Raw genomic sequence first — 54,663 nt, 5'->3', positions numbered from 1 at the left:
CCCATGCACGGCGCGACGTTCAGCGCTTCGTCGCTAGCACGCCGTCCAGCGCCAGCTCGGCCTTGAAGCCGGCGGTTTCCAGCCGGCGCGCCACTTCCCGCGGCACGTCGCGGCCGGAGGTCAGTTTGTTGGGGCTGCCGGTGTAGTGGAACAGCCGCCCGCCGCGACGCAGCACCCGCGCCAGCTGCTGGTAGAAGGCCAGCGCATACAGTTCGCCGGCGATGCCGAAGCGCGGCGGATCGTGCAGGGCGGCATCGAACGCGGCATCCGGCAGGCCGGCGATCGCCTGTGAGACGTCGGCATGCGCCAAGCGCAGGCGGCCACCGCTGGCGTCGGGGTCGGGCGACCACGGGTTGAGCGCGCGCAGCCACAGCACATCCGCGTTCTTTTCGAACGACTGGATCGCCGCCACGCCCGCGTCGAGGCAGCAGGCGGCGAAGTAGCCCAGCCCGCCGCAGGTGTCCAGCACGGTCTTGCCCGCCGGTTGCACCAGCGCCACCTTGCGGCGCGCATCGTCCAGCGGCGATTCCTTCGCGGTGGGCAGCATCTTGATGCCGTCGATCTCGAAGGTCGGCACGTCCCACCCGGTGGGCACCAGCTTGATGAGTTTCCCTGCATAGCGCGACACCGGGGCGAACGCGTCGCCGTCCCACCAGTACAGCGTGCGGTCCTTGAGCTTGCCTGGATAGGGATAACGCGCGCCGCGCCAGGTCCAATGATCGTCCGCGAGCATCACGGTGTCCTGATGGCGGCCGAGGTCCAGCGAGCCCTGCCACGTGGCTTGGCCGGCGGCGCGCGCGGCGAGCAGGGCCTCGCCCAGCGGGCGGGTGAGCAGGGGCGTGGTGATGCGCGGCATGCGCGGATGATACCGGCGGCGGCAAGCGCACCGGCTTTTCCGCGACAATGGCAGGCCGTTCCCCGTGATGTGGCCCGATGTCCCTGCTTCGCCTCGCCCTGGTGTTCCTTCTGATCACGCTCAGCACCGTGCTGCACGTATTGCCGCTGCTGCTGGTGGCGCTGCTGAAGCTGGTGCTTCCGCTGCCGCGCCTGCAGCGCGCCTGCAACCCGCTGCTGACCGGCATCGCGGAAAGCTGGATCGGGTTCAACAACCGGCTGTGGGACTGGTTCACCGACACCCGCCTGGTGGTCACCGGCGAAACCGCGTTACAGCGCGACGGCCACTACCTGGTGCTGGCCAACCACCAGAGCTGGGTGGACATCCTGGTGCTGCAGAAGCTGTTCAACCGGCGCATCCCGCTGCTGCGCTTCTTCCTCAAGCGCCAGCTGTTCTGGGTGCCGCTGCTGGGGGTGGCGTGGTGGGCGCTGGATTTCCCGTTCATGGGCCGCTACACGCCCAAGCAGATCGCGCGCAACCCGGCGCTGGCCGGGCGCGACATCGAAGCCACCCGGCGCGCCTGCGAGAAGTTCCGCGCGATCCCGGTGGCGATCATGAATTTCGTCGAGGGCACCCGTTTCACTGCCGGCAAGCACGCGCGCCAGGCCTCGCCGTACCGGCACCTGCTCAAGCCGAAGTCGGGCGGGGTGGCTTTCGTGCTGGATGCGATGGGGCAGGGGCTGCACGCGATCCTGGATGTCACCATCGTCTATCCCGCCGGGGTGCCCTCGCTGCCGGACCTGATGGCCGGCCGCATCCCCGAGGTCCGCGTGCACCTGCGCCAGCATCCGATCCCGGCCGAACTTGCGCAGGGCGACTACCAGCACGACCGCGCCTTCCGCGCGCGCTTCCAGCAGTGGATGAACGTGCTGTGGCAGCAGAAGGACGCCGACTTCGAGGCGCTGCTGGAGGCGCCGATGGTGGATCACGCCGCCGGCTGATCGCGCCGGCGCTGGTGGAAATACACCTGCCCGGCGGCCCAGCGCAGGGGTGCGGAGTGCAGCAGCAGGTCGAATGGCCAGTCCATCTGGAAATGGTCGAAGGCCCAGCGCAGTAGGCGTTTGCTGCGGAAGCGGGGGGCTGCGCGGATGGCCACGGATTCCGCCGGCGGGCCGTCATCGCGAAGGTGTGCAGCGATCGCCTCGCCCACGCGCCAGCCGTGCTCCCACGCGGAATGGATGCCGCCGGCGGTCACCGGCGAGACGATGCCCGCGGCATCCCCGGTCAATATCGCGCGATTGCGTGCAATGCCGCGCACGGGTCCGGAACAAGGGATCAATCCCGCCCGTACCTGTCCTGGCCTGAGCTGGCGCGGCAGGCCGCCGGCCAGACCGACGTGCAGCAGGAATGCATCCAGATCCGGCACCCGGCTGTTGCGCGGGTCGTGACGGAGTGCGAGCCCAGCCTGGATCCCGGTCGGATTCTGCGCCAGCCAGCCGATGTAGCCCGGCGCGAAGCGTTTGCTGACGAAGCAGTGCAGGGCATCGGGATCCGCCAGTTGCGCGCCAGGGAATTCATACTCCACGCCATACAGAAATTGCCGCACCTGTCCCAGCCCGCAGCGTCGCGCCACCTGCGAGCGCGCGCCATCAGCGCCGACCAGATAGCGCGTGCGGCCGACACCCTCCACTTTCCAGCCGTCATCACGGCGCGTCGCGTCACGGAAGGGCTCACCGAGCCGCAGATCGACCCCATGTGCGCGCAGCTGCCCGGCCAGCCAGCGCATGACGTTCGGGGTGTCGGTGGTCAGGAAGTAATAGCCCGGCGCGGTCAGGCGCACATGCTTGAGCCGCGGTGAGTACAGCTGCACGGCTTCGATGCGGCGCGTCGTGCTGGCCGGAAGCTGGTTCAGCAGGGTTTGCTCGGCCGCTTCCTTCACGATGATGCCGGTAGTGTGCAGCTTCTCGCCGGGGTCGCGCTTGCGCTCGAGCACGCAGACGCGCAGGCCCCGGCGGGCCGCGGCGATGGCACAGGCGGCACCGGCGAAACTGGCGCCGGCCACGATCAGATCGTATGGAGGGGCCGAGGCCGGCATGCGTAATGGGTCTGCTGACAGTGGGAGCGCGGATGCGCTAGCGTAGCGCCATCTTCATGCCGTGGAGCCCGCCATGTCCGCCCAGTCCCGTCCGCGCTACAGCCGCTTGCAGCGGCATCTGCACTGGTGGATGGCGTTGCTGGTGGTGCTGGCCTACGTGCTGATCGAGCAGCGGGGGCTGTTCCCGCGCGGCAGTGGCGGGCGTATCGCGATGATGCAGGGGCATTTCTGGGCCGGCATCACCATCTTCCTGCTGGCGCTCTGGCGGATCGCGACCCGCCGCCGGCGCGGCGCGCCGCCGATCACGCCGGCGCTGGACGGGCTGACCGCGCTCGCCTCCAAGCTGATGCACCTGGCCCTGTATGCCTTCTTCATCGTGATGCCGCTGCTGGGTTTGGCCACCGCGTGGAGCGACGGCAAGCAGATCATGATTCCGTTCACCGGCGTTGCGCTGCCGGCGCTGCTGCCGGAAAACCGGCCGCTGGCGCATACGCTGGAAGACATCCACGGCACCATCGGCGACATCTTCTACTGGGTGATCGGCCTGCACGTGCTGGCCGCGCTGTACCACCACTGGGTGCGCCGCGATGACACCCTGCGACGCATGCTGTGAGTATCGGTGCCATTACCGCAATGAATGACATTTCGGCATCCGCATATCCCATCGGCACCCCCGGCCAGCCCTGGGAGGCGGCCGAAAAAGCCCGGTGGCGCGCGCTGCAGTCGAAGAAGCGCAGCTATGCCGACGAGGTGCTGGCGCGGATCGAGGCCCTGCGCGGAGCCTTCGACGTGGTGCAGTACGGCGAACTGGACTGGGGCGCGGATGGCTGCTATCCGCTGTTCGCTCTGCGCAGCCGCGGTTGGGATGACGCGCTGCCGGTCGCGCTGGTCACTGGCGGCGTGCACGGCTACGAGACCAGCGGCGTGCAGGGCGCGCTGCTGTTCGCGGCGCGCGACGCGGCGGCGTACGCCGGTCGCGCCAACCTGCTCATCGCGCCCTGCGTCAGCCCCTGGGCCTACGAGCGCATCCAGCGCTGGAACCCGCTGGCGCTGGATCCCAACCGCAACTTCGTGGCGGAGAGTCCTTGTGCCGAGTCGGCGGCGCTGTGTGCGTTCGTGCAGCCGCTGCGCGGGCGGATCGCGATGCACATCGACCTGCACGAGACCACCGACAGCGACGAGCGCGAATTCCGCCCGGCGCTGGCCGCGCGCGATGGCAAGCCGTATGAACCCGGCACGATTCCCGACGGCTTCTACCTGTGCGCCGACAGCGCGCGGCCGGCACCGGCCTTCCAGCAGGCGATCAACACGGCGGTGGCAGCGGTGACGCACATCGCGCCGGCGGATCCGGACGGCACCATCATCGGGTCGCCGGTGGTGGCGCCGGGCGTGATCGAATACGACTACCGCGCGCTGGGCCTGTGCGCCGGGATCACCGACGCGGCCTACGTCACCACCACCGAGGTCTATCCGGACAGCCCGCGTGCCGATCCGGCGCAGTGCAACGAGGCCCAGGCTGCCGCCGTGCGCGCGGCGCTGGAGTTCGCGCTGGCGCATCCCTGACAGCGGGCAGGCTCAGCGCGGAGTCTCCTGCTGGCTCATCCGCCACAGCATCAGCGCAAAACAGACCAGCCCGCCGACGAAGCCCAGTGCCAGCGCCAGGTCGGCACGGGCGGGATTGCTGGCCAGCTGGTTGACCGGCATCTGCCAGGGCATCACCACGCCGGCCTTGGCGGAGGTGGCGACCACCGAGAAGAAGGTGCCGGCGATGCCCAGCGCGAGCGCCGGAACGAAGCTGGCATAGCGCAGCGCTAGCCACAGCTGCACGGCCACCAGCAACCAGGCGGCTAGGAAGATCCGCCCGAGCAGCAGCAGGAATGCCGGCAGGTCCGGCGCGCCCGTGGCCGCCACGGCAGGCTTCAGTGCGCCGACCAGCAGGACCGCCAGCGGTGCCAGCACGGCCAGCAGCACGCTCATGCCTGCCACCACCCCCAACGCGCAGGCCGCCTTGGCAGCGTAGAAGTGCCAGCGCGGCCGCGGCAGTGCACGCAGGTGGTCCCAAGCACGCGGCCCGTGTTCGGTTTGGGCCAGCAGCGCGGCAAGCGCGGTGGCGCACATCGGCAGCATGAAGAAGGCCCAGATCGCCGCCGATGACTGCAACGGCATCGTCCATGGGACCGGCTTTCCAATGCGAAGCAGGTTGAAGAACACGAACACGGCGATCAGCAGCGGCGCGACGGCGGCCAGCAGCAGGGCCAGTGATCGGCGCAGTTTGTAGGCTTCCACCGCGAGCGCGGTGGAGAAGCAGGGCGGGGCGAAGGCAACGGTCCGGGTGGTCATGGCAGGGTCCTCGTCAGGCGGCGGCCGCGGGTTGCGCGGCTTGCCGGTACAGGGCTTCCAGGCTGCGGCGGCGCGGCGCCAGCGCGTGCACGCGCACGCCGGCCGCGCACAGCGCGTGGTTCAGGGTCGCGGCGGCCGCGTGCGGGACCTCGCCCGCGGCGAGGCGCACCACCACGGCATCGGCGTCGGTCTCGCGCTCGGCGATGAAGCCATGATCGCGAACCACGGCCAGCGCACGCTCGGGCGCATCGCTGCCGATTTCCACCTCGGCGGCCATGCCCGCCTGTAGGGCGGTCAGTGCGCCTTCCAGCACCAGCCGGCCGTGGCTGACGATGCCAACGTGGGTCGCGACCTGTTCGATTTCCCCCAGCAGGTGGCTGGACACCAGCACGGTGGCGCCGGCGCGGTCGGGAAGTTCGCGCAGGAAGCGGCGCATGTCGGCGATGCCCTCGGGGTCCAGGCCGTTGGTGGGCTCGTCCAGCACCAGCACCGGCGGGGCGCCCAGCATCGCCCGCGCCAGCCCCAGCCGCTGGCGCATGCCCAGCGAATAGTCGGACACCCGGCGACGCCCGTGCGTGGCCATGTCGGTGGCGGCCAGCACGCGGTCGATCTCGGTGGCGGGCAGGCCCAGCAGGCACCGGCTCAGGTCCAGGTTCTCGCGGCCGGTCAGGTGCGGATAGAAGCCCTGCGCCTCCAGCAGCGCGCCGACCTGGCGGGCAGCCGCCAGCCGATCGCGGGTGACGTCCAGGCCCTGGATCCGGACGCTGCCAGCATCCGGCTGCAGAAGGCCCAGCAGCAGCTTGATCGTGGTGGTCTTTCCGGCGCCGTTGCGGCCGAGAAAGCCGTAGACGCTGCGCGCGGGGACGGTCATGTCGATGCGGTCGACCGCGATGCGGTCGCCGAAGCGGCGGGTGAGGCCGCGGGTTTCGATGGCGGCGGGCATGGGGGAAGACTCCTGTGGAAATTTAAGTCGGGCATAAAGTTTGCGCAGACCCCGGGATTTAAGTCAAGATTAAAACTGCATCAATCATTGACACCCGCGAACACCTTCCCGCCATGTCCACCCCAGACCGTTTCCGGCAGCAATGCCGCCTGCTCCGCATTGCCACATTGGTGGTGTTCTGCGGGTTGTTCCTGTTGCTTGCCCTGGGCGCCGGGGGATTGCCGTGGTTTCCGTCGCGTGCCGACGGCGGCTTCGGAGTGCGGCTGCCGCTGATGCTCGTCCGGCTGCTACCGGGGGTGGGCTATCTGTGGGCGCTGTGGGCGGTGCAGCGCGCGCTGGGCGAGTTGGCTGCCGGCCGGCTGTTCCAGGCCGCTCTGGTTCGCGCGTTGCGCCAGGTTGGCATCGGCGTGCTGGCCGGTGCGTTGCTCAGCGTGTTCGCGGTGACCAACCTCTCGCGATGGATCCTGGGCGGCCACGGCAGCGTGCTTTACTTCGACCTGTCCGGCATCGTGCTGGGCGTGGTCGGCGCCGCGCTGGTGCTGCTGGCGCGCGTGGTGGACAGCGCCCGCGCGCTGCAGGCCGAACTGGACGAGATCGTCTGATGCCGATCCGGATCACGCTGGACGCGATGCTGGCCCGGCGCGGCATGACCGCGCGGGAACTGGCGGCGACGGTGGGCATCAGCGAGACCCAGATGTCGCTGTTCCGCAGCGGCAAGGTCAAGGGCATTCGGTTCCGCACGCTGGCGCGGCTGTGCGCGGCGCTGGGCTGCGCGCCCGGCGACCTGCTGGACTATGCCTACGATGCGGACGACCTGCGCGACGCCGACGAGGGCGCGGACGGCGAGGACTGAGCAGCAGGTCTTGTGCGGACGGTCGCCGCCGTGTCAGCGGATCGGCTCGTCCAGCATCAACTCGCGCACGTAGCGCACCGGCGGGGCGCCGTAGGACAGCACCTGGTCGTGGTAGGCCTTGAGGTCGAAGCGGTCGCCCAGCTTGCGCCGCATCGCCTCGCGCAGGTCCAGGTGCTCCTGCACGCCGACGAAATAGGTGGGCAGCTGCGCCGAGGTCAGCTGCGCGCGCACCCACTTGCCGGCGGCCTCGCTTTCCTGCTGGAAGGCGTCGTGGGTCATCAGGTGCATGGCCTGCTCGCGGCTCCAGCCGTCCACGTGCACGCCCTGGTCGAGCAGCGCGTTGGCGATGGTGCGCAGGTAGAACTTCAGCTGCACCAGGTGGAACAGCGGGTCGCCATCCAGGTAGCCCTGTTCCTGCATCATGCGCTCGGTATAGACCGCCCAGCCTTCCGCGAACACCCCGGAGCGCAGCACGCCGCGCAGCACGGACGGATATTTGGCCGAGTGCCAGCCCTCCAGGTAGTGGCCGGGGATGCCCTCGTGGATCGACAGCAGCTGGATCATGCGGCTGTTGTATTCGCGCAGGAACGAATCGGCCTGCGCCCGGCTCCAGTCGTCCGGGATCGGCGAGATCGCGTAAAAGGTCTTCTGGCCCTTGTCGAGCGGGCCCGGCGAGTCGCAGTAAGCGACCGCCACGCCGCGCTGGAACTCCGGCATCAGGATCACGTCCACCGGGGCATCCGGCAGGGTGACGAGATTCTTTTCGCGCACGAAGTCGGTGGCCGATGCCAGCGCCGCCTTGGCCGCGTCCACCACCGCATCGCGCGCCGGGTGGTCGGCATAGGCCAGCTCCAGCGCGGCCTCGATCGCCGCCTGCTGCTGCGCGTCGGTCGGCTGCTCCGGCAATGGCGGCGCGCCGGCCTTGCCGGCCAGCACGGTGCGGGCGATGGCGTACATCTGCGCGCGCACGCGCTGCATCTCGGCTTCGGCGCGCTGCTTGATCTCGGCGCGCGAGAGCGAGGAGGACAGCGCGAACTTGAGCTTCTGGTCGTATTTCTCGGCGCCGATGCGGAAGTCGCCCTTGGCGTTCGGCACCAGAGTCTTGTCCAGCCATGCCTGCTGCTCGGCCACCGCCTGCTTGAGCGTGGCGATCGCGGCGCGGGTGCGCGCGGCGTCGGCGGCCGGCAGGGCGTCCAGGTGCGGGGTGATGAAGGTCTCGACGATCGACAGGATCCCGGCGTTCTGGCGTGCCACCGTCTGCGCGTGGATCTTCGGCACCCGCGCCGGGTCGAGGTTGGCGCGCGCCTGTGCGAATAGCGCCGGCAGCTTCTCCATGCGCGCGGTGGCGGCTTTGATGCGCTCTGGCAGCGGCGCGAAATCGCGCGCCATCAGGCCGTAGATGGCGCCACCGGCCAGCCCGCCGTACAGCTGCGGGTCCCAGGCCCAGTCCTGCAGCACGTCGTTGCTCCAGATGTCCGACTGCAGCTGGTTGCGCAGCAGCGCGGCATCCACCTGGTTCTCGCGCGAGAGCTTGCCGGTATCGATGGCATCGAGCTTGGCCAGCAGCGCCTTGCTGGTGTCCACCCGGCGCTGGCGGCCGGCGGCGCTGAGGTCGTCCAGCTCGGCATCGAAGCGGTGGTCGCCGGCCTGGGTGGCCGCCACCGGCGACAGCCTCATCCAGTCGTCCACCGCTTGCCGCGACAGCGCGGCGAAGGCGGCATTGGCGTCGCTGGCCGGGGCGGTCGCCGTGCCGGCGGCCGGGGGCGGCGGCGTTTGCGGGCCGCCGCAGCCGGCGAGCAGGGTGGTCAAGGTCAGGGCCAGCAGGCGATGGCGCATCCGGAAAGCTCCCCAGTCGTTCGAGACCACCACGATACGGGCTGCGCGCGGCCGCGCCCAGTGCCGGAAGCCCCGCCCGCGTGGCGCCTCGGGCCGCGTGCCCGGTCGGGCCGGAGCGCCCGGGGCCAACCAAAGTCACGGGCGCGCGCAAGCGCCAGCGGCTACCCTCGGGGATTCCTCAATGACCACAGGCACCGATCCATGAAGCGTTCCCTGCTCGTCCTCGGCATCGCTGGCGCACTGGCCGCAGCCACCGCGATCGCCGCCACCCCGGCCGGCAAGGCCCAGATCGGCGATTTCGGCGTGGACCTGTCCGCGCGCGATCTGTCCGTCAAGCCGGGCGACGACTTCAACCGCTATGCCAGTGGCCACTGGATCGACACCTACCAGCTGAAGGATTACGAGACCAACTACGGTTCGTTCAACCAGCTGCGCGATCGCGCCGAGGAGCAGACCCGCGCGATCATGGACGGACTGCTGGCGCGCAAGGACCTCGCCCCCGGCAGCAATGCGCAGAAGCTGCGCGACTACTACCTGAGCTTCACCGACCGCGCCACCCGCGACGCCGCCGGGATCAAGCCGCTGCAGCCGGTGCTGGACAAGATCGCGGCGATCGACGGCAAGGACAAACTGGTGGCAGCCTTCGGCGATGCCGGGATCGACGGCAGCGATGCGCCGTTCGGGTTCTACGTCGGCATCGACCGCAAGAACCCCGACCGCTACCAGGTCAACCTGGGGGTCGGCGGCCTGGGCCTGCCGGACCGCGACTACTACCTCAACCCCGACCCGCGCTTTGCCAAGATCCGCGAGGCCTACGTGGCCCACATCAAGCGCATGCTGGGCTTCGCCGGCATCACCGGGGCCGACGCCAAGGCGCGCGCCGAGGCGGTGCTGGCGCTCGAGACCGCGCTGGCCAAGCCGCAGTGGGACCGGGTGAAGCTGCGCGATCGCGACAAGACCTACAACGTCCTGACCTTCGCCGAGCTGCAGCAGAAGTATCCCGGCTACGACTGGGCCGCGCAGCTGCGCGCGCAGCAGATGCCGCAGCCGACCGACCTCAACGTGGCCACCCCGGACGTGCTGCAGCCGGTCATCGACATCATCAACGCCACCCCGCTGTCCACCTGGCGCGACTACCTCGCCTTCCACGCGGTCGATGGCAACGCCGACCTATTGAGCACCGAGATCGACCAGGCCGCGTTCGAGTTCAACGGCAAGGTGCTGGGCGGGCAGAAGGCGCAGCGCGAGGACTGGAAGCGCGCGCTGGGCATGGTGGGCGCGCGCAACGGGCTGGGGGATGCCCTCGGCGAGCTGTATGTGGCGCGCTACTTCAAGCCGGAAGCCAAGGCCGCGATGGACCAGCTGGTGGAGAACCTGCGCGCGGCGCTGCGCCAGAACATCGAGCAGCTGGACTGGATGGGCCCGGCGACCAAGGCCGAGGCGCTGCGCAAGCTGTCCACCTTCCGTCCCAAGATCGGCTACCCGTCGAAGTGGAAGGACTATTCCAGCGTCACCATCAAGCCGGACGACCTGCTGGGCAATGCGGTGGCGCTGCGCAGGTTCAACCGCGCCGACCAGAACCGCCGGGTCGGGCAGAAGACCGACCGCGAGGAGTGGGGCATGACCCCGCAGACGGTGAACGCCTACTACAACTCGGCGTTCAACGAGATCGTGTTCCCGGCCGCCATCCTGCAGCCGCCGTTCTTCGACGTGAACGCCGATCCGGCGGTGAACTACGGCGGCATCGGCGCGGTGATCGGCCACGAGATGGGCCACGGCTTCGACGATCAGGGCAGCAAGTCGGACGCCGACGGCATCCAGCGCAACTGGTGGACCGACGAAGACCGCGCCCGCTTCGAGGCGCGCACCAAGGCGCTGGGCGCGCAGTACGACGCCTACTGCCCGCTGCCGGGCCAGTGCGTGAACGGCGGGCTGACCATGGGCGAGAACATCGGCGATCTCGGCGGCCTGTCGATGGCCTACACCGCCTACCAGCTCAGCCTGAAGGGCAAGCCGGCGCCGGTGATCGACGGCCTAACCGGCGACCAGCGCTTCTACCTGGCCTGGGCGCAGGTGTGGAAGGGCAAATACCGCGACGAGGCGCTGCTGCGGCTGATCAAGACCGACCCGCACTCGCCGGTGATGTACCGCGCCAACGGCCCGCTGAGGAACCTGGACGCGTGGTACCGCGCCTTCGACGTGAAGCCGGGCGACGCGATGTACCTGCCGCCGGAACAGCGCGTGCGCATCTGGTGATGTCGGCCGCCTGCCGCCCGGCCCTGCGACGGGCGGGCGGCGGGTGCATACTCATCGCACCATCCTTTCAACGAAGGAGCGTGTCATGCAGGCAAACGTGGGTGGCATCGACAAGTGGCTGCGGATCCTCATCGGCCTGGCGCTGATCGCCTGGGCCGTGCTCGGTGGGCCGGTCTGGGCCTGGATCGGGGTGGTGCCGCTGGCCACCGGGCTGTTCAATTTCTGCCCGCTGTACCGGCTGATCGGCATCAACACCTGCCGGCGCTGAGCGTCGGCAGGCGCAATTGGCACGACACGCCTCAGCCGCCCGTGGCGGATGACTTGGGGGATGGCTTCGCGGCCGGCGCGGCCGTGCCCTTGCCGCCGGCACCGGCATGCACGGCCTGTAGCGCATCCAGCATCTGCTTGACGTGCTGGTTGGGGTTCATTGAGTCGTACTCGGCGAGGATGCGGCCGTCCTGCCCGATGAGGTAGGACGTGCGGCTGGACAGATCGGGCTTGAGGGTCAATACGGCGTCGTAGGACTTGGCGATCTTCGCGCCCTCGTCGGCGGCGACCGGGAACTTGCCGGCGCACTTCTCGGTGTCCTTGGAGAATTCCGCCAGCTGGTCGATGTTGCCGGCGGTGACGCCGATCACGCTGGCGCCGTGCGCCTTGAATTTGTCGATCGCCTGCGAGAACGCCGCAGCTTCGACGTTGCACCCCGGGGTGAAGGCGGCCGGGAAGAAATAGACCACCACCGGGCCTTTGGCCAGCGCGGCCTTGAGGTCGAAGGTGAAGGGCTGCGCGGCGAGGAACGCCGGCGCGCTGAACATCGGCGCGGGCGTGCCGGGCTTGAGCGCGGCCAGCGCGACGGAGGGAAGGGCGGCGGCGAGCAGGCAGGCGAGGGCAAGACGGCGCATGGGACGCTCCAGGCGGGGTGGGGACAACCCAGCTTACGCCCGGGCGGCGCAGGATGGATGCAGGTGCGGCCGGCTGTGCGGCCGCAGCATGCGCGGCCGGGCCGGCTTTGCTAGCGTCGCGGCATGCACGCTCCGCCGCCTCCGCATCTGCCGGACCCCGTGCCGCGGCCATTCGCGGTGCCATGCCGGCGGCTCGACTGGGATGCGCCCTGGCGCTGGCTGGCGCGGGGCTGGCAGGATCTGCGGCGCGCGCCAGGCATCAGCCTGGCGTTCGGCAGCGCGATCGTCGTCCTGAGCTTGGCGGTAAGTGCGCTGGCCTGGTGGCTGGGCCGGTTCGCGCTGCTGGCCACGCTGCTGTCCGGGTTCGTGTTCGTGGCACCGCTGCTGGCGGTGGGGCTGTACTGCGTCAGCCGCCGCCTGGAGCGCGGCGGCACGCCCAGCCTGCACGGTTCGCTTGCGATGATGCGGCGGGTGCTCGGCCAGGCCGGGGTGTATGCGCTGGGGCAGGGCGTGGTGATCCTGCTGTGGTCGCGCGCGGGGATGATGCTCAGCGCGCTGTGGCCGATGCAGGAGGGCGATGCCGCCGCCCTGGCCGAATACCTGCTCGTCGGCAGCGGCGTCGGCGCGGTGTTCGCCGCCTTCACGTTCGCGATTTCCGCCTTCTCCCTGCCGATGGTCGCCGACCGCGACGTGGACATGGTCACCGCCTGCGTCTCCAGCGTGAACGCGGTCCTGCGCAACAAGCCGGTGATGCTGCTGTGGGCCGCGCTGCTGGTGGCGATCACCGTGCTGGCGTTCGCCACCGCCTTCTTGGGATTGGCAGTGGCGATGCCGTGGCTGGCCTACGCGACCTGGCATGCGTACCGCGACACCCTCGAGTCGGGGGAGTGGCCGCCGCTGGAGTGAGGCGGCGGCATCGTCCTTCAGCGCAGCAGGGGCTGCGCCAGTCCGCGTGCGACGGCGTCGTCGATCAGCTTGCGGGTCTTGCCGTCGGCTGCCATCGCGGCCTGTTCGATCCGGCGGCCAAGCGCTTCCATGTCCTTTCCGATCGCCTGCATGGGCGCGCTGGCGGCCTCCATGCGCGCGCCCACCTCGCGCATCTGCTCGCTCTGCACGCGGATACGGCGGGTCTGCGCCTCCACCCGGGCCGATTGCTCGCGCAACTGGGCGGACAGTGCATCCGATTCGGCCGCAAGGGCGCTGCGCTGGCGCTCGAGATCGGCGCGTTCGCTGTCATCGGCCTTGCGCATGCGGTGGGCGATCTGGGCCTGGCGCGCGGCGAGTTCCGCCTGGCGCGAGGCCAGCGTCGCCAACCGCGACGTCTCCGCATTCAGCCCCGCCGGCACGGCGGGCGGTTGCGCGCGATCCATCTCCACCTGCAATGCATGCAGGCGCTGCTGGTGCGGGGCCATCTGCACCTGCAGGGCCTGCATCTGCCCGTCCAGTGCGTTCAGGGGTGCCCAGACGGCTTCCACCTGATCGAGCAGGCCGGGATCGCGCAGCACCAGGTGCTGCTTGCCGCGCCGGACCAGCAGGAAGTCGCCGTCGATGCGCGCACGTGCGGCTTCGAGCGCGGCCTGGTCCTCGCGGTTCCACGTGGCCATCGTGCGGGTCGTACCGTGGCGGACCAGGCTGTAGCCGTTGCCGTCGGGGCCGCGGGTGGACATGTGGAGCGGCGGCGGGGGCGGAGGCGGGGGCGGCGCCGCCGGCGGGGCCAGGGGAGCGGGCGGCGCGGGCTCGGCCGGCGGTGCAGGCGGCGTGGGGTCCGCCAGCGCCGCAGGCGGTGCCGGCGGAGGCGGCGGGGGCAGGCCGGTGGAGGCTTGCACGGGTGCGGTCTGGGCAGGCGTGGCCTGCGCATAGGCCGCGATGCCGGCCAGGGCCAGGCCAAGCAGCGGCAGACTGGCCAGCGACAGCAGCTGGCTGCGGGCAATGCCGGAACGGCGGGGGCGGATCAGATGCTGGATGCGTGCCATGAGCTGGCCTCCTCGGGCGGCCGGTGCGAAGCGTGGGAGCGTGGGGGTGGATGCATCGAACGAGCGGTCGAGTTCCGCCAGGGCCAGCGCCAGCCGGCGGCGATCCCCCAGCGCGTTGGCGGCCAGATCGTCGGCGATGAGCTCGCGCTCCTCGCGGATACGACGTGACAGCCACCAAACGACCGGGTGGTAGAACAGCAGGGTCTCGACCACGCCCTGTAGCAGGTTGACCAGGTAATCGTGGCGACGTACGTGCGCCAGTTCGTGCGCGATCAGTGCCTCGAGCAGCGGCGCTGGCATGCGCAGGGCCAGTGCGGCGGGCACCAGCACCATCGGCCGCCACCAGCCGGCCGCGACCGGCGAGGCGATGTCCCGGCTCAAGCACACGAAGACTGGGTTCCGCAGTCCGATGCGTAGCGCCAGGGGATCGGCCATGGCCTGCAGCACGCCATTTTCGTCCGTCCATGCGCGGCGGCGCAGGCGCCCGATCCAGAGCAGCCCGCCCGCCATCCGCAGCGAGAGCAGCCCGGCCCCGGCCGCCCAGCCAAGCACCAGCCAGGGCCAGCGGACGGCGGCACCGGAGACTGTGACCTCGGGCAGCAATGGCCAGCCGGAGAGCGCGGCGGGCGCCGTCGGCGACAGGTCGGCACCGGCGGCGGATGCGGCAAGCGACGGGCTGGCCAGCAACCAGCCCAGGGTGAGCAGTGGCGCCAGCAGTGCCACGCACAGGGCCAGGCAGGCGATGGCGTAGCGGGTCTGCGCGCGGGCGCCGCGCAGCAGGGCCAGAGCGCCGGAGGCGAGCAGCGCAAGCAAAGTCCCTTGCCACAGGAAGTGGAGCAGGGTGGCGCCCAGTGCCGGCGCCAGCAGGAAGAAGGCATCACGCATCGCGGTTCTCCTCCAGGAAACGCTGGATTTCGGCACGCTCCTCGTCGCTGACCCGGTTGCCGCGTAGCGCCGCCATCACCAGCGCCTTGCCGGAGCCGGAAAACGCCTTGTGGATGAGGTCGTCCAGCAGCCGGTTCTGCAGCGAGCCCTGCGCCTGCACCGGCGCATAGACGTGTGCGCGCTGGCGTTCGTCGCGGCTCAGCAGGCCCTTGCCGTGCATGATCTGGAGCAGACGCAGCACGTTCGCGTACGACAGCTCCGGGCGCTCGCGCTGCTGCGCTTCATGGACCTGGCGGGCGGTGCTGGGGCCGAGTTGCCAGAGCGTGCGCAGCACCTCGAGTTCGGCGGGGGTCGGCTTCGGCAGGCGGGGCTTGGGCATGGCGAGGCGTGGGCATTCCATCGGGGTTGGAGGGATGCTGCACTTGATAGAAAACTTTGTCTAGAAAAATGTTTCTATTTTCGACGAACGGTCATGCCGGCGCTCAGCTCCCGGGCAGCCCGCGAGTGGCGCCGGGTGTATCGTCGCGGCGGGATTGCAATGGCAGGCGGCGGGAGGTGGGGCATGGCCACCGGTTGGGCAGGCGACGGAGCGGTCCAGGAGCAGATCGATGCGACCGTGAAGGACGGCATCGCGCGGGCGCGCAGCCGGCTCCCCAGCGGGCCGGGGTTGACGCACTGCGAGGAATGCGAGGCGGTGATCCCCGAGGCGCGGCGCAAGGCCATCCCCGGCGTGCGCCTGTGCGTGGCCTGCCAGCAGGCGCGCGATGCCGAGGAGGCCGCGTTCGCCGGCTACAACCGCCGCGGCAGCAAGGACAGCCAATTGCGCTGAACGGCCTGGCCGTGCCCCGAAAAGACAACGCCCGGCACCGGGCCGGGCGTTGAGGAGGCGAAAGGGCGCGCCTCAGTGGATGATGCTGAAGGCCAGGATCATCCCCAGCACCGCCGGCAGGATGACGGCGCTGCCGTTTTCGTAGCGGCCGTATTCGTAGCGGCCGTAGTAGCCGTCGCGGTAGCCACGCTCGAATCCCTGGCGGAAGTAGTAGCGGTAGGCATCGAAGCTGACGTAGTAGCCGGGGTAGCCGTAGCTGCCATCGATCCACGCGTAGTTGCCGCGGTAGTCGAACCGCCAGTGGTCGTAGCGGTCGGCCTGGCCGGCGTACCAGCCTTCGCGGTAGCCGTCGCGCACTGCCTGGCGCAGGACTTCCGCGCCGTAGCTGTTGGTGCTGTACCAGCGGCCGTCGAAGCCGTAGCGGTAGCTGTAGGGCGTGTAGAAGAACGGGTCGTTGTAGTAGTCGAAGCGGTACGCATTCCAGCGCGCCTGCGCCGCCATCCAGCGCCGCCAGTAATCCTGCTGGTAGCGGTACTGGGCATTGCGGCGCTCGCGCTCCAGGCGCTCACGCTGGCGGTCGTAGTCGGCACGGCGGCGCGCCTCGTCGCGCTGCCACTGCGCCTGTTGTCGGCGCTGCTCCTCGATCCGGCGCTGGCGCTCGGCATCCGGGATGCGGCCGGGGCGGTCATCGCCGCGGTTGCCGGGCCAGCCGGGACGCCCGGGCGGGCCCTGCTCGTTGCGGCGCGCCTGCGCCTCGCGCTCCAGGCCCTGCTGGATCGCCCAGTCCTGCGGGCTGCGCGGGGCTTCCGCCGGGCGGTTGCCGTCGTTGCGCTGCTGCGGGTCGGCCATGCGCTGGTCCTCGAAGCGCTGGCGTTGCTGCTCGCGCTGCATGTCCAGCCGCTGCTGGTCGGCGACGCGCTGGTCCTCGAAATGCTGGCGTTGCTGCTCGCGCTGCATCTCGATGCGCTGCTGGTCCGCCACGCGCTGCTCGTCGAAGCGCTGGCGCTGCTGCTCGCGCTGGGCATCCTGCTGCTGGCGCTGCATCTGCTGGCGGGCCAGCTCGCCCCAGTTCTCCTGGCGCTGTGCGTCCTGGCCGCGCGGCAGCCGCATCTCGGGGGCCGCCTGGCCGGGGTTGAACGGCGGGCGCTCGATGCGTGCCGCCGGCGGCTCGACCTGCGCTGGACGCGGGAAGTCGTTCCCACGCATGGCCGGGGCCGGGGCCGGCGGCCGGTTTTCCGGCGCGGGCGGCGGGCTGGGGCGTGCGCGTTCGGCCTGGCGCTGCCAGCGTCCTTCTTGGCGATCGCCGCTGTCCTGGGCGGCGGCCGGCATCAATGCGCCCAGTGCCAGCGCGGAGCCCAGCACGGCCAGGGCCAGCGGACGGAAAGCAGGAATGCAGTTCATGGCGGGTGTCTCCCCGGGCGCGACCCATTCGCGCCCTTGCCGGCAGTAGGCGGTTTTCGGGATGAATCGTGGCTGAGATTTCCGCGCCCCGCAAAGGGCCGCCAGTGCGCGTTCAGAATGCGTGAAGCCGGGCTTCAGCCGCGGCGCATGACCAACGACAGTGACGCCGTATCGGAGATCATGCCAAGGTGGTGGAAGTCCCTCCGATGCCCTTCGCCATGCCCGTCCGCCGCTGCCTGCTTGCCGTCGCCCTGTGCGTCCCCGCCGTCGCCCTGCACGCCGAGCAGCCGCCGCTGACCGCCACCACCGCCGCCACCGGCCTGCCGCGCACGCCGGAGCAGCTGGCGACGACGATCGAACTGGCGGACCTCGCGTTCAAGGTCGATCCCGCGCGCAAGTGGCTGGACGCGGACGCGCACCTCACCCTGCGCCTGGCGCGCCCGCTGCAGGCGCTGGTGGTGGATCTGGACCGCAATTACACGGTGTCCGCGGTGGAGGTGGACGGCCGCCCGGTGCGCTGGAGCAATCCTGAGGGGCGCATGCGCATCGCGCTGGAGTCACCACTGCCGGCCGGGGCGCGGCCGGTGCTGCACATCCGCTATGCCGGGCACCCGCACGAGGCGAAGAAGGCGCCGTGGGACGGCGGCATCGTCTGGGCCACCGCACCCACCGGCGAGCCGTGGGTGGCCACCGCGGTGCAGGGTGAAGGCTGCGACCTGTTGTGGCCATGCATCGACCACCCGCTGGCCAAGCCCGAGCGGGTGGTGCAGCACATCACGGTGCCGGCGCCGCTGGTGGCGGCCAGCAACGGCGTGCAGACCGGGATGGACGAGAAGGACGGCTGGCGCACCTACCACTGGAGCGCGCGCCAGCCGGCCACCTACGCGATCGCGCTCAACATCGGCCCGTACGAGCTGCTGCAGGCCGAGTACAAATCCCGCTACGGCAACACCATCCCGCTGCGCTTCTGGTACCTCAAGGGCCGTCGCGCGCAGGCCGAGGGGCTGTTTTCGCAGTTCGCGCCGATGCTCGATTTCTTCGAGGAGATGATCGGCCCGTACCCGTTCGGCGACGAGAAGATGGGGGTGGTGGAAACCCCGCACCTGGGCATGGAGCACCAGACCATCAATGCCTACGGCAACGACTACCGCAAGGCCGAGACCGGCTACGACTGGCTCTTGCAGCACGAGTTCGCGCACGAGTGGTTCGGCAACCAGCTGACCAATACCGACTGGGACGACTTCTGGCTGCACGAGGGGTTCGCCACCTACATGCAGCCGCTGTACCTGCAGTGGCTGCGCGGCGACATGGAGTACTACGCCGCGCTGATGAAGATGCGTTCGGTGCTGATGCTGAAGCACCCGGTGGTGGCCGGCCATCCGATGCTGGAGAAGGACGTGTCGGATGCCAGCCGCGGCCCGGGCAACGACGTGTACTACAAGGGTGCGCTGATGCTGCACACCCTGCGCGGGCTGATCGGCGACGACGCCTTCTTCCGCAGCATCCGCGAACTGGTGTACGGCAGCGACGCTCCCCGGCCCGGGCAGTTCCGGCCGCGCCAGGCCTCGACCGATGATTTCGTGGCGATCGTCAACCGCGTCACCGGGCGCGACTACCGCTGGTTCTTCGACGCCTATCTGCGCACCGTGCAGCTGCCGGCGCTGCTGGTCGAGCGCGACGGCGGCATGCTGCGCCTGCGCTGGCAGGTGGAGGGCGGGCGGACGTTCCCGATGCCGGTGCAGGTGCGCATCGGCCGCCGCGTGGTGGAGGTGCCGATGACCGGCGGGCAGGGCGCGGTGGCGATCGCGGCGGACGAGAGCTACACCCTGGACCCGCATTCGAAGGTGCTGCGCGACCTGCCGTACATGGCCGAGTTCCAGCAGGACCAGGCCGAGCGCGCGCGCGCCGCGGCGGAAGCGGCCAAGGCGGCGGCAAGCAACGCGGCCACGGGAAAGCGCTGAAGGCTCAGGTACGCGCCTGCAGCCAGCGCGCCGCGCCCGCGCCGGCCAGGTGCCCGCTGGCGAGGCAGGCGGTGAGCAGGTAGCCGCCGGTCGGGGCTTCCCAGTCCAGCATCTCGCCGGCGCAGAACACGCCCGGCAGCCGGCGCAGCATCAATTGCCCGTCGAGGTCCTCCAGCCGCACCCCGCCGGCGCTGGAGATCGCCTCGGCCAGCGGGCGCGGGGCGTGCAGGCGCAGCGGCAGCCGTTTCAGGCAGGCCGCGATCCGGGCCATGTCCGGCGGCCCGTCCTGCGCCGACGGCGGGCCCAGCACTTCGAACAGCAGCGCGCACTTGGCGGCGTCCAGACCGGCCTGGCGGCGCAGGTGTTCGCCCAGGCTGCGGCCCTTGCGCGGTTTGCCCAGGTCGGACGCCAGGCGCGCTTCGTCGCGGCCGGGCACCAGGTCCAGGTGCAGCAGCGTGCTGCCGTCGCGGGCGATGGCGTCGCGCAGGTCGGCACCGATCGCATACACCAGGCTGCCCTCGATCCCGGTTTCGGTGAGCACGCACTCGCCCTGCAGCGCCTGCGCGCGGCCGGCGGCATCGTGCCAGTGGGCAACCACCGGCTTCAGCGGCGCACCGGCAAAGCGGGTGGCCAGGTGCGGGCTCCAGCCGATGTCGAAGCCGCAGTTGGCCGGACGCAGCGGCGCGATGGCGACGCCGCGCGCGTGCAGGGTGTCGATCCAGCCGCCGTCCGAGCCCAGCTGCGGCCAGCTGCCGCCGCCGAGGGCGAGCACGACCGCCTGCGCCTGCACATGGCGTTCGCCCTCGGGCGTGGCGAAGCACAGCGCGCCGTCCGCCGCCCAGCCCTGCCACGGGTGGCGCACATGGAACTGCACGCCGGCCTCGCGCAGGCGATGCACCCAGGCGCGCAGCAGCGGCGCCGCCTTGTGGTCGCGCGGGAACACCCGGCCCGAACTGCCGGCGTAGGTCTCGACCCCCAGCCCGGCGGCCCAGGCGCGCAGGGCCGCGGCGTCGAAGCCGTCCAGCCAGCGCGCGATTTCCGCCGCGCGCTCGCGGTAGCGGGCGTCGAAACCCGGCCGCGGCTCGGAATGGGTGAGGTTGAGGCCGCCCTTGCCGGCGATCAGGAACTTGCGCCCCACCGAGCCCTTGGCCTCGAACAGGTGCACCTCGACGCCGGCCGCGCGCGCGGTTTCGGCCGCCATCAGGCCGGTGGGGCCACCGCCGATCACGGCCAGCCGGGGGGAACCATCGAACGTTCGCATCCGCACAGGATGCCGTGCCCGCGGCCCGCGGGCGACTAGAATGCGTGCTTTGCCGCCGTGCGCACCGGGCCACCCCGCATGATCCTCAACATCGCCGCCTACCTGTTCGTGGCCATCGACGATGCCGATGCGCTGGCCGCACGCCTGCGCGAGCGCGCCGAGGCCGCCGCGCTGCGCGGCACCATGCTGGTCACGCCGGAAGGCCTGAACCTATTCCTCGCCGGCACGGAGGCGCCGCTGCGCGGGTTCCTGGCATGGCTGCGCGCCGACCCGCGCTTTGCCGCCCTGCATGCCAAGGAAAGCTGGAGCCGGGTGCAGCCGTTCGCGCGGCTGAAGGTGAAGCGCAAGGCGGAGGTCATCACCTTCCGGCGCGAGGCGGCTTCGCCGCTGGCGGCCGGCATGCGCGCGCCGGCGGTGGATGCGCCGACGCTGGCGCGCTGGATCGCGCAGGGCCACGACGACGCCGGGCGCCGCCTGGTGGTGCTGGATACCCGCAACCGCGAGGAGGTCGCGCACGGAACCTTCACCGGCGCGCTGACCCTGCCGATCGACCGCTTCACCGACCTGCCGGCGGCGCTGGCCCCGCACCGCGAGGCGTTGCGCGACGCCACCGTGGTCAGCGTATGCACCGGAGGCATCCGCTGCGAGAAGGCGGCGCTGTGGATGCGCGCGGACGGGATGGACAACGTGCTGCAGCTGGACGACGGCATCCTCGGCTATTTCGAGCGCGTCGGCGGGGCCGGCTACAGCGGCCGCTGCTTCGTGTTCGACGACCGCATCGCGCTGGATCCACAGCTGCGCCCGCTGGCCGACGCCGCGGAGGCCGCATGACCTGGGTCGGGGTGGTCCTGCTGGTGCTGGGCGTGTGGCTGGCGCTGAAGGTCGCCGGCGTACTGTTCAAGCTGCTGCTGTGGGCGCTGGCGGTGTTCGCGGTGTGGTGGCTGGTGCATCCCTACCTGGGCCTGCCGCTGCAGCCGTTCTGACGCGCCGGTTCAGCCGCCCAGCGCGTGGCCGGCGGCGTGGCCGCTGGCCCAGGCCCACTGGAAGTTGTAGCCGCCCAGCCAGCCGGTGACATCCACCACCTCGCCGATGAAATGCAGGCCCGGCACGTGGCGGGACATCATCGTGCTGGACGACAGGCCGTCGGTGTCCACCCCGCCCAGGGTCACCTCGGCGGTGCGGTAGCCCTCGGTGCCGCTGGCCACCAGCGGCCAGTCGCGCAGCAGCGCGGCGATGCCCTCCAACTCTCGCGGGGTGTACTGGCGCAGCGGCTTGCTGGCGATCCAGTGCTCGCACAGGCGCTGCGCGAAGCGCTTGGGCAGCACCTCGGCCAGCAGCGTCTTCAGTTCGGCGTCGCGCCGTGCGTGCTGCCACTCACGCAGCAGCGCCTCCGCGTCCTGCCCGGGCAGCAGGTCCAGCCGCAGGTCGTCGCCGGGCTGCCAGTAGTTGGAGATCTGCAGGATCGCCGGACCGCTGATGCCGCGATGGGTCACCAGCAGGAAGCTGCGGAAGGCCATGCCGTTGCAGCGCGCCTCCACCGGCAGTGCCACCCCGGCCAGGTCGTGCAGGCGCTCGGCATGCTTGCCGCTCAGCGTCAGCGGCACCAGCCCGGCGCGGGTGGGCAGCACGGCGTGGCCGAACTGCCGGGCCAGCGTATAGCCGAAGCCGCTGGCGCCCATGCTGGGGATCGACAGCCCGCCGCTGGCGACCACCAGCGACGGCGCCTCGAAGCGGCCCTGCGCGGTGTGCAGGCGGAAGCGCCCGGCGTCGGTGTGCTCCACCCGCTCGATCGCGCAGTGGGTGCGGATCTCCACCCCGGCGGCCGCGCATTCGGCCAGCAGCATGGCGACGATCTGCTTGGAGGACTCGTCGCAGAACAGCTGGCCGAGTTCCTTCTCGTGGTAGGCGATGCCGTGCCGCTCCACCAGCTCGATGAAATGCCAGGGCGTGTAGCGCGCCAGCGCCGACTTGCAGAAGTGCGGGTTGGCCGAGAGGTAGTTCGCGGGCGTGGTGCCGGTGTTGGTGAAATTGCAGCGCCCGCCGCCGGACATCAGGATCTTCTTGCCGACCTTGTTGGCATGGTCGAGCACCCGCACGCGCAGGCCGCGCTGGCCGGCCGTCAGTGCGCACATCAGGCCGGCGGCACCGGCGCCGATGACGAGGGCATCGCAGGACGTGGAGGGCGGGGCGGTCATCCGCGCAGGGTCACGGCAGGGGCGGGGGCGTCATTGTCGCCGCAGGTTGGCGCAAGGACATCCTGATGCGCCCAGCCGCGCACGGCAGCACGGGTTCGTACCGGGCAGAGCGATTCCCGCCGGCGCGGGAATGATGGCATCGGCATCGTGCAGCAATGGACAAGGCGGCGTATCGCCTGTGTCAGGGACGCGCCAGTGGCGGCGTCGTGCCGATCAGCGCGGGCCGCGCGGCCTGAAGCCGCCGGGCTTGCGCGGGTCGCCGGGGCCGCCCGGGCCCGGGCGGGCGCCGCGCGGCGGACCGAAGGCGCGCTTGCGCTTGGGGGCATCGATGTCGGCGTCGGTGGCCGGGCGCATCCGCAGCGGGCGGCTGGCCACGCGCACCGTCTGCATGTGCTGCATCAGCGCGGCGGGCATGCCTTCCGGCAGGTCCACCAGGGTGTAGTCGTCGCGGATGTCGATGCGGCCGATGTAGCGGCTCTCCAGGTCGGCCTCGTTGGCGATGGCGCCGACGATGTGGCCGGGCTGGGCGCCGTGCTGGTAGCCCACCTCGATGCGGTAGGTCTGCATTCCGACGTCGGCCGGCAGCGGCGTGCGCGGGCCGCGCTCGCGCGGCTCGCGGGCCGGGCGCTCGGGCCGCGGCGGGCGCTCCTCGCGCGCGATGAAGGTCTTTTCCGGCACGGCCGGCTTGGGCAGCAGCAGCGGCGTCTTGCCCTGCACCAGCTTGGCCAGCCCGGCCGCGATCTCCACCGCCGGCACGTTCTTCTCGCGCTCGTAGCGCTCCACCAGTTCGCGGAACACCGACAGGTCGTCGCCGGCCAGCGCGGTATCGATGCGGTCGAGGAACTTGGCGACCCGGCGCTCGTTCACCGCGTCCACGCTGGGCAGGGCCATCGGCTCGATCTTCTGCCGGGTGGCGCGCTCGATCGCGCCCAGCATGCCGCGCTCGCGCGGGGCCACGAACAGGATCGCCTCGCCGCTGCGGCCGGCGCGGCCGGTGCGGCCGATCCGGTGCACGTAGCTCTCGGTGTCGTAGGGGATGTCGTAGTTCAGCACGTGGCTGATGCGCTCCACGTCCAGCCCGCGCGCGGCCACGTCGGTGGCCACCAGCACGTCGATGTCACCGTCCTTCAGGCGCTGGATGGTGCGCTCGCGGGTCTTCTGCTCCACGTCGCCGTTGATCGCCGCCGCCGCGAAGCCGCGCGCGGACAACTTTTCGGCCAGCTCCTCGGTGCCCAGCTTGGTGCGCGCGAAGATGATCATGGCCTCGAACGGCTCGGCCTCCATGATCCGGGTCAGCGCGTCCAGCTTGTTGGTGCCGCTCACCATCCAGTAGCGCTGGCGGATGCTGGCCGCGGTGGTGGTCTGCGCCTTGATCGCGATCTCCACCGGCTCGCGCAGGTAGGTCTGGGCGATGCGCTTGATCGGCGCCGGCATGGTCGCGGAGAACAGCGCCACCTGGCGGGTCTCCGGGGTCTTCTTCAGCACCGCCTCGACGTCGTCGATGAAGCCCATGCGCAGCATTTCGTCGGCTTCGTCCAGCACCAGCATGCGCAGCTCGGACAGGTCCAGCGTGCCGCGCTCCAGGTGGTCGATCACCCGTCCGGGGGTGCCCACCACCACGTGCACGCCGCGGCGCAGCGCGTGCAGCTGCGGGCCGTAGCCCTGGCCGCCGTAGATCGGCAGGATCTGGAACCCGGGCACGTGGTGGGCGTACTTCTGGAAGGCCTCGGCCACCTGGATCGCCAGTTCGCGGGTGGGGGTGAGCACCAGCACCTGCGGCTTGCCCGGGGCCGGGTCCAGCCGCGCCAGCGCGGGCAGGGCGAAGGCGGCGGTCTTGCCGGTGCCGGTCTGGGCCTGGCCCAGCACATCGCGCCCCGCCAGCAGCGGTGGGATGGTGGCGGCCTGGATCGGCGAGGGGGTTTCGTAGCCGACTTCGCGCAGCGCGGCCAGCAAGGGCTCGGGTAGGCCGAGGTCGGAGAACAGGACGGGTGCGGTATCGCCGCTCATGGTGCCTCTGGGCGGGATCGCCGGGAGCAAATGGATCGCACAGTGTACGCCGCGCAGCCGCGGCGGGCGCGGCGCGCGTTGCCGAGGGTGGGGGGCGATACAGGAAGCGGTCGCGCTCGGGGATTCGATCCGGGTATTTCGATCGACATGTTGAGAACGGTTCTCGGCAAGCGCGCGCGAAGCGTGCGTTGCGCACGCAAATCCCCGGATCGGGCACGCCAGGTCTGGTCGCGGCCGCGCGTGGCCGGTTAGAATGCGCGGCTGTTAGCGAAGAACGGCCGATGCGGCCGGCAAGCCCACGAACAACCAGAAGAGGCGAGCGTGCTGGCCGAATACCTGCCCACCCTGCTGTTTTTGATCGTCGCCACCGGGATCGGCATCGTCCTGATCCTCGTCGGCAACGTGCTCGGACCCAAGCGCCCCTCCGACGAGAAGCTGTCGCCCTACGAGTGCGGCTTCGGCGCCTTCGAGAACGCGCGCATGCCGTTCGACGTGCGCTACTACCTGGTCGCGATCCTGTTCATCGTGTTCGACCTGGAAATCGCCTTCGTCTTCCCCTGGGCCGTGGTGTTCCGCGAGCTGGGGGTGTTCGGCCTGATCGAGATGGGCGTGTTCCTCACGCTGCTGGTGATCGGCTTCGTGTACGTGTGGAAGCGCGGCGCGCTGGAGTGGGAATGAGCAATATCGTCCAATCAGTACTGGAAGCCGCCAGCAACCCGCTGCCGGAAGGGCGTCTGGACGACATCCTGCGGCCGGATGGCGACAACCCGCTGCTGCAGAACGGCTTCGTCACCACCAGCATGGACGCGCTGTGGAACTGGGCGCGCACCGGTTCGATGTGGCCGATGACCTTCGGCCTGGCCTGCTGCGCGGTGGAGATGATGCACGCCGGCGCGGCGCGCCTGGACCTCGACCGCTACGGCGTGGTGTTCCGCCCGTCGCCGCGCCAGTCCGACGTGATGATCGTGGCCGGCACCCTGGTCAACAAGATGGCCCCGGCGCTGCGCAAGGTCTATGACCAGATGCCCGACCCGAAGTGGGTGATCTCGATGGGCAGCTGCGCCAACGGTGGCGGCTACTACCACTACTCGTATTCCGTCGTGCGCGGCTGCGACCGCGTGGTGCCGGTGGACGTGTACGTCCCTGGTTGCCCGCCGACCGCCGAGGCGCTGGTGTACGGCATCCTGCAACTGCAGAAGAAGATCCGCCGCATGGAACAGAACCCGTTCTCGCGGACGCCCAAGCCGGAGGGCGCGCGCGCATGACCGCCCTGGCCCAGGAACTGGCCGCCCGCTTCGGCGAGGCCGCCGTGCAGGTCGCGCAGCCGCGCGGCGAGGTGACGCTGGAAGTGCCGGCCGCCGACTGGCTGGGCACCTGCACCGCGCTGCGCGATGCGTTCGGTTTCGACACCTTCATCGACCTGTGCGGGGTCGATTACCTCGGCTACGGCAGCGACGAATGGGACACCGACGTGTCCTCCGAGGGCTTCAGCCGCGGCGTGGAAGGGCAGGGCCCCGGCCGCTTCGCCTGGGGCGAGCGCCCCTCGCACCAGACCGCGCAGCCGCAGGCCGAAGCCCCGGACGCGGCCGGCCCGCGCCGCTTCGCCGTGGTCCTGCACCTGCTGTCGATCGCGCGCAACCAGCGCCTGCGCGTGCGCTGCTTCACCGCCGACGACGGGCTGCCGGTGGTGGCCTCGGTGACCTCGGTTTGGCCGGGCGCCAACTGGTTCGAGCGCGAGGCGTTCGACCTGTTCGGGATCATCTTCGAGGGGCATCCGGACCTGCGCCGGATCCTCACCGACTACGGCTTCGTGGGGCATCCGTTCCGCAAGGACTTCCCGCTGATCGGCAACGTGGAAGTGCGCTACGACGAGGAGAAGCAGCGCGTGGTGTATGAACCCGTCACCAGCGTGGAGCCGCGCGTGGGCGTGGCCCGCGTGATCCGCGACGACGCCGGCCTGGTCACCGCCGAGGGCGAGCGCTCGAGCCGCATCCTGGCCCGGGAGGCGCGTCGATGAACCTGCATCAGAACCCCGGCAGCGACACCTTCGCCAGCAGCCCGGCGGAGGCGCAGCAGGAGATCCGCAACTACACCCTGAACTTCGGCCCGCAGCACCCGGCGGCGCACGGCGTGCTGCGCCTCATCCTGGAGATGGACGGCGAGGTGGTGCGTCGCGCCGACCCGCACATCGGCCTGCTCCACCGCGCCACCGAGAAGCTGGCCGAGAGCAAGCCGTTCAACCAGTCGATCGGCTACATGGACCGGCTCGACTACGTCTCGATGATGTGCAACGAGCACGCCTACGTGCGCGCGATCGAGACGCTGCTGGGGATCGAGGCGCCGGAGCGGGCGCAGTGGATCCGCACCATGTTCGACGAGATCACCCGCATCCTGAACCATCTGATGTGGGTGGGCTCGAATGCGCTCGACCTCGGCGCGATGGCGGTGTTCCTGTACGCCTTCCGCGAGCGCGAGGAGCTGATGGACTGCTACGAGGCGGTGTCCGGCGCGCGCATGCATGCGGCCTACTACCGTCCCGGCGGCGTGTACCGCGACCTGCCCGAGCAGATGCCGAAGTACAAGGAATCGCCGTGGCGCAAGGGCGACAAGCTCAAGCGCTTCAACGCGTGGCGCGAAGGCTCGCTGCTGGATTACCTGGAGCATTTCACCCAGGACTTCCCGAAGCGGATCGACGAGTACGAGACCCTGCTGACCGACAACCGCATCTGGAAGCAGCGCACCGTCGGGATCGGCGTGGTCACCCCCGAGCAGGCCAAGGCCTGGGGCATGAGCGGCCCGATGCTGCGCGGTTCCGGGATCGAATGGGACCTGCGCAAGAAGCAGCCCTACGCCAAGTACGCCGAGGTCGATTTCGACATCCCGGTGGGCGTGAACGGCGACTGCTACGACCGCTACCTGGTGCGCATCGCGGAGATGCGCGAGTCCAACCGCATCATCGCCCAGTGCGTGAAGTGGCTGAAGGCCAACCCGGGCCCGGTGATGCTGGACAACTACAAGGTGGCCCCGCCCTCGCGCGCGGACATGAAGCAGAGCATGGAAGCGCTGATCCACCACTTCAAGCTGTTCACCGAAGGCTATTGCGTGCCCGCCGGCGAGACCTACGCCGCGGTGGAGGCACCGAAGGGCGAGTTCGGCTGCTACCTGGTCAGCGACGGCGCCAACAAGCCGTTCCGCGTGCACCTGCGCGCGCCGGGTTTCGCCCACCTGTCCTCGATGGATGAAATCGTTAAGGGCCACATGCTGGCCGACGTGGTGGCCATGATCGGCACCTACGACATCGTCTTTGGTGAGATCGACCGATGAAAGCAACCGGCAATTTCGAAGCCTGCCGTCACGTCGATCCGATGGCAGTGCTGTCGGATGCGACCCGCGCGCATATCGACCACTGGCTGGCCAAGTTCCCGCCGGACCGCAAGCGTTCGGCGCTGCTGCAGGGGCTGTTCGCCGCGCAGGAGCAGAACGGCGGCTGGCTGACCGATGAGCTGATGGCGGCGGTGGCTAAATACCTGGACCTGCCGCCGGTGTGGGCCTACGAGGTGGCGACCTTCTACTCGATGTTCGAGACGAAGAAGGTCGGCCGCAACAACGTGGCCTTCTGCACCAACATCAGCTGCTGGCTCAACGGCGCCGAGGATCTCGTTGCGCACGCGGAAAAGAAGCTGGGCTGCAAGCTGGGCGAGTCCACCGCCGACGGCCGCGTCTACCTCAAGCGCGAGGAAGAGTGCGTGGCCGCCTGCTGCGGCGCCCCGGTGGTCGTGATCAACGGGCATTACCACGAGAAGCTCACCCCCGGGAAGGTGGATGAGCTGCTGGACGGGCTGAAGTGATGGGCGGACATTCGCACTATTCGGAAGGCTATGGTCCCGTCGGCCCCGCGCCGAAGGAGCACCAGGCGGTGTACACCACGCTGCACTTCGACAAGCCGTGGTCGTACGAGAACTACCTCAAGACCGGCGGCTACCAGGCGCTGCGCAAGGTGCTGACCGAAAAGATCCCGCCGGCCGATGTCATCGAGATGGTCAAGGCCTCCGGCCTGCGTGGCCGCGGCGGCGCGGGCTTCCCGACCGGTCTGAAGTGGAGCTTCATGCCCAAGGGGCCGGGCCAGAAGTACATCCTGTGCAACTCGGACGAGTCCGAGCCGGGCACCTGCAAGGACCGCGACATCCTGCGCTACAACCCGCACGCGGTGATCGAGGGCATGGCGATCGCCTGCTATGCCACCGGCAGCACCGTGGCCTACAACTACATGCGCGGCGAGTTCCACCACGAGCCGTTCGAGCACATCGAGGAGGCGCTGGCCGAGGCCTACAAGCACGGCTGGCTGGGCAAGGACATCCTCGGCAGCGGCATCGACATCGACATCTACAATGCGCTTGGCGCGGGCGCCTACATCTGCGGCGAGGAAACCGCGCTGATGGAGTCGCTGGAAGGCAAGAAGGGGCAGCCGCGCTACAAGCCGCCGTTCCCGGCCAACTTCGGCCTGTACGGCAAGCCGACCACCATCAACAACACCGAGACCTATGCTTCGGTGCCGGCGATCATCCGCAACGGCCCGGATTGGTTCATGGGCCTGGGCAAGCCGAACAACGGCGGCTGCAAGATCTTCTCGGTGTCCGGCCACGTGGCCAACCCCGGCAACTTCGAGATTCGCCTCGGTACCCCGTTCGCGGAGCTGCTGGAGATGGCCGGCGGCATGCGCCCGGGGCGCACGCTGAAGGCGGTGATCCCGGGCGGCTCGTCGATGCCGGTGCTGCCCGGCGAGGTGATGCTGGGCCTGACCATGGACTACGACAGCATCCAGAAGGCCGGTTCCGGCCTCGGCTCGGGCGCGGTCGTGGTGATGGACGACACCACCTGCATGGTGCGCGCCTGCCAGCGCATCGCGCGCTTCTACAAGGCCGAGAGCTGCGGCCAGTGCACCCCGTGCCGCGAAGGCACCGGATGGATGTACCGCATGCTGACCCGGATCGCCAATTTCGAGGCGACGATGGACGACCTCGCCATGCTGCGCGCCGCCGCCGGGCAGATCGAAGGCCACACCATCTGCGCCTTCGGCGAGGCCGCGGCGTGGCCGGTGCAGGGCTTCCTGCGCCATTTCTGGCACGAATTCGAATACGCCATCGTGCACAAGCGCTTCTACGTCGACGATGCGCTTGCCGGCACGCTGGCCACGGCTGAGAAGGTGGTGGCGTGAGCGCACAACCCGTCAATCCGAACCTGCCGCCCGACCACGTCACCGTCTTCATCGACGGCGTCGAGATGGCCGCGCCCAAGGGCTCGATGATCATCCATGCCGCCGACAAGGCGGGCATCCCGATCCCGCGCTTCTGCTACCACGAGAAGCTGCCGATCGCGGCCAACTGCCGCATGTGCCTGGTGGATACCGAAATCGGCGGGCGCGCCGCGCCCAAGCCCTCGCCGGCCTGCGCCACCCCGGTGATGGACGGGATGAAGGTGTTCACCCGCAACGAGAAGGCGCTCAAGGCCCAGCGCAACGTGATGGAGTTCCTGCTGATCAACCATCCGCTGGACTGCCCGATCTGCGACCAGGGCGGCGAGTGCGAGCTGCAGGACCTGTCGCTGGGCTATGGCCGCTCGGTCGGCCGCTTCGTCGAGCGCAAGCGGGTGGTGCCGGACGAGGACCTCGGCCCGCTGGTCGCCACCGAGATGACCCGCTGCATCCAGTGCACCCGCTGCGTGCGTTTCACCGCGGAGATCGCCGGTACCTATGAGCTCGGCGGCATGCAGCGCGGCGAGAATTTGCAGATCGGCACCTATGACGGGCAGCCGCTGATGACCGAGCTGTCGGGCAACGTGATCGACGTATGCCCGGTCGGTGCGCTCACCAACAAGGTGTACCGCTTCAAGGCGCGTCCGTGGGAGCTCATCGCGCGGCCTTCGCTTGGCTACCACGACGCGCTCGGCAGCAACCTGTTCCACCACGTCCGCCGCGGCGAGCTGCTGCGCAGCGTGCCGCGCGACAACGAGGCGGTGAACGAGTGCTGGCTGTCCGACCGCGACCGCTACGCGCACGAGGGCCTGCTGGCCGACGATCGCGCCGCGGTGCCGCTGCTGCGCGACGGCGACGGTTTCCGCGAGGCCTCGTGGGACGAGGCGCTGGACGCGGCCGCGCGGATCCTGCGCGAGTCCGCCGGCGACGACCTCGGCGTGCTGGTGCACCCGGCGACCTCGAACGAGGAGGGCGCGCTGCTGGCGCGCCTGGCCGATGGCCTCGGCAGCCGCCACCTCGACCACCGCATCGGCCAGCTCGACCTGTCCGATGGCGCGCAGGCGCAGGCCTTCGCGATGCCGGTGGCCGAGATCGAACAGGCCGATGCCATCGTCATCGTCGGCTCCAACCTGCGCCACGAAGTGCCGCTGCTGCACCAGCGCGTGCGCAAGGCGGCCAAGCGCGGCGCGCGGGTCCACGTGGTCAATCCGGTGGACTTCGACTTCACCTTCGCGGTCGCGTCCAAGCACATCGTGCCGCCGGCGCAGCTGGCAGCGGCCCTTGATGGCGTGGACCTGGGCGATGCCGGCAATGTGGCGGTGATCGTGGGTGGCGTGGCCGAGAACGGCCCGCACGCCGCCGCGATCCGCAAGGCGGCCGCCGCGTTCGCCGCGGCGAAGAATGCGAAGCTGTGCCGCATCCCGCAGGGCGCCAATGCCCTCGGTCTGGCCCGCCACGGCGTGCTGCCGGCCGGGCTGGACGCGCAGGCGATGCTGCGCCAGCCGCGCAAGGCCTACGTGCTGTACGGGATCGAGCCGGGCCTGGACTTCGCCGACCAGCAGGCCGCGCTGAAGGCGCTGGGCGGCGCGCGGGTGGTGGCGTTCAGCCAGTTCGCCTGCACCTCGACCCGCGCGGTGGCCGACGTGATCCTGCCGATCGGCGCGCTGCCGGAAATCGACGCCACCCTGACCAACCTCGATGGCCGCGACCAGCAGGCGGTGGCCGCCGCGAAGCTGCCCGGCCAGGCCCGCCCCGGCTGGCGCGTGCTGCGCGCCCTCGGCGGCGCGCTGGCGCTGCCGGGCTTCGAGTTCACCGACCTCGACGGCCTGCGCGCCGGGATGGCCCCGGTGGCCGTGCAGGTGGCCGCGGGCAGCGCCGCGCCGGCCGCCGGCAACGGCCTGCAGGTGGCCGCCTCGCAGGCGATCTACCGGGTGGATGCAGTGGTCCGCCGCAGCCATGCGCTGCAGGCGCATCCGCTCAACGCCGGCCCGCACGCCAGCCTGAACCCGGCGGATGCCGCCGCGGCCGGCCTCGCGCAGGGCGCGATGGCGAAGTTCTCCACCGCCGCCGGCACCGCCACCCTGCAGGTGCTGCTGGATGCGCGCGTGGCCCCGGGCTGCGTGTGGCTGGAGTCCGGCCACGGCGCCACCGCGCCGCTGCTGGCCGCCACCACCCTGGAGGTGGCGCGCGCATGAGCACCATGACCCACACCCTGCTGTCCAACAATCCGCTGATGCAATACGCCATCGAGCCGCTGCACGCGGCCCTGCTGTCGTTCGGCACCCTCGGCCTGCTGGCCTGGATCGTGCTGAAGGTGCTGGCGATCACCGTGCCGGTGATCGTCACCGTGGCCTTCTACGTGGTCTGGGAACGCAAGGTCATCGGCTGGATGCACGTGCGCCACGGGCCGATGTACGTCGGCTGGGGCGTGCTGCAGGCGTTCGCCGACGTGTTCAAGCTGCTGTTCAAGGAAGTGGTGCAGCCGAGCGTGGCGCACCCGGTGCTGTACCGCCTGGCGCCGCTGCTGGCGCTGGTGCCGGCGTTCGCGGCATGGGCGGTGGTGCCGTTCGACGCCCAGGTGGTGCTGGCCAACGTCAACGCCGGTCTGCTGTACCTGCTGGCGATGACCTCGCTGGGCATCTACGGCGTGATCCTCGCCGGCTGGGCCTCGAACTCGAAGTACGCCTTCCTCGGCGCCATGCGCGCCTCGGCGCAGATGATCAGCTACGAGATCGCGATGGGCTTCGCGCTGGTCGGCGTGCTGATCGCCGCCGGCAGCCTGAACCTGTCCGAGATCGTGATGGCCCAGGCCGGCCGCGGCTTCCTGAGCTGGTTCTTCATCCCGCTGCTGCCGCTGTTCGTCGTGTACTTCGTGTCCGGCGTGGCCGAGACCAACCGCGCGCCGTTCGACGTGGTGGAAGGCGAATCCGAGATCGTGGCCGGCCACATGGTCGAGTACTCCGGCTCGCAGTTCGCGCTGTTCTTCCTGGCCGAATACGCCAACATGCTGCTGGTCAGCTTCCTGACCTCGATCTTCTTCCTCGGCGGCTGGCTCAGCCCGTTCCACGGCTGGGGCATCCCGCTGCTGTCGGCGGACGGCTGGTGGTGGCTGCTGGCCAAGGTGTTCTTCTTCGCCACCTGCTTCATCTGGTTCCGCGCCGCGTTCCCGCGCTATCGCTACGACCAGATCATGCGGCTGGGCTGGAAGGTGTTCATCCCGATCACCATCGTCTGGATCTTCGTGACCGCGATGCTGGTGTATTTCGGCGTGATCGGTGGCAATGCGATGGGGGCGGCGGCATGAGCAAGGTGGTGTCCTATTTCAAGAGCCTGCTGTTGCTGGAGCTGCTCGGCGGCCTGTGGCTGACCCTGAAGTACCTGTTCCGTCCGAAGTACACGCTGATGTACCCGATGGAGAAGACCCCGCAGTCGCCGCGCTTCCGCGGCGTGCACGCCCTGCGCCGCTACCCGAACGGCGAGGAGCGCTGCATCGCCTGCAAGCTGTGCGAGGCGGTGTGCCCGGCGCTGGCGATCACCATCGAGGCCGGCCCGCGCGCGGACGACGGCAGCCGCCGTACCACCCGCTACGAGATCGACCTGTTCAAGTGCATCTTCTGCGGGTTCTGCGAGGAGTCGTGCCCGACCGACTCGATCGTGGAGACCCACGTGCACGAGTACCACTTCGACCAGCGCGGCCAGAACATCCTGACCAAGCCCAAGCTGCTGGCCATCGGCGACCGCCTGGAGGCGGAGATCGCCGAGCGCCGTGCCGCCGACGCCCCCTACCGTTGAGGCAGGACCCCATGGATTTCGATTTCCAGACCATTGCCTTCCTCGGCTTCGCGGCGGTCGCCGCGATCGCCGCGCTGGCCACGATCGCCGCCCGCAACCCGGTGCATGCCGTGCTGTGGCTGGTGCTGACGTTCTTTTCGGTGGCCTGCACCTGGATCGTGGGCGGCGTCGAGTTCCTCGGCATCGCGCTGGTGCTGGTGTACGTGGGCGCGGTGATGGTGCTGTTCCTGTTCGTGGTGATGATGCTGGACATGGACAAGGCGCCGATCCGCCAGGGCTACGTGCGCTACCTGCCGATCGGGCTGCTGGTGGCGGTGGCGATGCTGCTGGAGATGCTGGCGCTGATCGGCGTGCGCAGCGCCGCGCAGGCGCCGCTGGCCGACAACGCCGCGGTCGCTTCCGGTATTCCCAACACCAACTGGCTGGCGCATGCCCTGTTCACCGACTTCATGCTGCCGTTCGAAGTGGCGGCGGTGATCCTGACCGTGGCGGTGGTGGCGGCGGTGATGCTGACCTTGCGCCGGCGCGAGGGAACACGCCATCAGAATCCTTCGGAGCAGGTGCGGGTGCGCGCCGCCGAGCGCGTGCGCATGGTGAAGATGGCGGCGGAGACGCCGGTGGTCGATGGCCAGGCCGGGGAGGGCGCGTGATGGAAAACCTGGTGTCCGCCCTGACCCTGGGGCATTACCTCGCGCTGGGCGCGGTGCTGTTCTGCATCAGCGTCGCCGGCCTGTTCCTCAACCGCAAGAACGTGATCATGCTGCTGGTGTCGCTGGAGCTGATGCTGCTCTCGGTGAACATCAACTTCGTGGCGTTCTCGCGCTCGCTGGGCGACGCCGCCGGCCAGGTGTTCGTGTTCTTCATCCTCACCGTCGCCGCCGCCGAGGCCGCGATCGGCCTGGCGATCCTGGTGACCCTGTTCCGCAACCGCCGCACGATCGATGTGGCGGACATCGATAGCTTGAAGGGCTGACCTGATGGATTCGGCACTCCTCATTTCCAAGACCCAGCTCGTGCTGGTGGTGCTGCTGCCGCTGCTGGGCAGCATCCTCGCCGGCCTGTTCGGCCGCCAGATCGGCCGCGCGGGGGCGCACACCGTGACCATCCTCGGCGTGGCGGTGAGCTGCGCGCTGTCGGTGCACGTGCTGTGGCAGCTGCTGCACGGCGCGCCGGTGTTCAACGAGAACCTGTACACCTGGATGCAGGTGGGCGACATCTCGGTGAACGTCGGCTTCCTGGTGGACAAACTGACCGCGATGATGATGGTGGTGGTGACCTTCGTGTCGCTGCTTGTCCACATCTACACCATCGGCTACATGGCCGAGGACGACGGCTACCAGCGCTTCTTCAGCTATATCTCGCTGTTCACCTTCAGCATGCTGATGCTGGTGATGAGCAACAACTTCATGCAGCTGTTCTTCGGCTGGGAGGCGGTGGGCCTGGTGTCCTACCTGCTGATCGGCTTCTGGTTCAAGCGCCCGACCGCGGTGTTCGCCAACCTCAAGGCGTTCCTGGTCAACCGCGTGGGCGATTTCGGCTTCCTGCTGGGCATCGCCGGCGTGCTCTTGTGGCTGGGCACCCTGGACTACGGCACCGCCTTCGCCAATGCCGACGCGATCCGCGGCGCCAGCGTCGAGATCCTGCCGGGCCACGCGTGGTCGGTCGCCACCGTGATCTGCATCTGCCTGTTCATCGGCGCCATGGGCAAGTCGGCGCAGGTGCCGCTGCACGTGTGGCTGCCGGACTCGATGGAAGGCCCGACCCCGATCTCGGCGCTGATCCACGCCGCGACCATGGTGACCGCCGGCATCTTCATGGTGGCGCGCATGTCGCCGCTGTTCGAGCTGTCGGAGACCGCGCTCAATTTCATCCTGTTCATCGGCGCCACCACCGCGTTCTGGACCGGCCTGATCGGCATGGTGCAGAACGACATCAAGCGCGTCGTGGCCTATTCCACCCTGTCGCAGCTGGGCTACATGACGGTGGCGCTGGGCGTATCCGCCTACTCGGCCGCGGTGTACCACCTCATGACCCACGCCTTCTTCAAGGCGCTGCTGTTCCTCGGCGCCGGCTCGGTCATCATCGGCATGCACCACGAGCAGGACATGACCAAGATGGGCGGCCTGCGCAAGTACATGCCGATCACCCACCTGACCATGTGGATCGGCACCCTGGCGCTGGTCGGCACGCCGTTCTTCAGCGGCTTCTACTCGAAGGACACCATCATCGAGGCGGCCGCCGAGCATGCGCAGACCCACGCCGGCTGGATCGCACAGTACGCCAACTGGGCGGTGCTGCTGGGCGCGTTCGTCACCAGCTTCTACAGCTTCCGCCTGCTGTACCTGACCTTCTTCGGCGAGGAGCGCTTCCGCCACGCGCACGCCTCGCATGGCGCGCACGACCACGAGACCCACAGCGAGCCGGACCACCACCACGGCCCGGTGGAACCGCACGAGAGCCCGTGGGTGGTGACGTTGCCGCTGGCGCTGCTGGCGATCCCGGCGCTGCTGGTGGGCTTCTTCACCGCGGGGCCGATGCTGTTCGGCACCGACGTGCTGGGCCACGTGAAGCAGGTGCCGTATTTCGCCGGCGCGATCCAGGTGCTGGAGCAGAACGACGTGATGGCCAAGCTGGCCGAGGAGTTCCACGGCCCGGTGGCGTTCGCGCTGCACGGGTTCCTGGCCCCGGCGTTCTGGCTGGCGCTGGTCGGCTTTCTGCTGGCCACCCTGCTGTACCTGGTCAAGCCGCAGTTGCGCACCGGCATCACCCGCGCGCTGGCGCTGCCGATCCGCGTGCTGGAGCGCAAGTTCTACATGGACGACCTGTGGATCGGCGGCCTGGCCGGCGGCAGCCTCAAGCTCGGCAAGGCGTCCAGCGAGATCGACGCCGGCCTGATCGACGGCATCGTGAACGGCAGCGCGCGCCTGGTGGGCACGCTGGCCGCGATGATCCGCCGGGTGCAGACCGGCTACCTCTACCACTATGCCTTCGCCATGATCCTGGGACTGGTCGCCCTGCTGGCGATGGCCCGCTACTACTGGCAGTAAGGCCGGAAACGACGACGAGATGGATACCGCAAGCGTGACCCACTGGCCCCTGCTCAGCCTCCTGATCTGGCTGCCGATCCTCGGCGGCGTGTTGACCCTGCTGGCCGGCAACCAGCGACCGCAACTGGCGCGCTGGATCGCGCTCGGCTTCGCGGTGCTGACGTTCGTGCTCAGCATCCCGCTCTTCACCGGCTTCGACTACGGCAGCGCGGCGATGCAGTTCGTCGAGCAGCGGCCGTGGATCCCGGCCTACGACATCCAGTACCACCTCGGCGCGGACGGCCTGTCGGTGCCGCTGATCGGCCTGACCACCCTGGTCGGCGTGCTGGTGCTGGTGGGTGCGTGGGGCTCGGTAGAGAAGCGGGTGGCGCAGTACTTCGCCTGCCTGATGCTGCTGGAAGGCGCGATGGTGGGCGTGTTCAGCGCGCTGGACTCGATGCTGTTCTACGTGTTCTTCGAGGCCATGCTGATCCCGATGTTCATCGTGATCGGCGTGTGGGGCGGCCCGCGCCGCATCTACGCCTCGCTGAAGTTCTTCCTGTACACCTTCCTCGGCTCGGTGTTCATGCTCATCGGGCTGATCTACCTGTACCTGAAGGGCGGCAGCTGGCAGATCGCGGACATGGCCGCGCTGCCGCTGACCATGCGCGAGCAGACCTGGTTGTTCTTCGCCTTCTTCGGCGCGTTCGCGATCAAGGTGCCGATGTTCCCGGTCCACACCTGGCTGCCGGACGCCCACGTGGAGGCGCCGACCGGCGGTTCGGTGGTGCTGGCGGCGATCATGCTGAAGATCGGCGGCTACGGCTTTTTGCGCTTCACCCTGCCGATCGTGCCGGACGCCGGCCACGCGTTCGCCTGGCTGATGATTGCCTTGAGCCTGGTCGCGATCGTGTACGTCGGCCTGGTGGCGCTGGTGCAGGCCGACATGAAGAAGCTGATCGCCTATTCGTCGGTCGCGCACATGGGCTTCGTGATCCTGGGCACCTTCATCGCGTTCTCGCTGGTGCGCGACGCGCAGTCGGCCGACGCGGCCCGCCTGGGCCTGCAGGGCGCGATGGTGCAGATGGTCTCGCACGGCTTCATCTCCGGCGCGATGTTCTCCTGCGTCGGCGTGCTCTACGACCGCATGCACACCCGCATGATCAAGGACTACGGCGGCGTGGCCAAGGTGATGCCGTGGTTCGCGCTGTTCTGGGTGCTGTTCGCGATGGCCAATTCCGGCCTGCCGGGCACCAGCGGCTTCGTCGGCGAGTTCGTGGTGATCCTGGCCGCGTTCCAGCACAGCCCGCTGATCGCCCTGGCCGCGGCGCTGACCCTGATCATCGGCGCCGGCTACTCGCTGTGGCTGACCAAGCGGGTGATTTGGGGCGACGTGGGCAATGCGCACGTCGCCGAGTTGAAGGACATCAACATGCGCGAGTGGATCGTGCTGGGCGTGTTCGCCGCCTTCACCCTGGCGCTGGGTATCGATCCCAAGCCGCTGACCGACCTGATGGAGCCCTCCATCGCGCAACTGGCGGGCCAGCTCGCCGCGACCAAGCTTTGAGGACATGACGACGATGCAGGCCACTCTCGCCATGCCGGCAGCCACCGAACTGCTGCCGCTGATTCCCGAACTGGTGCTGGTGGGCGCCGCGTTCTTCCTGCTGATGCTGGACCTGTTCCTGAAGGACGGCCAGCGCGTGCTCACCCATGTGCTCGCGATCGCCACCCTGCTGGTGGTGGCGGCGCTGGTGCTGGGCGGCGTTGGGGCCGGCGATGAGGCCAGCGTGCTCGGCGGGATGTTCGTGCGTGACACCCTGGCCGACGTGCTCAAGGTGGTCACCTGCGTGATCTCCGCGGCCGCGCTGCTGTTCTTCTGGCCTTACCTGCGCGAGCGCGGCCTGTACAAGGGCGAGGTCTCGGTGCTGGTGCTGTTCGCCGTGCTGGGCATGCTGCTCTTGATCTCGGCCGGCAGCCTGGTGATGGTGTACCTGGGACTGGAGCTGCTGGCGCTGAGCTCGTACGCGCTAGTTGCGATCGACCGCGACAGCCGCCTGGCCTCGGAAGCGGCGATGAAGTATTTCGTGCTGGGCGCGCTGGCCTCGGGCCTGCTGCTGTACGGCATGTCGCTGGTGTACGGCGCCACCGGCAGCCTGGACCTGGCCACCATCCGCGAGGCGGCCCCCTCCGTCGCGCAGCCGACCCTGCTGCTGGCCGGCGTGGTGTTCATGCTGGCGGGCATCGCCTTCAAGTTCGGCGCGGCCCCGTTCCACATGTGGCTGCCGGACGTCTACCACGGCGCGCCGACCCCGGTGACCCTGTTCATCGGTTCCGCGCCCAAGCTGGCCGCGTTCGCGATGGTGGTGCGCCTGCTGGGCTTCGGCGCCGCGCCGCTGGCCGCGCACTGGCAGCCGATGCTGGCCGTGCTGGCCGCGCTGTCGCTGCTGGTCGGCAACGTGATCGCGCTGATGCAGACCAACCTCAAGCGCATGCTGGCGTATTCGACCATTTCGCACGTCGGCTTTTTGTTCCTCGGCCTGGCCGGCGGCGGCGCCGGTGGCTATGCCGCGGCGATGTTCTATGCGATCAGCTACGCGCTGATGGCGACCGCCGCGTTCGGCGCGATCGTGCTGCTGTCGCGGCGCGGGTTCGAGGCCGATGCCATCGACGACTTCAAGGGCCTGAACGCGCGTGATCCGTGGAGCGCCGGCATGGTGCTGTGCGTGATGGCCTCGCTGGCCGGCATCCCGCCGTTCCTCGGCTTCTGGGCCAAGCTGGCGGTGCTGCGCGCGGCGTTGGACGGCGGCATGCTGTGGCTGGCGATCACCGGCGTGGTGTTCGCGGTGATCGGCGCGTTCTACTACCTGCGCGTCATCAAGGTCATGTACTTCGACGAGCCGGTGGGCGAGGCGATGCGTCCGCGCGACGACCGCCTGCTACGCGTGGTGTTCGGCGTCAACGCGCTGGTGCTGCTGGCGCTGGGCGTGTTCTGGAACCCGCTGATGGCCTGGTGCCAGGCCGCGTTCGCCTGACAGCGCGTCAGGCCTTTCCTGGATCGACCGCGGGGCGCACTTCGGTGCGCCCCGTGCGTTTTGCGGCGATGCAAATCACGATGCCGTGCTCGCCTGAAGGCGGGCGCTGAGACGCCGGACGCCGGGACGCCGGTGGCGATGCGGCGAACGGCGCGAAAGCACAAACGAAAACGGCGATGCGGTTGCCCGGATCGCCGTTTCGTTCGTGCTGAATGTGGTAGCGGGGGCAGGATTTGAACCTGCGACCTTCGGGTTATGAGCCCGACGAGCTGCCAGACTGCTCCACCCCGCAGCAGAGTCGCGCATTGTAATGACCGATGCCGGATCGCGCAAGGTTTATTTGCGATGGCATCGCGGTATGCGGCGGGCGCGTGCCTCCGCGCGTGGTCATGCCAGCGCCTTGAGGCGGTACAGCGCCTCCAGCGCCTGCTTGGGGCTGAGTTCATCGGGATCCAGCGCGGCCAGCGCCTCCAGTGCGGCGGAGGAGGCCGGGAACAGCCCGAACTGCTGCGGCGCGTCCAGCGCCTGTGCGCTCATCGCCGGCACCGGCGCTTCGCGCGCCTGCGCCTCCAGTTCCGCCAGGCGCGCGCGCGCCTGCTGCAGCGCGGCCCGCGGCAGCCCGGCCAGCGCCGCGACCTGCAACCCGAAGCTGCGGTTGGCCGGGCCCGGGCGCACCGCGTGCATGAACACCAGCGCATCGCCGTGCTCCACCGCGTCCAGGTGCAGGTTGGCGATGCCGCTGCCGGGCTCGGCCAGCGCGGTCAGTTCGAAATAGTGGGTGGCGAACAGGGTGTAGCTGCGGTTGACGCTGGCCAGTTGCCGCGCGACCGCATCGGCCAGCGCCAGGCCATCGTAGGTGGAGGTGCCGCGGCCGATCTCGTCCATCAGCACCAGCGACTGCTCGGTGGCGTGGTGCAGGATGTAGGCGGTCTCGCTCATCTCCACCATGAAGGTGGATTGGCCACGGGCAAGGTCGTCGCCGGCGCCGATGCGGGTGAGGATGCGGTCGATCGGGCCGATCTCCGCGCGAGCGGCCGGTACGAAGCTGCCGATATGGGCCAGCAGCACGATCAGCGCGTTCTGGCGCATGTAGGTGCTTTTCCCGCCCATGTTCGGGCCGGTGACGATGTACATGCGGATGCCGCCGCCTTCGGCCTCGGCGTCGAACACCAGGTCGTTGGGTTCGAACGGTGCGTCGCGCAGCGCCTCCACCACCGGATGGCGGCCGCGTTCGATGCGTAGGCCGGGCGCGTCGCGCAGCTCGGGCCGGTTCCAGTCCAGCGCCAGCGCGCGTTCGGCGAAGCAGGCCAGCACGTCGAGTTCGGACAGCGCCAGTGCGCAGCGGCGCAGCGGCTCCAGCACGCCGTTGAGGGTGTCCAGCAATCCCTCGTACAGCAGCTTCTCGCGCGCCAGCGCGCGTTCCCGCGCGGACAGCACCTTGTCCTCGAAGCCTTTCAGCTCCTCGGTGATGTAGCGTTCGGCCCCGGTCAGGGTCTGGCGTCGGGTGTAGTGCACCGGGGCCTTGTCGCTGTGGGCCTTGCCGATCTCGATGTAGTAGCCGTGCACCCGGTTGTAGCCGACCTTCAGGCTGGCGATGCCGGTGGCGGCGCGCTCGCGCGCCTCCAGGTCGAGCAGGAACTGGTCGGCATGGGTGGACAGCCGGCGCAGTTCGTCCAGTTCGGGGTCGAAGCCGTCTGCGATCACGCCGCCGTCGCGTGCCAGCAGTGGCGGCTGCGCGACCAGCGCGGCCTGCAGGTGGGCGGCGGTGGCGTCGTGTTCGCCCAGCTCGGCGTGCAGCGCCTGCAGCCGCGGCGAATCCAGCGGCGCCAGCAGTGCGCGGATCGCCGGCAGCGCACCGAGGCCGTCGCGCAGGGTGGCCAGGTCGCGCGGACGCGCGCTGCGCAGGGCCACCCGCGCGAGGATGCGCTCCATGTCGCCCAGCCCGCGGAACGCCTCGCGCAGCGGCACGTGGGTGCCGCCGTCCAGCAGTGCCTGCACCGCGTGCTGGCGCTGGCGCAGCGGCGCGCGCTCGCGCAGCGGGCGGTGCAGCCAGCGCCGCAGCAGGCGGCCGCCCATCGGGGTGACGGTGCTGTCGAGTACGCCGAGCAGGGTGGCGCGGGTATCGCCGTCCACCCGGGTATCCAGCTCGAGGTGGCGGCGGGTGGCGGCGTTCATCGCGATCGCCTCCTCCCCGCTCTCCAGCGCGATGCTGCGCAGGTGCGGCAGCCGCTGCTTCTGGGTTTCCTCCACGTAGCCCAGCACCGCGGCGGCGGCGGCGATCGCCAGCGGACGGTCGTCCAGCCCGAAGCCGGTGAGATCGTGCACGCCGAAGAACTGCAGCAGCTGACGGCGCCCACTGTCGGCGTCGAACAGCCACGGCGGGCGCCGGCGCAGGCCGCGCGCCTCCTGCACGCAGGGCGGCCAGCCATCTTCATCTGCGATCAGGGTCTCCGCCGGCTGCAGGCGCGCCAGTTCGGCCTCCAGCGCGTCCTCGCCGGCCACTTCGCTGGCGCGCAGGCGGCCGCTGGCCAGATCCGCCCAGGCCAGGCCATAGCCCCGGCCCTTGCTGGACATGCCGCCGCGGGCGATGGCCAGCAGCAGGGTGTCGCGGCGTTCGTCCAGCAGCGCCTCGTCGGTGACGGTGCCGGGTGTGACGATGCGCACCACCTTGCGTTCCACCAGCCCCTTGCTGGTTGCAGGATCGCCGATCTGCTCGCAGATGGCGACCGATTCGCCCAGTGCCACCAGCCGCGCCAGGTAGCCTTCGTAGGCGTGCACCGGCACCCCGGCCATCGGGATCGGCTGGCCGGCCGACTGCCCGCGCTGGGTCAGGGTGATGTCCAGCAGGCGCGCCGCCTTGCGCGCATCGTCATAGAACAGCTCGTAGAAGTCGCCCATCCGGAAGAACAGCAGCACGTCCGGATGCTCCGCCTTGGCGGCGAAGTACTGCTTCATCAGCGGGGTGTGTTCGGCGGGCTTGGCGGCGGGAGCGGGATCGACGGGCATGGGTGGGCACGGACGAGCGGCAGGCGAGGCGTCGCATGCCGTGGCCTGATGGTTGAAGCCTGATTGTAGAAGGATGTCGCCGCGGGAGGGCGCCGCCGCGCGAGCGCGGCGGGCGTGATCGATCAGCAGCAGGCGCGGTGGGTATCGGCGTAGGAATTGCCCGGGTTGGCGGCCACGCCGGTGGTTTCGCCGCGCAGGCTGGCCGCGTGGTGCTCGGAGACCACCCGCGCCACGCAGGCGGTGACCGCCTTGCCCATCGGGATGTGCAGGAACTCGTTCGGGCCATGCGCGTTGGAATGCGGGCCCAGCACGCCGGTGATCATGAACTGCGCGCCCGGGAACTTCTCGCCGAGCATGCCCATGAACGGGATGGTGCCGCCTTCGCCCATGTACATCGCCGGCTTGCCGAAGAAGTCCTGGCTGGACTGCTCGATGGCGGCTTCCAGCCACGGCGCCAGCGCCGGTGCGTTCCAGCCGCTGCTGGCCTTCTCCAGGGTCAGGCTGACGTGCGCACCGTACGGCGGATCGCGCAGCAGCGCGTCCTGCAGCAGCTCGCCGGCGCGCTTGCCGTCCAGCGTGGGCGGCAGGCGCAGGCTGAGCTTGAGCGCGGTGTAGGGGCGCAGCACGTTGCCCGCCGAATCCAGCGGCGGGATGCCGTCCACGCCGGTGATCGACAGTGCCGGGCGCCAGGTGCGGTTGAGCACCAGCTCGGCCAGGTCGTCGCTCATCGGCACCATGCCGGACAGCAGCGGGAACTTGTCGTACACCTCGCTGCCCAGCACCTCGGCCACCTTCTGCGCCTGCGCGCGGCGTTCGGCCGGGATCTCCACGTACAGCCCGTCGAGCAGGATGCGGCCGGTGTCCTCGTCCTCGATGCGCGAGAGCAGGTCGCGGATGATGCGGAAGCTGGAAGGCACGATCCCGGAGGCATCGCCGGAATGCACGCCTTCCGAGAGCACCTTCACGGTGAGGTTGCCGCCGGCCAGCCCGCGCAGCGAGGTGGTGCACCAGAGCTGCTCGTAGTTGCCGCAGCCGGAATCCAGGCACACCACCAGCGAGGGCTTGCCGATGCGCTCGGCCAGGTGGTCCACGTAGTAGGGCAGGTCGTAGCTGCCGGATTCCTCGCAGGCCTCGATCAGCACCACGCAGCGCGCGTGGGCGGCGCGCTGCGCCTGCAACGCCATGATCGCCGCCAGCGAGCCGTAGATCGCATAGCCATCGTCGGCGCCGCCGCGGCCGTACAGGCGGTCGCCCTGCAGCACCGGGATCCACGGGCCCTTGTCGGCATCCCAGCCGGTCATCTCCGGTTGCTTGTCGAGGTGGCCATAGAGCAGCACGCAATCGTCGTCGCGCCCGCCGTTGGCAGCCGGGATGTCGATGAAAATCAGTGGCGTGCGGCCTTCCAGCCGCACCACTTCGACCTGCATCCCCAGGATCGGCTGCGCCCTGGCCCAGGATTCCATCAGCGCCACGGCGCGATCCATGTGGCCGTTCTTCACCCAGTCGGCGTCGAACATCGGCGATTTGTTGGGGATGCGGATGTATTCGACCAGCTGCGGGACGATCTCCTCGTCCCATTTGCGGGCGACGAACTCGCGCACGCCGGCGGCATCGAAGTGGGGGGTGTGCATGGGGGATTTACTCGCAATGAAAGCAACTTCCGGATTGTACGCCCCGGGGTGGGCAAGCCGGCGTGAGCGGCGGTTGCGGATCAGATTTTTCCTACCCCGAGGCTCGGAAAACCTCCGACGCGCGCCGGGATGCCGCCCGATAGGCTCGTCCCCGTCCTGCGGCGCAACCTGCGCACACCGGGACGCCGCACGCGCTCCGGCACGGAAGCCCACAACCCAAGGAGACTGCCATGAAAATCCTGTCCACCCTGCTGTCCTCGCTGGTCCTGTTCTTCGCGCTGGCCGGCAGCGCGCTCGCCAGCGAGACCGTCAACATCAACACCGCCGACGCCGCCACCCTGGAGCGGGTGCTGGTCAACATCGGGCCGGCCAAGGCCCAGGCGATCGTCGATTACCGCAAAGCCAATGGCGCCTTCCGCAGCCCCGAGCAGCTGGCGATGGTCAAGGGCATCGGCCTGAAGACGGTGGAGAAGAACCGCGACCGCATCTCGGTCGGTGGCGCGCGTCCGCTGGCCCCGGCGGCCCAGCAGGCTAGCGCCAAGCCGGTCGTCAAGGCGGCGACCAAGCCCGTGCAGGTGGTGCGTCGGTGAGTGCCGATTGCACCTGCGGCGATACCGCGACGGCGGGGCAGGACGCCCCGCCGTGCGGCGTGCGCATCCTGCGTGCGGCCGATTACCGCCGCATGCGCTGGAAGAACGGGGCCGGCTGGACCTCGGAAGTGCTGCGGATGCCGGACTGCGAGGACTGGGACTGGCGGCTGTCGCTGGCGGAGATCGACCAGGACGCCCCGTTCTCCGCATTTCCGGGGATGGAGCGGCTGCTGGTCCTGCTGCAAGGCGATGGCCTGCGCCTGCAGTTCGAGGATGGCCGCAGCCAGGAATTGCGCCCGCCGCACGGGATGCTGCGGTTTTCCGGCGACCGGCCGCTGCGTGCCGAGCTGCTGGGCGGGCCCTGCCGCGACTTCGGCCTGATCTGGAAGCGCGGCCGCATCGATGTGCAGCTCTGGCACCGCCCGCTGGCCGGCACGATGGTGCTGTTCGCGGGCAGGCGCGAAACCTGGCTGCTGCACCTGCTGGAGGGCACTGCGCAGGTGGCCGGCGATGGCGTGCCCGGCGGCGCACTGGTCGCGGGCGACAGCGTGCTGCTGGAAGGCAGCGAACTGCCAACCCGGCTGCCCTTGGAAGGCCACGGGGCCGCCTTGCTGGCGAGGATCACCCGGATCGGCGAGGACTGACCCCAGCCTGGATGGTTGGGGTGAGTGCTTTCCCCGCGGGGTTGAGGTGGTGGCGCAGGACGCGGCTCCACCGGCGGCACAGGGACGTGCCGCGCTTTTTGTCATCTGCGCGAACGGCGGCGGACTGCGGGCCTGATTGCGGGTGACTCAGGCACTGGCGCCCGTTCATGGTTCGATAGGCGCACCACGAACGGGCGCCTCGGGTTGGTCGCGAACGAAAGGAACACGCTCCCCGCGAACACGAGATGCCGGCGCCCCGCGAGCGGGAATCTCGGTCAGGCGCACCGCGCGCCGTGCGTCGATCAAGGCGCGATCCTGCGCTTCAGCGCTCGGCGCAGCGGAGGCGGCAGGCTGGGCAGGGTGCGCAGCAGCCATGGCAGCAATCGGCGTTTGGCCCCGCCCAGCGCTTCCGGCACCACGGCTTCGATCAGGTGCGGGCCGGGGTTTGCCAGTGCGTATTCCAGGGCCTTGCAAAACGCCTCGGCGGTGTCGGCGCGGGCGGCATGCACGCCCATGCCCTGCGCCAACCGGCAGAAATCCAAGACCGGGTCGCGCAGGGCGAGCTGCGAGCGCGCCTTGGGGCCGGGCGCGGCATCGGCCCCGACCCGTTCCAGTTCGACGTTCAGCACCGAATAGCTGGCGTTGTTGAACACGATCGCCGTGACATCCAGCCGCTCGCGCGCCATCGTCCACAGCGCCTGCGGGGTGTACATCGCGCTGCCGTCGCCGACCAGCGCCAGCACCGGACGGTCGGGGCAGGCGATGGCCGCACCGACTGCGTTCGGCAGCGCCTGGCCGATCGCGCCGCCGGTGAGGGTGAGCAGGTCGTGGCGCGGGCAGCCGGCGGTCATCGTCCCCAGCAGCAGGCCGGAGGTGATCGCCTCGTCGATAAGGATGGCGCGCTCCGGAAGCAGGTGGCCGACGGCCTTGCACACCTTGGCCGCGGTCAGGCGGCCGCGTGGCCGCGCGGGGCGCATGGCCGGCTGCAGCGCGGGCGCGGCCTGTGCTGCGCCGAGCGCTGCGGCGAGCTTGTCCAGGCTGGCCGCCGCATCCTGCGCCGGGGTCGCCAGCGTGTGCACGGTGCAGCCTTCCGGCACCAGGTCGCTGGGTTTGCCGGGATAGGCGAAGAACGAAACCGGCGATTTGGCATCCACCAGCACCAGGTGGTCGATGCCGGCCAGCTGCACGCCCGCCAGTTCGGCCAGGTAGGCGATGCGTTCGGGCGTGGGCAGCCCGGCGCCGCGTTCCAGCCGGGTCGGGAACACCTCGCAGAAGAGGTGCGTGTCGCATTGCGCGGCGATCCGCGCGGCCGCGAGCAGCGCCGGTTCGCGCAGGGCCTGGCCGCCGAGCAGGAAGGCGGTCTTGCCGCCGCCGCGGATCGCGCGGGCGATCGCCTCGACGGTGGCATCGTCCGCCGCTTGCGGGGCCGGCGGCGCCGGGGGCGGGCAGGGCATACCGCCTTCGCCCCAGGACACGTCGGCCGGCAGGATCAGGGTGGCCACCTGGCCGGGCAGGCCGCGCGCGGCGGCGATCGCTTCCACCGCGTCCCGGCACAGCGCCTCGGTACTGGCGCTGGTGCGCACGAAGCCGGGCGAGACGTTGCGCGCGACGGTTTCGATGTCGGATTGCAGCTGGGCATCGAACGGGACATGGAAGGTGGCATGGTCGCCAACGATGTTCAGCACCGGCACCTTGCCCTTGCGCGCGTTGTGCAGGTTGGCCAGGCCGTTGCCGAGGCCGCAGCCCAGATGCAGTAGGGTGGCGGCGGGCTTGCCGGCCATCCGCGCATAGCCGTCGGCGGCGCCGGTGGCCACGCCTTCGAACAGAGTGAGCACCGCGCGCAGGCGCGGCTCGGCATCCAGCGCGGCCACGAAGTGCATCTCGCTGGTGCCGGGATTGCTGAAGCAGACCTCGATCCCGGCATCGGCCAGGGTCTTGATCAGGGAGTGGGCGCCGTTCATGCGGAGGACCTCGTTCAGTGCCCGGTGGCGATGGCGCGGGCTGCGGCGCGCGCGGTGAGGATGCAGCCGGGCAGGAAGGTGCCCTCCAGCGAGCGCTTGCCGCAGGCGCCGCCGCCGCCGAAGCCGGCGGCCTCGCCCACGCAGTACAGGCCCGGGATCGGCACGCCGTTGGCATCCAGCACCCGGCTGTGCAGGTCGGTGCGCAGCCCGCCCAGGCTCTTGCGGGTGATCAACTGGGTGTGGATGGCGATGAACGGCCCGGCGCCCGGGGCCTGCAATGGCGCGGGCTTGCAGGTGCGCAGGCGATCCGGGCCCCACTGGCGTGCGTGCAGGATGCGCTGCACTTGCAGATCGGCCGCAGGATCGGCGCCGGGTGCGAAGTGGGCGTCGAAGGCATCGACGCTGGCCTGCAACACGGCCGGGTCGATGTCGTGCGAGCAGGTCAGTGCGTTCATCCGCTCGGCCAGCTCCGGCAGGGTATCAGCCACCAGGAAGTGCGGGCTCTCGCGCTGCATCTGTGCCAGCAGGCGGCGGTTGCCCAGCAGGGTGTCCAGCAGGAAGCGCAGGAGTTGCTTGTCACGGATGCGTGGGTTGTGCTCGGCGCCGGAGATCGCGAACTCCTTGAGCGCGATGCGCCGGTTGAGCAGGTGCCAGGTCCACGGCTGTTGCTGCGCGGCCACCTGCTGGCACAGCCAATGGGTGTCGAACCCGGTCACCAGCGGCTCCGGGCCGATGCGGCGGCCGCTGGCATCCAGCCATAGCGCCGACTTGCACGGGATCAGCGACAGCCCGTGGCCCGGAAAGTGGGGGAATGGGTGCGGGATGCCGGCGGCGTAATTCCACATCTCACCGGCGCGTACGATGCGCGCGCCCAGCGCGGCGGCGGCATGGTGCAGGCGGCCATCCGCATACGGATGCGCGCCATTGAGAAAACGTGACGGCAGCGGGCGCTCCGGCGGCCAGTTGCGGCGCAGCTCGGTGGGATCGCCATTGATGCCGCCGCTGGCGATCACCACCGCCGCGGCCGTGACCTGCACCGGGGCGCCGCTGGCCTCGTCCACTGCCTGCACCCCGGCCATGCGCCCGCCGGCCTGCTCCAGCGCCAGCACGCGGTGGCGGTGCAGCAGGGCCAGCCGGCCACCGCTGTCGGCCTCGCGCAGCGCGGCGATCATGCGCTGGGTGAGCGCCAGCGCGGTACCCCAGACGATATGGTAGCGCGGCACCGAGTTGCCCTCGCCGGCGCGTCCGCGTTCCACCCAGTTCACCGCCGGCATGAACCCGATGCCGTGCGCGCGCAGCCAGTCGTAGACATCCGGCCGCGAGCGTTCGACGTAATGCCGCGCCCAGGCCACGGCGTGGATATCGGCAGGGTCGAGTTCGCCGAACCGCATCCAGTCGGCGAACGCGCGCTCGGGCGAATCCTGGATCCGGCGCCGGCGCTGCAGCGGCGTGTCTACCAGCGCCATCCCGCCAAAGGCCCAGCGTGCCAGCCCGCCGAAGCGCTCCGGCGTGTCGCGGTCCAGCAACACCACCCGCTGCCCGGCGCGCAGCGCTTCCAGCGCGGTCACGATCCCGGCCAGCCCGCCGCCCACCACCACCACGTCCGCCTGCAGCGATGCCATGCTTCCCCCGGGCGCAGCGGCCCGCCGACGATTGTCCCGCCAACGATAGCCGCTTGCGGCGGCGCCGGCGCGCTCAGTGCGGGGCGTAGTGCTCCTGCAGCAGGCGTTCGAAGTCGGCCAGCGGCAGCGGCCGCGCGAACAGGTAGCCCTGGAAACCGTCGCATCCGTGCGCGACCAGGAAATCGCGCTGGGCGGCGGTCTCCACGCCCTCGGCGATCACCTCCAGCGACAGCCCGCGGGCCATGCCGATGATGGTCTGCGCCACCGTGGCGTCGTTGCCGTCCTCGGGCAGGCGGCTGACGAAGGTGCGGTCGATCTTGAGCTGGTCCAGCGGCAGCCGCGACAGGTAGGCCAGCGAGGAATAGCCGGTGCCGAAATCGTCCAGCGAGATGTGGATGCCCAGCGCGCGCAGCCGGGCCAGCTTGGCGGCCACTCCCTCGAGGTCGCCGAGCAGGGTGGATTCGGTGATCTCCAGCTTGAGCAGCGACGGGTCGGCGCCGCTGCGGGCGAGCGCGCGCTCCACGTCCTCCACGAACCCCGGCTGCACGAACTGGCGCGCGCTGACGTTGATCGCCAGCGCCAGCCCGCGCGTATGCGGCTGGGTGGCCCAGGCCGCGAGCCGCTGGCAGGCGCGCTGCAGCACCCAGTCGCCCAGCGGCAGGATCAGCCCGTTCTCCTCGGCCAGCGGGATGAAGGTGTCCGGGCCGACCCGGGTGCCGTCCGGCTGGGTGAAGCGCAGCAGCGCCTCGGCGCCGACCGCGCGGCCCTCGCGGTCGATCTGCAGTTGGTAGTGCAGGTCGAGCCCGTCGATGTCGCCGCCGACCGCGCGCAACAGGTCGTTGGCCAGCGCCTCCTGGCGCTCCAGCTTCTGCACCATCGCCGGATCGAAGCGGGTGACGCGGTCGCGTCCGGCCGCCTTGGCCGCGTACATCGCCAGCTCGGCTTCCTTGATCGCGGTGTCGGCGTGGCCGGTGCCCGGATGCAGTTCGGTCCAGCCGATGCTGACCGTGATCGCGATCGGCACCGGGCTGCCCAGCCAGAACGGTTCGCGCAGGGCCTGGCGCACGCGTTCGGCGAACTGCGGGACGTAGGTGTCGCAGGCTTCCGGCTCGGGTGACGTGCACGGCAACAGGATCGCGAAGGTGCCGCCGCCGAAGCGGCCCAGCACGTCGGCCTCGCCCAGCAGGCCGCGCAGGCGCTGGGCGATGAAGGTCAGCAGCTGGTTGCCGGTGGAATGCCCGCGCAGGTCGTTGACGCGCTTGAAATGGTCGAGGTCGAGCAGCAGCAGGGCGCCGGTGGTGAGCGCCGGGTCGGCCAGCATGTGCTGCAGGCGGTCGCCCAGGAAGCTGCGGTTGGGCAGGTCGGTCAGGGGGTCGAACAGGGCCAGGTGCTCGGCCCGCGCCAGCGCCTCGCGCTCGCTGGTGAGGTCGGTCATCGCGCACACGTAATGCGCCACGTGGCCGGCCTCGTCCGGCACCGCGGACACTTCCAGCCGCACGATCCGCGGCTGGCCCTGCTTGACCGCCACCCACTGCTCGCCCAGCCAGAACGATTCGCGCTGGATCTGCGGCCACAGCCGCTCGAAATCGTCCGCCCCGGGGCGATGGTTCAGCAGCATCGCCGGGCTGCGCCCGACCACGTCGGCCACCTCGAACCCGGTGAGGATGGTGAAGGCGGCATTCACCCGCTGGATCACGCCCTCGGCATCCAGCACCACCATCGCCTCCAGGGTCTCGAACGCCACCGCGGCCAGCCGCAGCTCGCTGTCGGCCTGCTTGCGCCGGCTGATGTCCTGCGCATACACCACCACGTGCTGGGCCTGGCCATTGGCGTCGTGGGTCACCGAGCAGTCCAGCAGCACCGGGAAGCGGCGGCCGTCGCGGGTGACGTGCTCGGTCTCGGTCAGCGAGTGCGGGGCGCGGTTGATGGCCTCGCGCGCTTTCCTGCGCTCCTCCACCAGTTCCGGCGGGTACAGCGCGTCCAGCGGCATCCCGGCCATTTCCTCGGCGCTGTAGCCGCGTTCGCGCGCGAACGTGGGGTTGGCCATCAGGATGGTGGCGTTGCGGGCATCGAACACCGCCACCCCGAACGCCGCGCGCTCGAACGCCTGCGCCCACAGCCGCAGGCGCGCCTCGCCCTCGACCCGGTCGCTGATGTCGCGGGCCACGCCCAGCAGGCCCTGCACGCCGCCGTCGGCGTCGTGCAGCGGCACCTTGATGATCTCGTAGTGACGCTGTCCGCCGGCCACCTCCGGCACCGACAGGGTGTAGGTGACGCGCTGGTCGTCGCGCAGCACCTGGGCATCGGTATCCTCTACCAGCGCCCGGTCGGCGCCGGGGTAGAGGTCGGCATGGCGCTTGCCGACGACCTCGCCGCGGGGCTTGCCCAGCAGCTGCAGGGTGCGCTCGTTGCAGTCGCGGTAGAAGCCATCGCGATCCTTCATCCACACCGCATCCGGGCTGGCGTCGAAGATCGCGCGCAGCTTGGCCTGCCCGGCCACCAGTTCCCGGGTGCGGTGGCGCACGCTGCGGCCCAGTGCCCAGATCCACAGCGCAAGCAGCGCCACCACCGCCAGCGCGATCGCCACCCCCAGCGCGGCCCAGTGCAGCCAGCGTTGCAGCGGGTCGGGCGGCGCCAGCCACTTCTTCTTCAGCGCGGCGCGCTCGGTCGGGGTGATGCGCGCCATGCCCTGTTCGATCGTGCGCAGCAGCGCGCCATTGTCCTTGCGCACGGCGCGGTGGAAGGCGCCCTCGTAGAGGACGAACGCGCGCCGGAATGCCTCCTCGTGGCCGGACTGGTACAGGAAATAATTGGCCGGGTATTCCTCGGAGCAGAAGATGCCGAGGTCGCCGGCGATGGCGGCGCGGATCATGTCGCGGTAGCCGGGGTATTCGCGCAGGCGCTGCACGCCCAGCTGGCGCAAGCGCTCGGCGCAGGCGTCGCCGCGTTCCACCCCCACCGGTAGGCCTTTGAGCGAGGTGACATCGTGTACGCCGGGGATGCGGCGGCTGACGTAGATGCCCACCGGTACCGTGGCATAGGGGTCCGAGAACGCAAAGCGCTGCTCCCGCTGCGGGGTGCGGAACAGCATGTCCAGCACGTCGGCATGCCCGTCCAGCACGGCGCGCTGGGTGTCCTCCCAGGGCATCGGCAGCAGGTCCACGCGGATGCCGGTATGGCGCTCGAACAGGCGCCAGAGGTCGGCCTCGTAGCCTTGCACCGAGCCGTCCGCCTCGACGAAGAAGTACGGCGGGTAGCTGTTGTCGGCGGCGACCCGGATCCGCGCGGGCGGGGCGGCCGCCTCCGCCGCTGGGGCCGCGGAGGCGGCGGGAACGAATGCAGCCAGGACCAGGCACAGGCCGAGAACGGCCGCGATGCGCCGGGTCGCGCCTGCACTCATGCAGCGCCCCCGCGAATGTTGTTTGGCGTCGCCCGACGGCACCGATGTCGTTCCATCCGCAGCGTTATACCCTGCCGCGACGGAAACCGCGGTCACGCCCGTGGCGGCCCGCCGCGAACTGTGACCCGGCGCGCATCCGCGATGGTCATCGCGCCAGCCCGTCCGCCAGTGGCCGCTGCCGCAGCGTGCGCCCGTCGGCGTCCTGCAGGATGTCGGCGTGCGCGTGCGGCAGCACCGCCAGCGCCAGCCGGCCGGCGCTGGCCACGCAGCTGCCGATCGCCTGGCCGTCCTGGTACACCTCGCTGCCGGGTTCCAGCGGCGCATCGGCCTCCAGCAGCGCCAGTCCGCGCTTGGCCTGGCCGAGGAAGTGGGTGCGCGCCACGATCTCCTGCCCGGGGTAGCAGCCCTTGCGCACGCTGAAGGCCTGCAGCCGCTCCAGCGACAGCTGCTGCGGCGTCCATTGCCCGGCCTGGCCGGGTGGCAGGCGCGGCAGGCCGTGGACGAGGTCGGCGGCATCCCAGCGGGCGAGGGCGTCCGCGTCCTCCGTCGCGTCGCAGGGGCCGAGGAGCAGCGTGCGCGCCCCGGAGGCGCCGCCCATGTCCAGCGCGATGCGCGCATCGTCCAGCCGTGCGAAGCGGTTGCCCGCGGCCGGCGCCGGAGGAGCGAAGCAACCGGCAGCGGCGATGTCCGGGATCGACAGCACGACTTTGCTGCGGAACACGTAGCGCCGCAGCGCCTCCGCCAGCGCGGCGGGATCGGCGTCCGGCAGCAGCAGCCACAGGGTCTGCGCGTCCAGCCGCAGCAGGGCGAACAGCGCGACCAGCCGGCCCTTGGCGGTCAGCCAGCCGTTCCACTGCCACTGGCCATCCTCCAGCGCGGCCACGTCGTTCATGAACTGGGCCTGCGCGAACGCCACCGCGTCGCGCCCGGACAGCGCCAGCACGCGCGCGGAAGGCAGGCGGAATTCGCGGACTGGAGCGGCTTGCGGCTTGTCGTGCATCGGCTTGCGGACGTAAACTTGCGGGATCGTGAACCCGTTGATCATAGGCCAATCCCCCGTCATGCCGGCGCCTGCGCCCGTCGCGTCCGACCCGGCACCCGCCGTTCCGCATGATCCGGCCGCGCCTTCCGTCCGTATGCAGGTCGTGGAAATCGGCGGTCGCGGTGGCCCGGACCCCACGCGCTACGGGGACTGGGAAAAAAACGGCCGCTGCATCGATTTCTGATCCTTTCGTCACGCGGCCTTGGCCGCCCAGCCCGGAGAATGCACCGTCATGGCTGCTTCCGATTCCGAACCGCGCCTCCGCGAACGCCCGCTCTCCCCGCACCTGCAGGTCTACCGCTGGCAGGCGCAGATGGCGTCCTCCATCCTCCATCGCGCCACCGGCGTGATCCTGGCGATCGGCGCGCTGGCCTTCGTGTACGGCCTGATGGCGCTGGCCGGCGGCGCGCAGCGCTGGACCGCGTTCGCCGACTGCCTGGGCTCGCCGCTGGGGCGGGTGCTCATGGCTGGCTTCAGCTGGGCCCTGGCCTATCACCTCATCAATGGCATCCGCCACCTGCTGCAGGACGGCGGCCTGGGGTTTGCGATCCCCGATTTCGTCCGCAACAGCTGGATCTCCATCGTCGGTAGCGTGGTGCTGGCGGCGCTGGGCTGGGTGGTGGTGCTGTCGCATTGGGGGCAGGCATGAACATCCGCGCGAAAAACATGCAAACGCCGCTCAAGCGCGCCCGCGGGCTGGGCTCGGCGAAGGATGGCACCGGCCATTTCATCTGGCAGCGCGTCACCGCGATCGCCACCGGCCTGTCCGGGCTGTGGCTGCTGGGCATGCTGCTGACCCTGCGCAGCGCCGATTACATGGTGGTACACGCGCTGGTCGCCGATCCGGTCAATGCCGCGGTGCTGGTGGCATTCCTGCTGGGGATGTTCTGGCATGCCCGCCTCGGCCTGCAGGTGATCGTCGAGGACTACGTGCACACCCCGCTGGCCGCCACTCTGGCACAGCTGGCCATCCTTTTCGTCTGCGCGCTGGCGGCCATCGCCGGCGTGCTCGCGGTGCTGCGCATCGCGCTTGGGAGCTGATCTTAAGATGCCTGCCTACAAGATCCAGGAACACAAGTTCGACATGGTGG

50 protein-coding genes and 1 tRNA gene (1 of these 51 cut by a window edge) are annotated in these 54,663 nt (G+C 70.1%); 32 read left to right on the top strand and 19 right to left on the bottom strand.

What is annotated here, in order from left to right; all coding sequences use genetic code 11:
* Window positions 1–19: 19 nt before the first annotated feature.
* A complete protein-coding gene (locus tag EDC34_RS09455; RefSeq protein ID WP_114960477.1) occupies window positions 20–856 on the bottom strand; it encodes a class I SAM-dependent methyltransferase in 837 nt (278 codons plus the stop codon).
* 77 nt (window positions 857–933) lie between these two features.
* On the opposite strand from EDC34_RS09455, the gene EDC34_RS09450 reads away from it, so the two are divergent.
* Window positions 934–1,836 carry a 1-acylglycerol-3-phosphate O-acyltransferase, YihG family gene (locus EDC34_RS09450; protein ID WP_114960478.1) on the top strand — a complete coding sequence of 301 codons (903 nt, stop codon included), beginning with the start codon at window positions 934–936 and terminating at the stop codon, window positions 1,834–1,836.
* On the opposite strand, the gene EDC34_RS09445 is transcribed toward EDC34_RS09450, so the two are convergent.
* Window positions 1,821–2,930, bottom strand: coding sequence for an NAD(P)/FAD-dependent oxidoreductase (locus EDC34_RS09445; protein ID WP_114960479.1), 1,110 nt, complete (start codon window positions 2,928–2,930; stop codon window positions 1,821–1,823). The two genes, EDC34_RS09450 and EDC34_RS09445, sit on opposite strands and share 16 nt — an antisense overlap.
* A 73-nt stretch (window positions 2,931–3,003) precedes the next feature.
* Here EDC34_RS09445 and EDC34_RS09440 point away from each other — a divergent pair, with 73 nt between their 5' ends.
* Together EDC34_RS09440 and EDC34_RS09435 are read left to right on the top strand one after the other, a co-directional pair.
* Window positions 3,004–3,543: a cytochrome b gene (locus EDC34_RS09440; protein ID WP_114960480.1), complete on the top strand. Its 540-nt coding sequence runs from the start codon at window positions 3,004–3,006 to the stop codon at window positions 3,541–3,543.
* A 20-nt stretch (window positions 3,544–3,563) separates the two neighbouring features.
* Window positions 3,564–4,493 carry a M14 family metallopeptidase gene (locus tag EDC34_RS09435; protein WP_114960481.1) on the top strand — a complete coding sequence of 310 codons (930 nt, stop codon included), beginning with the start codon at window positions 3,564–3,566 and terminating at the stop codon, window positions 4,491–4,493.
* Between the two features lie 12 nt (window positions 4,494–4,505).
* Here EDC34_RS09435 and EDC34_RS09430 read toward each other — a convergent pair whose 3' ends face one another.
* A complete protein-coding gene (locus EDC34_RS09430) occupies window positions 4,506–5,270 on the bottom strand; it encodes an ABC transporter permease (protein WP_114960482.1) in 765 nt (254 codons plus the stop codon).
* Between the two features lie 13 nt (window positions 5,271–5,283).
* Window positions 5,284–6,213, bottom strand: a complete 930-nt coding sequence (locus EDC34_RS09425; RefSeq protein ID WP_114960483.1) for an ABC transporter ATP-binding protein — start codon at window positions 6,211–6,213, stop codon at window positions 5,284–5,286.
* A 113-nt stretch (window positions 6,214–6,326) separates the two neighbouring features.
* Between EDC34_RS09425 and EDC34_RS09420 the strand changes: the two genes are divergently transcribed.
* Both EDC34_RS09420 and EDC34_RS09415 read left to right on the top strand, forming a co-directional pair.
* Window positions 6,327–6,815, top strand: a complete 489-nt coding sequence (locus tag EDC34_RS09420) for a DUF2975 domain-containing protein (protein ID WP_114960484.1) — start codon at window positions 6,327–6,329, stop codon at window positions 6,813–6,815.
* Window positions 6,815–7,066 carry a helix-turn-helix domain-containing protein gene (locus EDC34_RS09415; protein WP_114960485.1) on the top strand — a complete coding sequence of 84 codons (252 nt, stop codon included), beginning with the start codon at window positions 6,815–6,817 and terminating at the stop codon, window positions 7,064–7,066. The genes EDC34_RS09420 and EDC34_RS09415 overlap by 1 nt, the downstream gene beginning before the upstream one ends.
* Before the next feature lie 33 nt (window positions 7,067–7,099).
* Here the strand turns inward: EDC34_RS09415 and EDC34_RS09410 are convergent, their stop codons facing one another.
* On the bottom strand, window positions 7,100–8,902 hold the full coding sequence (locus tag EDC34_RS09410; RefSeq protein WP_114960486.1) for a DUF885 domain-containing protein: 1,803 nt from the start codon (window positions 8,900–8,902) through the stop codon (window positions 7,100–7,102).
* Window positions 8,903–9,103: 201 nt separating this feature from the next.
* Between EDC34_RS09410 and EDC34_RS09405 the strand changes: the two genes are divergently transcribed.
* The gene (locus EDC34_RS09405; RefSeq protein ID WP_114960487.1) at window positions 9,104–11,158 is read left to right on the top strand and encodes a M13 family metallopeptidase; all 2,055 of its coding nucleotides are present in this window, start codon (window positions 9,104–9,106) and stop codon (window positions 11,156–11,158) included.
* Between the two features lie 85 nt (window positions 11,159–11,243).
* Window positions 11,244–11,426, top strand: coding sequence for a YgaP family membrane protein (locus EDC34_RS09400; protein ID WP_114960488.1), 183 nt, complete (start codon window positions 11,244–11,246; stop codon window positions 11,424–11,426).
* Window positions 11,427–11,457: 31 nt separating this feature from the next.
* On the opposite strand, the gene EDC34_RS09395 is transcribed toward EDC34_RS09400, so the two are convergent.
* A complete protein-coding gene (locus EDC34_RS09395; protein ID WP_114960489.1) occupies window positions 11,458–12,060 on the bottom strand; it encodes a peroxiredoxin in 603 nt (200 codons plus the stop codon).
* A 123-nt stretch (window positions 12,061–12,183) separates the two neighbouring features.
* Between EDC34_RS09395 and EDC34_RS09390 the strand changes: the two genes are divergently transcribed.
* Window positions 12,184–12,966 carry a DUF2189 domain-containing protein gene (locus tag EDC34_RS09390; protein ID WP_114960490.1) on the top strand — a complete coding sequence of 261 codons (783 nt, stop codon included), beginning with the start codon at window positions 12,184–12,186 and terminating at the stop codon, window positions 12,964–12,966.
* Window positions 12,967–12,983: 17 nt separating this feature from the next.
* On the opposite strand, the gene EDC34_RS09385 is transcribed toward EDC34_RS09390, so the two are convergent.
* Both EDC34_RS09385 and EDC34_RS09380 read right to left on the bottom strand, forming a co-directional pair.
* Window positions 12,984–14,918: a M56 family metallopeptidase gene (locus EDC34_RS09385; RefSeq protein ID WP_132982878.1), complete on the bottom strand. Its 1,935-nt coding sequence runs from the start codon at window positions 14,916–14,918 to the stop codon at window positions 12,984–12,986.
* A complete protein-coding gene (locus EDC34_RS09380) occupies window positions 14,911–15,297 on the bottom strand; it encodes a BlaI/MecI/CopY family transcriptional regulator (protein ID WP_114960492.1) in 387 nt (128 codons plus the stop codon). The genes EDC34_RS09385 and EDC34_RS09380 overlap by 8 nt, the downstream gene beginning before the upstream one ends.
* 183 nt (window positions 15,298–15,480) lie before the next feature.
* On the opposite strand from EDC34_RS09380, the gene EDC34_RS09375 reads away from it, so the two are divergent.
* Window positions 15,481–15,747 carry a DksA/TraR family C4-type zinc finger protein gene (locus EDC34_RS09375; RefSeq protein WP_114960493.1) on the top strand — a complete coding sequence of 89 codons (267 nt, stop codon included), beginning with the start codon at window positions 15,481–15,483 and terminating at the stop codon, window positions 15,745–15,747.
* Window positions 15,748–15,819: 72 nt separating this feature from the next.
* On the opposite strand, the gene EDC34_RS09370 is transcribed toward EDC34_RS09375, so the two are convergent.
* Complete coding sequence (locus EDC34_RS09370) at window positions 15,820–17,148, bottom strand: hypothetical protein (protein ID WP_114960494.1); 1,329 nt, start codon at window positions 17,146–17,148, stop codon at window positions 15,820–15,822.
* A 218-nt stretch (window positions 17,149–17,366) separates the two neighbouring features.
* Between EDC34_RS09370 and EDC34_RS12475 the strand changes: the two genes are divergently transcribed.
* Window positions 17,367–19,109, top strand: coding sequence for a M1 family metallopeptidase (locus EDC34_RS12475; protein WP_114960570.1), 1,743 nt, complete (start codon window positions 17,367–17,369; stop codon window positions 19,107–19,109).
* A gap of 4 nt (window positions 19,110–19,113) precedes the next feature.
* Here the strand turns inward: EDC34_RS12475 and EDC34_RS09360 are convergent, their stop codons facing one another.
* Window positions 19,114–20,370, bottom strand: a complete 1,257-nt coding sequence (locus tag EDC34_RS09360; RefSeq protein ID WP_114960495.1) for a TIGR03862 family flavoprotein — start codon at window positions 20,368–20,370, stop codon at window positions 19,114–19,116.
* Between the two features lie 78 nt (window positions 20,371–20,448).
* Here EDC34_RS09360 and EDC34_RS09355 point away from each other — a divergent pair, with 78 nt between their 5' ends.
* Window positions 20,449–21,201, top strand: a complete 753-nt coding sequence (locus EDC34_RS09355) for a sulfurtransferase (RefSeq protein WP_114960496.1) — start codon at window positions 20,449–20,451, stop codon at window positions 21,199–21,201.
* Complete coding sequence (locus EDC34_RS12245; protein ID WP_162797703.1) at window positions 21,198–21,353, top strand: hypothetical protein; 156 nt, start codon at window positions 21,198–21,200, stop codon at window positions 21,351–21,353. The genes EDC34_RS09355 and EDC34_RS12245 overlap by 4 nt, the downstream gene beginning before the upstream one ends.
* Window positions 21,354–21,362: 9 nt before the next feature.
* Here the strand turns inward: EDC34_RS12245 and EDC34_RS09350 are convergent, their stop codons facing one another.
* Both EDC34_RS09350 and EDC34_RS09345 read right to left on the bottom strand, forming a co-directional pair.
* Window positions 21,363–22,565 carry a BaiN/RdsA family NAD(P)/FAD-dependent oxidoreductase gene (locus EDC34_RS09350; protein ID WP_114960497.1) on the bottom strand — a complete coding sequence of 401 codons (1,203 nt, stop codon included), beginning with the start codon at window positions 22,563–22,565 and terminating at the stop codon, window positions 21,363–21,365.
* Between the two features lie 213 nt (window positions 22,566–22,778).
* On the bottom strand, window positions 22,779–24,572 hold the full coding sequence (locus tag EDC34_RS09345) for a DEAD/DEAH box helicase (protein WP_114960498.1): 1,794 nt from the start codon (window positions 24,570–24,572) through the stop codon (window positions 22,779–22,781).
* A 321-nt stretch (window positions 24,573–24,893) separates the two neighbouring features.
* Here EDC34_RS09345 and EDC34_RS09340 point away from each other — a divergent pair, with 321 nt between their 5' ends.
* Genes EDC34_RS09340 through nuoN form a run of 14 tightly spaced genes read left to right on the top strand, consistent with a single transcriptional unit; the run spans window position 24,894 to window position 39,676 of the window.
* Window positions 24,894–25,250 (top strand): NADH-quinone oxidoreductase subunit A, encoded by a 357-nt coding sequence (locus EDC34_RS09340; protein ID WP_114960499.1) that lies wholly within the window; start codon window positions 24,894–24,896, stop codon window positions 25,248–25,250.
* On the top strand, window positions 25,247–25,837 hold the full coding sequence (locus EDC34_RS09335; protein WP_114960500.1) for a NuoB/complex I 20 kDa subunit family protein: 591 nt from the start codon (window positions 25,247–25,249) through the stop codon (window positions 25,835–25,837). Before EDC34_RS09340 ends, EDC34_RS09335 begins: the two co-directional genes overlap by 4 nt.
* Complete coding sequence (locus EDC34_RS09330; protein ID WP_114960501.1) at window positions 25,834–26,589, top strand: NADH-quinone oxidoreductase subunit C; 756 nt, start codon at window positions 25,834–25,836, stop codon at window positions 26,587–26,589. The genes EDC34_RS09335 and EDC34_RS09330 overlap by 4 nt, the downstream gene beginning before the upstream one ends.
* Complete coding sequence (locus EDC34_RS09325) at window positions 26,586–27,896, top strand: NADH-quinone oxidoreductase subunit D (protein WP_114960502.1); 1,311 nt, start codon at window positions 26,586–26,588, stop codon at window positions 27,894–27,896. Before EDC34_RS09330 ends, EDC34_RS09325 begins: the two co-directional genes overlap by 4 nt.
* Window positions 27,893–28,420, top strand: a complete 528-nt coding sequence (gene nuoE, locus EDC34_RS09320) for an NADH-quinone oxidoreductase subunit NuoE (protein WP_114960503.1) — start codon at window positions 27,893–27,895, stop codon at window positions 28,418–28,420. The genes EDC34_RS09325 and nuoE overlap by 4 nt, the downstream gene beginning before the upstream one ends.
* Window positions 28,420–29,787 (top strand): NADH-quinone oxidoreductase subunit NuoF, encoded by a 1,368-nt coding sequence (nuoF, locus tag EDC34_RS09315; RefSeq protein ID WP_114960504.1) that lies wholly within the window; start codon window positions 28,420–28,422, stop codon window positions 29,785–29,787. Before nuoE ends, nuoF begins: the two co-directional genes overlap by 1 nt.
* Window positions 29,784–32,018: an NADH-quinone oxidoreductase subunit NuoG gene (gene nuoG / locus EDC34_RS09310; RefSeq protein ID WP_114960505.1), complete on the top strand. Its 2,235-nt coding sequence runs from the start codon at window positions 29,784–29,786 to the stop codon at window positions 32,016–32,018. Before nuoF ends, nuoG begins: the two co-directional genes overlap by 4 nt.
* Window positions 32,019–32,056: 38 nt before the next feature.
* The gene (gene nuoH / locus EDC34_RS09305) at window positions 32,057–33,127 is read left to right on the top strand and encodes an NADH-quinone oxidoreductase subunit NuoH (protein ID WP_114960571.1); all 1,071 of its coding nucleotides are present in this window, start codon (window positions 32,057–32,059) and stop codon (window positions 33,125–33,127) included.
* Complete coding sequence (nuoI, locus tag EDC34_RS09300; RefSeq protein ID WP_114960506.1) at window positions 33,124–33,615, top strand: NADH-quinone oxidoreductase subunit NuoI; 492 nt, start codon at window positions 33,124–33,126, stop codon at window positions 33,613–33,615. Before nuoH ends, nuoI begins: the two co-directional genes overlap by 4 nt.
* Before the next feature lie 11 nt (window positions 33,616–33,626).
* The gene (locus EDC34_RS09295) at window positions 33,627–34,265 is read left to right on the top strand and encodes an NADH-quinone oxidoreductase subunit J (protein WP_114960507.1); all 639 of its coding nucleotides are present in this window, start codon (window positions 33,627–33,629) and stop codon (window positions 34,263–34,265) included.
* 20 nt (window positions 34,266–34,285) lie between these two features.
* Window positions 34,286–34,588 carry an NADH-quinone oxidoreductase subunit NuoK gene (gene nuoK, locus EDC34_RS09290; protein WP_240311107.1) on the top strand — a complete coding sequence of 101 codons (303 nt, stop codon included), beginning with the start codon at window positions 34,286–34,288 and terminating at the stop codon, window positions 34,586–34,588.
* Window positions 34,589–34,592: 4 nt separating this feature from the next.
* A complete protein-coding gene (gene nuoL / locus EDC34_RS09285; RefSeq protein WP_114960509.1) occupies window positions 34,593–36,662 on the top strand; it encodes an NADH-quinone oxidoreductase subunit L in 2,070 nt (689 codons plus the stop codon).
* Window positions 36,663–36,696: 34 nt separating this feature from the next.
* Window positions 36,697–38,208, top strand: a complete 1,512-nt coding sequence (locus tag EDC34_RS09280; RefSeq protein ID WP_114960572.1) for an NADH-quinone oxidoreductase subunit M — start codon at window positions 36,697–36,699, stop codon at window positions 38,206–38,208.
* A 4-nt stretch (window positions 38,209–38,212) separates the two neighbouring features.
* On the top strand, window positions 38,213–39,676 hold the full coding sequence (nuoN, locus tag EDC34_RS09275; RefSeq protein WP_114960510.1) for an NADH-quinone oxidoreductase subunit NuoN: 1,464 nt from the start codon (window positions 38,213–38,215) through the stop codon (window positions 39,674–39,676).
* Window positions 39,677–39,891: 215 nt separating this feature from the next.
* Here nuoN and EDC34_RS09270 read toward each other — a convergent pair.
* The 3 genes from EDC34_RS09270 to EDC34_RS09260 form a co-directional block, all read right to left on the bottom strand.
* Window positions 39,892–39,968, bottom strand: a tRNA-Met gene (locus EDC34_RS09270).
* Between the two features lie 95 nt (window positions 39,969–40,063).
* A complete protein-coding gene (gene mutS / locus EDC34_RS09265) occupies window positions 40,064–42,682 on the bottom strand; it encodes a DNA mismatch repair protein MutS (protein ID WP_114960511.1) in 2,619 nt (872 codons plus the stop codon).
* 122 nt (window positions 42,683–42,804) lie between these two features.
* Window positions 42,805–44,313, bottom strand: coding sequence for a M20 family metallopeptidase (locus EDC34_RS09260; protein WP_114960512.1), 1,509 nt, complete (start codon window positions 44,311–44,313; stop codon window positions 42,805–42,807).
* Between the two features lie 230 nt (window positions 44,314–44,543).
* Between EDC34_RS09260 and EDC34_RS09255 the strand changes: the two genes are divergently transcribed.
* Both EDC34_RS09255 and EDC34_RS09250 read left to right on the top strand, forming a co-directional pair.
* Complete coding sequence (locus EDC34_RS09255; RefSeq protein ID WP_114960513.1) at window positions 44,544–44,903, top strand: ComEA family DNA-binding protein; 360 nt, start codon at window positions 44,544–44,546, stop codon at window positions 44,901–44,903.
* On the top strand, window positions 44,900–45,547 hold the full coding sequence (locus EDC34_RS09250; RefSeq protein WP_114960514.1) for a HutD/Ves family protein: 648 nt from the start codon (window positions 44,900–44,902) through the stop codon (window positions 45,545–45,547). The genes EDC34_RS09255 and EDC34_RS09250 overlap by 4 nt, the downstream gene beginning before the upstream one ends.
* A gap of 302 nt (window positions 45,548–45,849) precedes the next feature.
* Here EDC34_RS09250 and EDC34_RS09245 read toward each other — a convergent pair whose 3' ends face one another.
* From EDC34_RS09245 to ygfZ, 4 genes are all read right to left on the bottom strand, one after another.
* Window positions 45,850–47,508: an acetolactate synthase large subunit gene (locus EDC34_RS09245; protein WP_114960515.1), complete on the bottom strand. Its 1,659-nt coding sequence runs from the start codon at window positions 47,506–47,508 to the stop codon at window positions 45,850–45,852.
* Between the two features lie 14 nt (window positions 47,509–47,522).
* Window positions 47,523–49,130 (bottom strand): FAD-dependent oxidoreductase, encoded by a 1,608-nt coding sequence (locus tag EDC34_RS09240; protein WP_114960516.1) that lies wholly within the window; start codon window positions 49,128–49,130, stop codon window positions 47,523–47,525.
* Window positions 49,131–49,203: 73 nt separating this feature from the next.
* Window positions 49,204–52,530, bottom strand: a complete 3,327-nt coding sequence (locus tag EDC34_RS09235) for an EAL domain-containing protein (protein ID WP_114960517.1) — start codon at window positions 52,528–52,530, stop codon at window positions 49,204–49,206.
* Between the two features lie 145 nt (window positions 52,531–52,675).
* Window positions 52,676–53,530: a CAF17-like 4Fe-4S cluster assembly/insertion protein YgfZ gene (ygfZ, locus tag EDC34_RS09230; RefSeq protein WP_114960573.1), complete on the bottom strand. Its 855-nt coding sequence runs from the start codon at window positions 53,528–53,530 to the stop codon at window positions 52,676–52,678.
* Window positions 53,531–53,558: 28 nt separating this feature from the next.
* Here ygfZ and EDC34_RS12470 point away from each other — a divergent pair, with 28 nt between their 5' ends.
* The 4 genes in view from EDC34_RS12470 to sdhA are tightly spaced (at most 48 nt apart) and all read left to right on the top strand, a layout consistent with a single transcriptional unit that may run on beyond the window.
* A complete protein-coding gene (locus EDC34_RS12470) occupies window positions 53,559–53,756 on the top strand; it encodes a DUF1674 domain-containing protein (protein ID WP_425477479.1) in 198 nt (65 codons plus the stop codon).
* Window positions 53,757–53,804: 48 nt separating this feature from the next.
* Window positions 53,805–54,221, top strand: a complete 417-nt coding sequence (gene sdhC / locus EDC34_RS09220; RefSeq protein WP_114960519.1) for a succinate dehydrogenase, cytochrome b556 subunit — start codon at window positions 53,805–53,807, stop codon at window positions 54,219–54,221.
* 17 nt (window positions 54,222–54,238) lie between these two features.
* Window positions 54,239–54,613: a succinate dehydrogenase, hydrophobic membrane anchor protein gene (gene sdhD / locus EDC34_RS09215; RefSeq protein ID WP_240311104.1), complete on the top strand. Its 375-nt coding sequence runs from the start codon at window positions 54,239–54,241 to the stop codon at window positions 54,611–54,613.
* Window positions 54,614–54,620: 7 nt separating this feature from the next.
* Window positions 54,621–54,663, top strand: the 5' portion of a protein-coding gene (gene sdhA / locus EDC34_RS09210; RefSeq protein ID WP_114960521.1) for a succinate dehydrogenase flavoprotein subunit. It continues 1,745 nt past the right edge of the window; only the first 43 of its 1,788 coding nucleotides appear in the window; it begins with the start codon at window positions 54,621–54,623; its stop codon lies beyond the right edge, outside the window.

The sequence above is a fragment of the Thermomonas haemolytica genome (assembly GCF_004346265.1).
Lineage (GTDB): Bacteria > Pseudomonadota > Gammaproteobacteria > Xanthomonadales > Xanthomonadaceae > Thermomonas > Thermomonas haemolytica.
The sequence above is the reverse complement of the archived record's forward strand: the minus strand, read 5'-3'. Positions and strand labels throughout refer to the sequence as shown.

What these genes read in the sequence shown, in the direction of transcription:
- EDC34_RS09455 (WP_114960477.1), bottom strand. Translation starts at nt 856, where the DNA reads ATGCCGCGCATCACCACGCCCCTGCTCACCCGCCCGCTGGGCGAGGCC.
- EDC34_RS09450 (WP_114960478.1), top strand. Translation starts at nt 934, where the DNA reads ATGTCCCTGCTTCGCCTCGCCCTGGTGTTCCTTCTGATCACGCTCAGC.
- EDC34_RS09445 (WP_114960479.1), bottom strand. Translation starts at nt 2,930, where the DNA reads ATGCCGGCCTCGGCCCCTCCATACGATCTGATCGTGGCCGGCGCCAGT.
- EDC34_RS09440 (WP_114960480.1), top strand. Translation starts at nt 3,004, where the DNA reads ATGTCCGCCCAGTCCCGTCCGCGCTACAGCCGCTTGCAGCGGCATCTG.
- EDC34_RS09435 (WP_114960481.1), top strand. Translation starts at nt 3,564, where the DNA reads ATGAATGACATTTCGGCATCCGCATATCCCATCGGCACCCCCGGCCAG.
- EDC34_RS09430 (WP_114960482.1), bottom strand. Translation starts at nt 5,270, where the DNA reads ATGACCACCCGGACCGTTGCCTTCGCCCCGCCCTGCTTCTCCACCGCG.
- EDC34_RS09425 (WP_114960483.1), bottom strand. Translation starts at nt 6,213, where the DNA reads ATGCCCGCCGCCATCGAAACCCGCGGCCTCACCCGCCGCTTCGGCGAC.
- EDC34_RS09420 (WP_114960484.1), top strand. Translation starts at nt 6,327, where the DNA reads ATGTCCACCCCAGACCGTTTCCGGCAGCAATGCCGCCTGCTCCGCATT.
- EDC34_RS09415 (WP_114960485.1), top strand. Translation starts at nt 6,815, where the DNA reads ATGCCGATCCGGATCACGCTGGACGCGATGCTGGCCCGGCGCGGCATG.
- EDC34_RS09410 (WP_114960486.1), bottom strand. Translation starts at nt 8,902, where the DNA reads ATGCGCCATCGCCTGCTGGCCCTGACCTTGACCACCCTGCTCGCCGGC.
- EDC34_RS09405 (WP_114960487.1), top strand. Translation starts at nt 9,104, where the DNA reads ATGAAGCGTTCCCTGCTCGTCCTCGGCATCGCTGGCGCACTGGCCGCA.
- EDC34_RS09400 (WP_114960488.1), top strand. Translation starts at nt 11,244, where the DNA reads ATGCAGGCAAACGTGGGTGGCATCGACAAGTGGCTGCGGATCCTCATC.
- EDC34_RS09395 (WP_114960489.1), bottom strand. Translation starts at nt 12,060, where the DNA reads ATGCGCCGTCTTGCCCTCGCCTGCCTGCTCGCCGCCGCCCTTCCCTCC.
- EDC34_RS09390 (WP_114960490.1), top strand. Translation starts at nt 12,184, where the DNA reads ATGCACGCTCCGCCGCCTCCGCATCTGCCGGACCCCGTGCCGCGGCCA.
- EDC34_RS09385 (WP_132982878.1), bottom strand. Translation starts at nt 14,918, where the DNA reads ATGCGTGATGCCTTCTTCCTGCTGGCGCCGGCACTGGGCGCCACCCTG.
- EDC34_RS09380 (WP_114960492.1), bottom strand. Translation starts at nt 15,297, where the DNA reads ATGCCCAAGCCCCGCCTGCCGAAGCCGACCCCCGCCGAACTCGAGGTG.
- EDC34_RS09375 (WP_114960493.1), top strand. Translation starts at nt 15,481, where the DNA reads ATGGCCACCGGTTGGGCAGGCGACGGAGCGGTCCAGGAGCAGATCGAT.
- EDC34_RS09370 (WP_114960494.1), bottom strand. Translation starts at nt 17,148, where the DNA reads ATGAACTGCATTCCTGCTTTCCGTCCGCTGGCCCTGGCCGTGCTGGGC.
- EDC34_RS12475 (WP_114960570.1), top strand. Translation starts at nt 17,367, where the DNA reads ATGCCCGTCCGCCGCTGCCTGCTTGCCGTCGCCCTGTGCGTCCCCGCC.
- EDC34_RS09360 (WP_114960495.1), bottom strand. Translation starts at nt 20,370, where the DNA reads ATGCGAACGTTCGATGGTTCCCCCCGGCTGGCCGTGATCGGCGGTGGC.
- EDC34_RS09355 (WP_114960496.1), top strand. Translation starts at nt 20,449, where the DNA reads ATGATCCTCAACATCGCCGCCTACCTGTTCGTGGCCATCGACGATGCC.
- EDC34_RS12245 (WP_162797703.1), top strand. Translation starts at nt 21,198, where the DNA reads ATGACCTGGGTCGGGGTGGTCCTGCTGGTGCTGGGCGTGTGGCTGGCG.
- EDC34_RS09350 (WP_114960497.1), bottom strand. Translation starts at nt 22,565, where the DNA reads ATGACCGCCCCGCCCTCCACGTCCTGCGATGCCCTCGTCATCGGCGCC.
- EDC34_RS09345 (WP_114960498.1), bottom strand. Translation starts at nt 24,572, where the DNA reads ATGAGCGGCGATACCGCACCCGTCCTGTTCTCCGACCTCGGCCTACCC.
- EDC34_RS09335 (WP_114960500.1), top strand. Translation starts at nt 25,247, where the DNA reads ATGAGCAATATCGTCCAATCAGTACTGGAAGCCGCCAGCAACCCGCTG.
- EDC34_RS09330 (WP_114960501.1), top strand. Translation starts at nt 25,834, where the DNA reads ATGACCGCCCTGGCCCAGGAACTGGCCGCCCGCTTCGGCGAGGCCGCC.
- EDC34_RS09325 (WP_114960502.1), top strand. Translation starts at nt 26,586, where the DNA reads ATGAACCTGCATCAGAACCCCGGCAGCGACACCTTCGCCAGCAGCCCG.
- nuoE (WP_114960503.1), top strand. Translation starts at nt 27,893, where the DNA reads ATGAAAGCAACCGGCAATTTCGAAGCCTGCCGTCACGTCGATCCGATG.
- nuoF (WP_114960504.1), top strand. Translation starts at nt 28,420, where the DNA reads ATGGGCGGACATTCGCACTATTCGGAAGGCTATGGTCCCGTCGGCCCC.
- nuoH (WP_114960571.1), top strand. Translation starts at nt 32,057, where the DNA reads ATGCAATACGCCATCGAGCCGCTGCACGCGGCCCTGCTGTCGTTCGGC.
- nuoI (WP_114960506.1), top strand. Translation starts at nt 33,124, where the DNA reads ATGAGCAAGGTGGTGTCCTATTTCAAGAGCCTGCTGTTGCTGGAGCTG.
- EDC34_RS09295 (WP_114960507.1), top strand. Translation starts at nt 33,627, where the DNA reads ATGGATTTCGATTTCCAGACCATTGCCTTCCTCGGCTTCGCGGCGGTC.
- nuoL (WP_114960509.1), top strand. Translation starts at nt 34,593, where the DNA reads ATGGATTCGGCACTCCTCATTTCCAAGACCCAGCTCGTGCTGGTGGTG.
- nuoN (WP_114960510.1), top strand. Translation starts at nt 38,213, where the DNA reads ATGACGACGATGCAGGCCACTCTCGCCATGCCGGCAGCCACCGAACTG.
- mutS (WP_114960511.1), bottom strand. Translation starts at nt 42,682, where the DNA reads ATGCCCGTCGATCCCGCTCCCGCCGCCAAGCCCGCCGAACACACCCCG.
- EDC34_RS09260 (WP_114960512.1), bottom strand. Translation starts at nt 44,313, where the DNA reads ATGCACACCCCCCACTTCGATGCCGCCGGCGTGCGCGAGTTCGTCGCC.
- EDC34_RS09255 (WP_114960513.1), top strand. Translation starts at nt 44,544, where the DNA reads ATGAAAATCCTGTCCACCCTGCTGTCCTCGCTGGTCCTGTTCTTCGCG.
- EDC34_RS09245 (WP_114960515.1), bottom strand. Translation starts at nt 47,508, where the DNA reads ATGAACGGCGCCCACTCCCTGATCAAGACCCTGGCCGATGCCGGGATC.
- EDC34_RS09240 (WP_114960516.1), bottom strand. Translation starts at nt 49,130, where the DNA reads ATGGCATCGCTGCAGGCGGACGTGGTGGTGGTGGGCGGCGGGCTGGCC.
- EDC34_RS09235 (WP_114960517.1), bottom strand. Translation starts at nt 52,530, where the DNA reads ATGAGTGCAGGCGCGACCCGGCGCATCGCGGCCGTTCTCGGCCTGTGC.
- ygfZ (WP_114960573.1), bottom strand. Translation starts at nt 53,530, where the DNA reads ATGCACGACAAGCCGCAAGCCGCTCCAGTCCGCGAATTCCGCCTGCCT.
- sdhC (WP_114960519.1), top strand. Translation starts at nt 53,805, where the DNA reads ATGGCTGCTTCCGATTCCGAACCGCGCCTCCGCGAACGCCCGCTCTCC.
- sdhD (WP_240311104.1), top strand. Translation starts at nt 54,239, where the DNA reads ATGCAAACGCCGCTCAAGCGCGCCCGCGGGCTGGGCTCGGCGAAGGAT.